Below are 56,216 nucleotides of genomic sequence, written 5' to 3'. Positions count from 1 at the left end.
CTTCTCTTCGAAGGCCACGCACTGCAGCTCGTGCACGGCGAGTAACGCCATCACATCGAGGATCTGATAGTCGGTCAGCGACACTGGACTCTGCAGTTTGCCCTTGGTGATGTGATGCAGCCGAAGATTCTCGGCGACCTCGGGATCGACCAGACGCGAGACCACCAGATAGTCACGCAACGCGATCGAATGCCGGTTGTCCTCGGCCGTCCACGACCCGATGACCTGCTGCCAGGCACCGAAGATCGACGCCTTCTGTGCCATCAACCGGTGGTAGGACGGCATGTTGTCCTTGGTCAGCAGCAGCGCGAGCACTGCGGCTGCGGCATCGGCAGGCAGCGGCGCCGGCTGATCGGGGTCGAAATCGACGCCGCCCAGGAAGGCGAAGTTGCGGCCGTCGTCCCACGGGACCCAGTCATGCGGGTTCCATGCCTCGGCAGCAGCGTGGTGCTCTTCCATGATCTCCGGAATCGCCTTTTCCAAGGCGTAGAGCAGCTCGTCCTGGGTCAAATCATTCACCCGGACAGACTAGAGGCCGACCCGGGATATGCGAAATGCCCGGCGGGTCCGCACCGCGGGCGCTCGGCCGTCGACGCTCAGCGTGTGGTGCTGAGCAGACCCCACTGCTCGAGGCCCTCGTACAACGGGAAGTCGAGAGCGAGCTGGGACACCCGCTGACGCAGGGCGGCGACGTCGGCCGACTGACCACCGACAAGCGCGGACGCGATGATGTCGGCGACCTCGCGGAACTGATCCTCACCGAAGCCGCGAGTCGCAAGTGCCGGGGTTCCGATGCGCAGACCGGAGGTGACCATCGGCGGTCGCGGGTCGAACGGCACGGCGTTGCGATTCACGGTGATCCCGACCTGGTGCAGCAAATCCTCGGCCTGCTGACCGTCGAGATTGCTGTTGCGCAGATCGACGAGCACCAGGTGCACGTCGGTACCACCGGTGAGGACCGATACGCCGACGTCGCTCACGTTCTTGGCGGTGAGCCGCTCGGCGAGCAGTTTCGCGCCCACCAGAGTGCGTTCCTGTCGCTCCCTGAAATCGTCGCTGGCGGCGATCTTCAAGGCCACGGCCTTCGCGGCGATCACGTGCATGAGCGGGCCGCCCTGCTGACCGGGGAACACGGCCGAGTTCAGCTTCTTCGCCCATTCCTGCTTCGCCAGGATGATGCCCGACCGGGGGCCACCGAGAGTTTTGTGGACCGTGGACGACACCACATCGGCGTACGGCACGGGTGACGGGTGCAGCCCCGAGGCGACCAACCCGGCGAAGTGCGCCATGTCGACCCAGAGGTGGGCACCGACCTCGTCGGCGATGGACCGGAAGGCCTCGAAATCGAGGATCCGGGGGTAGGCCGACCAGCCGGCGACGATCACCTTCGGCTTGGTGTCGAGGGCGATCTTGCGCACCTCGTCCATGTCCACCCGGAAGTCCTCTTTGCTCACGCCGTAGAAGGCGTTCTCGTAGAGCTTGCCGGAGAAGTTCAGCCGCATGCCGTGGGTGAGGTGACCACCATGGGCGAGGTCGAGCCCGAGCAGCGTCTCGCCGGGTTCCATCAGGGCAGCCAGCACCGCAGCGTTGGCCTGGGCACCCGAATGTGGCTGCACATTGGCGAACTCGGCACCGAACAGTTCTTTGGCCCGGTTGCGGGCGATGTCCTCGACGACGTCGACGTATTCGCATCCGCCGTAGTACCGGCGACCCGGGTAGCCCTCGGCGTACTTGTTGGTGAGCACACTGCCCTGCGCCTGCAGCACCGCGCGCGGTACGAAGTTCTCCGACGCGATCATCTCGAGGGTGTCCCGCTGACGGGTCAGCTCCCCGTTCATCGCGGCCGCCACATCCGGATCTAGCTCAGCCAGGGATGCGGTGTTGACGTCGGTCATTGTTCTCCTTGGGCGCGCGAAGCAGCGTAAGAGGTGGTGAGTACTCGTCCGCCAGTCTAGGAGACGGGTCCAACGTGGTGAAAACTGCGCCCGAGCCGATCAGCTCTGGAAAGCGAGTTCGGCGCGCAGCGCCGCCGGGGTGAGGGGTTCGTCGAGCAACCGGCCGAACCGGGCGAGGTGGTCACCGGCAGGTACCGAACTGCCGGCGCCCTGCGCGACACCGGCTTCGAGCCACGTCTGCAGCAGCCGATACCCCTCGACGTAGGTGCTGATGTACGCGCGCCACAGGGGCGACGACAGGAACCGCAGCATCTGCCTGGCTCGCTCGTCTGTCGCCAGCAACCATTGCCGCAGGTACGCCGCAACAGTGTCGTGGTCGGCACCTCGGTCGTGCAGCAGGAGCGCCGCGTCCTGGCGAACACCGAGCAGTCCCCCGGTTGCCTTGCCGATCGCCTCGGCGCGCCTGCCGTCGAAACGCAGGCCGAGGTCGGCGTAGATCTCCTGCGCCCACGTACCCCAGTCGGGGCCGACCGCGGCGACCAGGGCATGGTCGGCGAGGCCCTCGGCCATGAGGCACTGGGGCGTGTTCACGAGGAAGATCGTCTGCTCGATCTGTCCCCCACCCACCAGGATCTGCTCTTTGCGGCAATGTTCGGTGTGGTGTCCCGGATAGGCCTCGTGCGCGATCAGATGTGGCAGCGACGACATGTACTGCGTGAGGTCGCCGTTGATGGCGACGCGGGAGCGGTAGTCGCCGAGGTAGTAGTTGAAACCCGACCACGGTTTGTCCGTGACGACCTCGAAGTCGACGACCTCGGTGTCCGGCAATGTGTAGGTGCCGCGCACCTTGTCGCGCAGGGCGCTGCTGAAGGCCGACACCGCATCGGCGATCTTGTCGGCTGGGATCTCCTCGGAGCGGCGATGCGCGGCGTAACGATCCGCGAGGTCACCACCACCGGGCAGGAGCGCGTCGAGATCGACGTGCGCCTGCCGATAGAGCTCGGGGTCGCCCATCTCGATGTCGACGTCGAAGTAGTTGCGCACCTCGTCGACGAAGGTGATCTCGTCGCCGGCGAACTTTCGGGCGGAGCATTCGAGCGCACGCAGAGCGGAGGTCAGGAACTGGGCACGCTGAGGAGTCAGGCCCGCCCCGCCCGCTTCGGCCCGAAGCGTCGCGGCTCGGCGCGCCAGTTCCCGGGGATCGGGCGCCGCCGCGTTCTCGACCTCTCGGCGCAAGGCCGGATCGCCGGTGAAGGCATCGACGAAGCCCGGTTCGAGGCGATCGAAAGCGAGCCCGAGCCGCAGATACTGCTCGACGACTGCATTGGTGTGCATGGGGTCAAACGGTACCGAAACCACCCCGAAGTCACCTGCCTGCCAGGCGTTCGCAAGACTGATGACATGCCATGGGTCCCACGGATCGATTGTTGACATGTCGCGAATGACCGAGCCGAGTCCGTACATCGAACTCGACCGCAGGCAATGGCGCGACCTTCGTCAGTCGATGCCCATGGTGTTGACCGAGGGTGAATTGCGCGACCTGCGAGGGCTCGGTGAGCAGATCGACCTCACCGAGGTCGCCGACGTCTACCTGCCGCTGTCCCGTTTGATCCATCTCCAGGTCGCCGCACGGCAACGGCTGTTCGCGGCCACCGCGACATTCCTCGGCGAGCGGCAGCCCGAACGCCAGGTGCCCTTCATCATCGGGGTCGCCGGCAGTGTGGCCGTCGGGAAGTCGACCACCGCGCGTGTGCTCCAGGCGTTGCTGGCGCGCTGGGAGAGTCATCCGAAGGTCGACCTGGTGACCACGGACGGATTCCTCTACCCCACCGCCGAACTCGAACGCCGCGGAATCATGCACCGCAAGGGTTTCCCGGAATCGTACGACCGCCGCGCTCTGCTCCGGTTCGTCACCGAGGTGAAATCAGGGGCCGCCGATGTCTCGGCGCCGGTGTACTCCCACCTCACCTACGACATCGTCCGCGACACGAAACACCATGTGCAACAACCCGACATCCTCATCGTCGAGGGGCTGAACGTACTGCAGACCGGGTCACGGCTGATGGTGTCGGACCTCTTCGACTTCTCCATCTACGTCGATGCCCGGATCGAGGACATCGAGGACTGGTACATCCATCGTTTCCTCGCGATGCGCACCACCGCATTCGCCGATCCACATTCGCATTTCCACCACTACTCGTCGCTGACCGACGAACAGGCCACCCTTGCCGCCCGGGACATCTGGAACGGGATCAACCGGCCGAACCTCGTGGAGAACATTCTCCCGACCCGGCCGCGCGCCACTCTGGTACTCCGCAAAGACGCCGATCACGCCATCAACCGCGTGCGCTTGCGCAAGATCTGACGCCAGAGGCCGACCTGGCTCAGATCACTTGCCGAAGCGCCGGCTGCGATCACTTGCCGAAGCGGCGACTACGGGCTGCGTAATCGCGCAGGGCGCGCAGGAAGTCCACGCGCCGGAACGCCGGCCAGTAGGCATCGGTGAACCAGATCTCCGAATACGCGCTCTGCCACAGGAGGAATCCCGAGAGCCGTTGCTCCCCTGATGTTCTGATCACCAGATCAGGGTCCGGCTGGCCGCGGGTGTAGAGATTCTGGTCGATGGCCTCCACCGTGACGGCGTCGATGAGCTGATCGGGTGAGTCGCCCGCCGCCAAGCGGTCGGCCAGCAGGGACCGGACGGAATCGACGATCTCCTGGCGGCCGCCGTAGCCCACGGCGACGTTCACGTTGGGTCCCGTACGCCCGGAGGACTGTTGTTGCGCCGCCTTGAGCCGCGCGGAAACCTCGTCGGGCAGCTGGTCGAGCGCGCCGACTATCTGCACCCGCCATGGCTGGCCCGGCGCCGAGATCTCCTCGACGATGTCGGGCACGATCTGCAGCAGCTCGCCGAGCTCGGCCGAATCACGATTCAGGTTCTCGGTGGAGAGCAGGTAGATGGTCACGGTCTCGATGCCGAGTTCACTGCACCACCGCAGAACCTCGGCGATCTTCTGCGCCCCGACCCGGTGCCCGTGGTTGACATTCTCGAATCCGGCTTCGCGAGCCCATCGCCGGTTGCCATCGCAGATGATCGCAATGTGCCTGGGGTTCTGTGACGGATCCAGATAGTGAGTCAGCCGACGCTCGTAGACCCGGTACATGGGTCCGCGCATGGCGTCGGGGATGAGCTTCACCCGCTACACCTTACGCGGCGACGATGGAGGTCAGCCCGAACCTTCGGTACCGTAAGTTGTGATCGATTCCGAACTGGCGCTGCTGGCCGAGCTCAAGCCCCGAATGCGCGGTTGGATCCACCTGTACGCAGGTTTCGTCGCCATCGTCACGGGCCTCGTCCTGGTTGCGGTGGCGTGGGCACTGATCGGCCCGATGGCAGCACTGGCCTGCGGTATCTACGCCCTGACCGTCTGTGGTCTGTTCGGCGTCAGCGCCACCTACCATCGCGTCGACTGGACCTCCGACACGGCCAAGCTCTGGATGAAGCGGGCCGATCATTCGATGATCTTCATCTTTATCGCGGGCAGTTACACCCCTTTCTGCGTCATGGGGCTCGAACCTCCCGAACAGGTCGCCGTCCTCGTCGTCGTGTGGACCGGCGCCCTGGCCGGCGTCACCCTCAAGGTCCTCTGGCCGGGATCACCCCGATGGCTGGGGGTCCCGCTTTACATCCTGCTGGGCTGGACCATCGTGGCCGTCATCCCCGAGCTGATCGACTCCGTCGGGGTGGCGGTGGTGGTGCTGCTGGCGGTCGGTGGCCTGTTCTACACGATCGGCGGCGTCCTCTACGCCACCCGCTGGCCCGACCCGTGGCCGACCACCTTCGGACATCACGAGTTCTTTCACGCATGCACGGTGATCGCGGCGATCGTGCACTACATCGCCGTGTGGCTGGTCTTGTTCGAATAGGTCACCGACCGGCCACCCGCTGGGGTCAGACCCGCGTCTTGGCCGCCGAAAGCGCCTGCATCACAGTTACCGTCGCATCCCAGTCCATGCACTTGTCGGTGACCGACTGTCCGTAGGTGAGGGGCTCGGCGTCCGGGGCCTGGGCACCGGCGACGAGGAAGCTCTCCAGCATGACCCCGCTGATCCCGCGCTGACCGCTTGCGATCATCGCGGCGACCTCGGTGGCAACCTCTGCCTGCCGGATGTGGTCCTTACCGGAATTGGCGTGGGAGCAGTCGATCATGACGAGTTCGGGAAGACCTGCCTTGGCGAGCGATGTAAGTGCCCCGTCCACCGAGCCGACATCGAAGTTGGGACCCGCTGTGCCGCCGCGCAAGATGATGTGGCAGTCCGTGTTTCCCTCGGTCTCCACGATCGCACCGCGACCGAAGTCGTCGACTCCGAAGAAGACGTGCTGCGCTGCAGCGGCTTTCACACCGTCTACGGCCACCTGGACGTTCCCGTCCGTACCGTTCTTGAAGCCGATCGGCATCGACAGGCCAGAGGCCAGCTGCCGGTGCACCTGCGACTCCGTTGTGCGGGCGCCGATCGCGCCCCACGCCACCGCATCTGCGATGTACTGCGGGCTGGTGGGTTCGAGGAACTCGCAACCGACGGGCAGGCCGAGATCGATGAGGTCGAGGAGCAGGCCGCGGGCGACGCGCAGTCCGCGTTCCACGTCGAAACTGCCATCCATGCCGGGGTCGTTGATGAGGCCCTTCCACCCGACCGTGGTCCGCGGCTTCTCGAAGTACACCCGCATCACGATCTTCAGCCGATCGGCGTGTTCGGCTGCGATGGGTGCCAGCCGGCGCGCGTAGTCGATCGCGGCAACCGGGTCATGCACCGAGCACGGCCCCACGATGACGAGCAGCCGATCGTCGCGACCCGCCAGGATGTCGGCGATCTCGTCGCGGTCGCGCTGCACCACTTCGGCCCGACGGCCGGTCAGCGGCAGTTCGGCGCGCACGGTGTCGGGTGAAGGGATCTCGCGCAGCGCGCGGATCCTGCGGTCCGAGGTGTTGGGACCGGACAACGTTCCGTGTCCGTGGAGTCCGCTGGTCATGTTGTGTGCCTTCCTGATTCGAAGGGCACCATCACCTGTTGACCGGTGCCCTGACAAAGAAAAAAGCAGCGACCAAAGGTGGTCACTGCTCGGGGCTCCGGGTGTGTGGACGCGTCAGCGTAGCGCTGTATCGGCGGCTCCACCCGGAGCCTCGATAAAGCGCCAATACACGCGCGCACTGATGTTCACGTCGGCCAAAGTAGCACGTGAATGGCGCGGTGCCCAATGTCGCATGTCAGGCGCGGTCTCCGGAGCGATCAGGGCCGGCCGCGGTCGATCACTCGTGACAGCACGATGATGCTCTCGGAGTGGTCCACCGTTTCCGCCGAGCGGATCCGTTCGAGCGCCTCCTCGAGATGCTGGACGTCGCGGGCCACCACGCGCAGGATCGCGTCGGCCTTTCCCGTCACCGTCGCGGCGCTGACCACCTCGGTGATGTGTTCCCACGACCGCGCCAAGATGTCTGGGGCGACGGTTCCGCGGCAGAAGACCTGCACGTACGCCTCGGTTGTCCACTGCAGTGCCGCCGGGTCGGTCACAACGGTGAAACCCCGGATGACACCGGACGACACCAACCGGTCGACCCGGCGTTTCACCGCCGGTGCCGACAACCGGACCTGCTCGCCGATCTGGGCGTAGGTCTGTCGTGCGTCCTTGGTGAGACATCCCAGGATCGCCTCGTCGAGGTTGTCCAACACAGCCAGTCGTCACTTCCGCTCGATGGTCCGCTGACCCGACGCAACGGATCGCCCCATTTTGCCAGATACGACAACAAATATGCTCTCTGTGCGCAATGCACGAGCATTGCTTGCGTCAGATGGTGTCCCTACCCTTGATGAATGAAGCCCTCCTGCTCACGTTTGCCGCCGCTCGATCCGGCCCTGAGCAGATGACCCTCGACACCGACATCCCCTCGCCGATCCCCCGTCCCGGTCTCGCCGCTGCCGAGCACATCGCGATGGCCGCCCGCCATGTCCCACACAACTATTCGCCCCTGCCGGTGGTCGCCGCCTCGGCACAAGGTGCCTGGATCACCGATGTCGCAGGTGGGCGATACCTCGACTGCCTCGCAGGCTATTCAGCGCTCAACTTCGGACATCGCAACCCCGAGATCCATGCCGCGCTGTCCGATCAGCTCACACGCGTGACGCTCACGAGTCGCGCGCTCCACTCGGACCGGCTCGGCCCCTTCTGCCGCGATCTTGCCGACCTGTGCGGCAAGGACATGGCCCTACCCATGAACACCGGTGCCGAAGCCGTCGAATCGGCCATCAAGGTCGCTCGCAAATGGGGCACCGACGTCAAGGGCGTACCCGCCGAGACAGCCTCGATCGTGGTGGCGAGTAGGAACTTCCACGGGCGGACCACCACGATCGTGAGCTTCTCCGACGACGAGACCGCGCGCCGCGGCTTCGGCCCATTCACTCCGGGTTTTCGTACCGTCCCCTTCGGCGACGCCGAGTCCTTGGCCGCAGCCATCGACGACACCACCGTCGCGGTCCTGCTCGAGCCGATCCAGGGCGAGGCGGGCATCATCGTTCCACCGCCCGACTACTTGCCGGCGGTTCGCCGGATCTGTTCGGAGACAGACGTTCTGCTCATCCTCGACGAGATCCAGTCCGGCCTGGGACGAACAGGGAAGACCTTCGCCTCCGACCACTGGCAGGTGGTCCCCGATCTCTACGTCCTGGGCAAAGCGCTCGGCGGGGGTGTCCTGCCCGTATCGGCAGTGGTGGCCGACAGCTCGGTGCTGGGAGTGTTGCACCCGGGAGAGCACGGCTCCACATTCGGCGGCAATCCGCTTGCCGCGGCGGTGGGTTCGACTGTGGTGGGCATGCTCGAGACCGGCTACTGGCAAGAGCGCGCCGCCCTACTCGGAGACCATCTTCATCGCCGCTTACACGAGCTGAGCACCAAGGGCCTCACCGGCATTCGCGGCCTCGGGCTGTGGGCCGGCATCGATGTCGACCCTGCTCTGGGAACGGGCAAGGAACTGAGCACCGCACTGGCCCAGCGGGGTGTGCTGGTGAAGGACACTCATGGATCAACCTTGCGCTTCGCCCCACCCATCGTCATCACGATCGACGAGATCGATTGGGCGATGGATCAATTCGCGGACGTACTGGCCAGCTGCTCGGCCAGCGCTTCCGCCGAGGTCACCGGTAGGCCACACACCGACCCACGACACACGTAGGCCGCGGCCGTGCCGTCCACGGGTGGGCGGCCCTCGAGCAGGGGCGCCGAGTCGAGCGTCCCTCCCACCACCACGGTGCCGCCTGGTGCAAGAACGCGAGCCCGGGTCAGCAGTTCGGTCGGCTCGGTGTCCGTCTGGGCCACCGCTATCTGCACCGGGCCTGCAACCGCTGCGGACGACACTGCCAGCCAGTGTCCGGCCGATCGCGGCAACTTGGCCAGCAGTACGCCTCCACGCGCCAACGTTGCATCGGCGAGCGCGGCGAACTCACCCGATCCACGCGGGCGGCGTTGCACCGGCGACAGCGGGGCCGCGGTCAGCAGCGCCTCGGCGATCAACGAGGTGCCCGAGGGGGTCGCGCCGTCGATCGGATCGCGCGGTCGGGTCAGCAAGCCCTCGGCGTCGACGCCTGCATCGAACCACGAACCGGTCGCTTCCGGATCCGAGAAAAGGTCGATGGTGGTGTCGAGCAAGTCGAGTCCGGCCTCGAGCCAACGCCTTTCGCCTGTGACCTGATGCAGTGCCAGCAGAGCGGTCACCAGCGCCGCATGATCGTCGAGGACGGCCTGCGGGGCACCCGCATGCCCATCGAGCGAGGAGCGTCTCAGCCGTCCGTCGACGATGTGGCGCTGCAACAGCTCTTCGGCACACCAAGACGCCAGATCCACCCAGTCCGGCCGGTTCAGTCCGGCGCCCGCTTCGACGAGCGCGGTGATGGCCATGGCGTTCCACGCGCTGACCACCTTGCCGTCACGCGCGGGTTGCGGGCGTTCGGCCCGTGCCGCCGAAAGCCGCGCCCGCACCGAACGGTATCGCTCGGCATCGTCGGGGTCGTGCCGCAGTTGCAGCGTGGACGCCCCCTCTTCGAAGGTTCCGGTGGGCGTCACGGTGAACAAGTCGGCGGCCCAGGCACCGTCGTCGGCCCCCAGAACCTCTGCAAGTTGCGCGGGCGTCCACACGTAGGTGAGTCCCTCGACGCCGTCGGTGTCGGCATCAAGGGCGGAAGCAAAACCACCGACCACTTTGAGGTCGGCTTCGAGGAAGGCAACCGTCTCCTCGGTAATCCTCTGCGCCAACGGATCCGAGGTGATGCGTGCCAGATGCGCGTACACCCGCAGCAATTGCGCGTTGTCGTAGAGCATCTTCTCGAAATGCGGTACCACCCAGTTCTGGTCCACCGCATACCGCGCGAAACCCCCGCCGAGTTGGTCATAGATACCGCCCCGGGCCATCACCGACGCGGTTCGCACAGCAGCGTCGAGCGCCCGGAGGTCACCGGACCTCTCGGACTCCCGGATCAGACCTTCGAGCAGAGCGGATGGCGGAAACTTGGGTGCGCCACCGAATCCACCATTGGTGCGGTCCTCGTCCTCGATGATCGTGCTCACCGCATGGTCGAGAAGCTCCGGGTCGATCGGCACCTGAGGTTCGGGCAGGCCGGAAGCATTGGCCTGCAACTGGCCTACGACGGCAGAACCGACACGGTCGATCTCGTCACGCTTGTGCTCCCACGTCTGGGTGATCGCCTCGAGCAGTTGAACAAACGACGGCATACCGCGACCGGGCCGTGGCGGGAAGTAGGTGCCGCAGTAGAAGGGACGGCCATCGGGAGTCAGGAAGCAGGTCATCGGCCACCCGCCCTGCCCTGTCATCGCGACGGTGGCGTTCATGTAGATCGCGTCGATGTCGGGGCGTTCTTCACGGTCGACCTTGATGCACACGAAGTTCGCGTTCATCACGGCCGCGGTGTTGTTGTCCTCGAACGACTCGTGCGCCATGACGTGGCACCAGTGACATGCCGCGTAACCGACCGAGAGGAGGATCGGCACGTCACGTTCGCGCGCCCAGTCGAGCGCGTCGGCGCTCCACTGTTGCCAGTGGACCGGGTTGTCGGCGTGCTGACGGAGGTAGGGACTGGTGGCCTCAGCGAGGCTGTTGGTGTCTCGGGTCAAGGTCGGTCCCGTCGTCGGCGGCCTGGTCGGCCTCAGGATGGTCCCGCTCGAACTTCTTGGGCAGGTTGCGGATGTGCCGGTTCATGGACCAGATCAGGAAGACGGTTCCCACCAGCAGCAACAAGATGACCAAGAGGCCGAGCGGCGACGCCTTGCCGAACTCCGGGCCCTCGGTCTTGGCCAACACGTCGGTGAGCTGCGCCGCAGCGTATGCAGTGGCACTCATGACGCCTCACCTTCATTTGCATCGGGTTCGATACCCGCGAACAGGTCGGTCTCGGGGATTGCGGTTTTGACCCTGGTCTTCGCCAACTCGAACTCCTCGGTCGGCCACAGTCGGAGCTGCCAGTCCATCGGGACCGCGAAGAACACGCCGTTGGGGTCGATCTGCGTGGCGTGGGCCCGGAGCGCCTCGTCGCGCTGCGGGAAGTACTCGCCACATGTCACCTGGGTGGTCACGCGGCCCATCAGGTTGCCGCGTTCGGGATCCCACTTCGAGAGCCACTCCTTGAAGGGGCTCTCCTTGCCGATCTTGGCGTACTCGTCGGAGAACAACACCATCCGGTCGCGGATGAAGCCGTGCGTGTAGTAGATCTTCGACACCGTCCACGGTTCGCCGGCGTCAGGGAACCGGTCCGGATCGCCCGCCGTCTCGTACGCCGCCATCGACACCTCGTGGCACCGGATGTGGTCGGGATGGGGATACCCGCCGAGTTCGTCATAGGTGATCATCACGTGCGGTTTGAAATCCCGGATCACCCGTACCAGCGCCTCGGTGGCCTCGTCGAGCGGGACCGTGGCAAACGAGCCCTCGGGTACCGGTGGCAGCGGGTCACCTTCGGGCAACCCCGAGTCGACGAATCCGAGCCAGGTCTGCTGTACACCGAGAGCTGCGGCCGCCTTGGCCATCTCCTCGCGACGGACCTCCGGCATCCGGTCCTTGATGCCCGGCAGATCCATCGCCGGATTCAGGATGTCCCCGCGCTCGCCACCGGTGAGGGTCACCACCAACACGTCGTGACCCTCGGCTGCGTACTTGGCCATGGTGGCCGCACCTTTGCTGGACTCGTCGTCAGGGTGCGCATGCACCGCCATGAGTCGTAGTCCACCCACGCGTAGTCCTCACCTTCACACCGTCGTCAATCGCCTGTCCATACTCCCACCGCACCCCGGGCTCGCGCCGCGCCGGTCTCGGTTCTGCCACTCCATGGTAGGTATGAACCCATGACCAGCGCCCGCAGCCTCCCGCAGGGCCGCTATCCGGCCGAACGCTCACCTCGATCACGCAGACGCTGGTTCCTCGCGCTCACCGGCCTGGTGATCATCATCGGTGTATTGATCGCCTGGGTCGCCTACCAGCGATTCGCCGATCCGGAGATCTCCGGCGAAGCGACCGGATACGACATCCTTGACGACACCTCAGTGGAGGTGAAGTTCACCGTCAACCGCAAGGACCCGACCATTCCCGCCACCTGTGTGGTGCGGGCCAGATCCAAGGACGGGTCCGAGACCGGGCGCCGCGAGGTGTACGTCCCGGCATCCCAGGACACCCGGCTCCCGATGTCGGCAGTGGTCCGCACTTCTGCCCCTCCCGCGGTCGGCGAGGTCTACGGATGCAGTGACACCGTGCCGCCGTACCTCGTGGCCCCCTGACTCATCCGTCGTGCGCACGGCCCTGAGCCTGGCGCACCGGTCCACACCGGCGCGTGACGCTCAACGCAGCGCGTGACCGACGCACCGGCCGGCCCGGACGTGCCCCATAATCGGCACCCATGACACCAACAACACAGTCTGGGCAGCCGGACCCGCTCACCGCCAAGGGAACGGGCCCGGCGTTCGCCACCATCACCAGTCACTACTTCCCCACGCTCGTCGGACTCTTCGTCGGCGTGATGATGATCAGCAACATCACCGGCACCAAAGGTGTGGTGTTGTTCCCCGACCTCCACTTCGACTTCGGGCCACTGTCCATGGACGGCCTGGTCACCGACGGAGCGTTCTACCTCTTCCCCCTCGCCTACGTGCTGGGCGACGTGATCAGCGAGGTGTACGGGTTCAAGGCGATGCGCCGCACGATCCTCACCGGTTTCGCCGTCCTCCTGATCGCTTCCATGTGCTTCTGGCTCACCATCCACCTGCCGGCCGCCGACTTCTACGACGGTCAAGAATCGTTCGAGACCGTTGCGGGAGTGGTTCCGCAATTCCTCGCCGCCGGACTCGCCGGATATGTCGTGGGTGAATTCCTAAATTCCTGGGTTCTCGTGAAGATGAAAGAGCGCTCGGGAGAAAAACGTTTGTGGGCCCGGCTTTTCAGTTCCACCGTGGTCGGCGAATTCTTCGACACCCTGGTTTTCTGTTCCATCGCAGCGTCGGCCCTGGGCATCTCGACCTGGTCCGACTTCATCAACTACACCCTCATCGGATTCGTGTGGAAAACGCTGGTCGAGCTGGCCATCATGCCGCTGACGTACCTGGTGGTCGGGTGGCTCAAGAGCCGTGAACCCACCTACCGCACAGCCCTCGCCCAGCAGGGCACAATTCGATAAGAATTCGAGCCGTGTCCATATGTCCTGCTACTCTTGGCTGATACACGGTCCCGAGAGGGGCCGTGTTGCTGTATTTAACGAGAGGGAGTGACGAGCATGACCGACACCGAGGTGACCTGGCTTACCCAGGAGTCCCATGATCGGCTCAAAGAGGAGCTCGACGCCCTCATCGCGAATCGTCCGGTGATTGCCGCCGAGATCAACGAGCGCCGCGAAGAGGGTGACCTCAAGGAGAACGGTGGCTACCACGCCGCCCGCGACGAGCAGGGTCAGCAAGAGGCCCGCATCCGTCAGCTCCAGGAGTTGCTCAACACCGCAAAGGTCGGCGAGACGCGACGCAGTCGGGGGTTGCACTGCCCGGTTCCGTGGTGAAGGTGTACTACGACGGCGACGAGAACGACACCGAGACCTTCTTGATCGCGACCCGCGAACAGGGTTCGTCCGACGAGAAACTCGAGGTCTATTCACCGAAGTCGCCATTGGGCGGCGCGTTGATCGACGCCAAGGTCGGCGAGACCCGTAAGTACACCGTGCCCAGCGGGGCCACCATCTCGGTGACCCTGGTGAGCGCGGAGCCGTACCACGCCTGAGCACGCACTCGAGTGCCCTATCGGGGCGTCCACGAAGGACGTCGCCGGTAGGGCATTTTTGTGTGCAGGCCACCGACACCGGCCGGGCCACACAATGTGTCGAACGGCTGCAGTCCGGGTACTCGGGCGCCATGTCTGAAGAAGTCAGCGCCACAGCCCGTCAGATCGCCCACTTCGCGGGAGAGCATCCCGACTACGACGCCATCGCGTTCGACAACGACGGCAAGATCATCGACTGGCAGCAGAACGACACGTGGGCCAACGGTTCCCACCAAGGAGAGCGCATCTACGTCATCAATGGCGGCACCACCACCCCGGAGGCTGTCCAAGACGTACTCGAGGCCCGTGGGGCGCAACGCGATTCGGCGCCTGACGCCACCACCTGACCCTGCTCGCGGCAGGCGATGATGAAGGTTGCTCAGTGGGCCGACAGGCGCTTGCGACGGCTCTTCTTCGCCGGTCCGATCAGTCGGCCGGCTTCGAGATCTTCCCGTAGACGGGCGACGGTCTCGGCCGAGTCCGATTTGTTCGTGCCGATGAAACCGGAGGGGCCTCGCTTGATCCATCCGGTCACGTACAGGCCGGGGATCGGGCCCGCCGACGCGACCACTCTGCCCTGCTCGTTCGGGATCACTCCGCGCACAGGGTCAAAGGGTAAGCCGGGGACTTCCACGCCTCGGTATCCGATGGACGTGAGAACCACTCCGGCGGCGACGGTTTCGACCTGACCGGTCGGCTCGATTCCACCCCTCTGCGAATCGAGCCGGTTGATCCCGAAAGTGACGCCGTCGAGCATCCCGGCCGCGTCACTCTCGAAGCGTTCGGGCGATCGGAGGAACGCAAGCCTGATGCTCGCGCCGGTGCGACGGGGACGACCTGCCAGCTCGGCCAGCAGTTGCAGCTTGGCCGCCGCAGTCGAATCGGTTGGCGCGGTTGCCTTCACAGCGTCCAGCGCACCGGGGTCGAGTGTGACGTCAACACCCCCGTCGGCCAGCCCGATCAGTTCGGGGAGGGTGAAGGCGGCGCCATCGGGACCACGGCGCGCGGCGACGACGATCTCTTCGACCTTTGACGAACGCAACGCCTCGAGCGCGGTCCGTGAGATGGATGTCGGAGCCAGCCGCTGCGGGTCGGTCGCGAGGATGCGTGCGACGTCGAGAGCGACGTTGCCGTTGCCGATGATCACCACCCGCCGCGATGAGAGGTCGAATCGACGGTCGGCGAAGTCGGGGTGGCCGTTGTACCAGCCGACGAACTCCGTCGCGCTGGCCACACCGGGCAGATCCGCGCCGGGAACCTGTAACCGGCGGTCGGTGCCGGCTCCGCCGGCATAGATCACGGCGTGATTGTCGCGCTGCAGTTCTTCCAACGTGATGTCGCGACCGAGTTCGCTTCCGAGAAGGATGTCGAGCCGATCGTCTCGTGCGATCTCGTCGAAGAGCGCCATCACCTTGCGTGTCGAGAAATGATCGGGCGCAACGCCGTAACGGGCGAGACCGAACGGTTTGTCCAGTCTCTCGTGGATGGTGACGCTCACGTTCGGGTACCGGAGCAGTTCGTCGGCGGCGTACATCGCAGACGGGCCTGAGCCGACGATTGCCACGCGCACCGGTTCCCCGCCGGGCGACGCCATCGGCTTCGGCTTCGAGATGGGCGCCAAGGGCAGGCGCAGTCCCGGATCCACCGGGAATCGGACCGCCGGCGTTGCTGCGTCGGAGTAGTGGTCGGCGTTGATGGCCGGATAGCGTTCGTGCTCGGGCTCGATCCGGTTGCCCGGAACAATCGCGCCCACCGGGCAGGCGCTCACGCATGCACCACAATCCACGCACGTGGCCGGGTCGATGTACAGCATCTCCGACGTGAGGAAATCGGGCTCGTCCGGAGTCGGATGAATGCAGTTGACCGGGCACGCGTAGACGCACGACGCATCGGCGCAACACGCCTGCGTCACCACATGGGGCACTCTCAGGCCGCCGTGTACGTCGGTTCGCTGCGATAGCGCGAAGGACGTCCGCCGATGCCGAGCAGTCGCCACAACACACGCGACACCGGGTTCATCAGGCCACATTGCTCTCCGAGCATCCGGACGTCACCGAAGACGTTCCGGAGGAACTGCTTGGAGCTCTCGGACTTCCAGAAGATGTCCTTCATGACCTCGCGCGGGATGTCGAAGTCGCGCTCGAAAGACTTGGGTGGCACGGTGATCGCCCCGCACAGCACCCGCATGACGATCGGCAGCATCAGCGACAGGAGGAAGCGCTGCACCCAGGACTTGCGGGGCACCGTCTCGCGCAGCAGGTGGTGGGCGAAGGAGATGTGCCGCGCTTCCTCGGCGACGTGCAGTTGCATCACGGCCATCATGGTCGGGTGCATCTCGTCGCGATTGCGCAGGAAGTCCTTCTGGATGTGGTCGATGGGCTCTTCCCCACCGAGCACACCGAAGTAGAAGATCGTGGGAAAGATGGTGGAGGCCAACGGGACCAGGGGCGAGATCAACCGGTAACCGAGCTTGGCGCCGGGAACGTCCACCCCGGTGCGGTTGATGAACTCCTGGAACATGAGGGTGTGGTTGCACTCCTCTTTGGCCTCGTGAGTCGTGTAGCGAAACTCTTTGGCTGCGTTGGGGAGTTTGAAGCTGTACTGCATCAGACCGCGGATCAGGACGGACTCGAACTGGAGGCCCACCTTGGCAACGTTGGCCTGACGCCACATACCGATCTTGATCTGCTTGTCGAGCGGCTGTTGCTGATACCAGGGATGCCTGCCGATCGGGTCGACAACCTTGGACAGCACCCACCGCGGGTCGTTCTCGGTGATCGCCATGTGCGGCGCGTCCCAGTCGATGTCCAGATATGGGTCGAAGTTCCTGTGCACCGAAGCGCTGGACAGGTCGTCGAGGACCTGGCCGTAGTCGTGCCCATCGGTGTCTCGGGTGTGTTCCGGGACGTACTTCAGCGCTTTCGTCAAAACGACTCTCCTGGCCTGTGCAACGTGTTCTAGACGAACGCTAGGGGGTACGCCCTAGCTTGTCAACGCCCGTTGTCATAAATCAACCACGATTGGCACACCCCACAATGTCATCTGGCTGATCGCCCCGCCCTGAACAGGAACTCCCGCTCATGACGCGAACCGGTCGCCGGCGACACGGACTTTTCAGCGCATGTACTCATGAGGCAGCTTCGCGCTGCCCGGAACGAGATATTCGTCGGCGGAGATCATGCGTAGCCACTCGGTGGTCAGCCCCCGATACACATCCTCCGCAACGTTCCAGCCCGCCACCTGCACGCCCGGAGTGACCAGCCCGAGGACCGCGCCCGCGATGGCCGATGGGGCACTGCCCTCGGCATCCCACACACCCGCGGCCAGTGGTCGAGGCTCGATGATCAGCTCCTCGTCGACGACGGCGGCCACACCTCCGAGCCTGCGTACGTTGTCGATGACGCCGGTGACGTCGTCTTCGGTGACGCCCCTCAGGCGGCTCACCCCCGTTGTTCGCGTGGCCAGCACGGCGATCAACGGGATGAGACCCGCGACGTCGCGCACCGCCACGTCGACAGGACCGAGTACCCCGCTGGTCGACCGCGAGGTGACCGTGAGACCGGCATCCGACGTCACCACGTAGCCGTCCATCTCGGCGAAGACGTCGCAGATGGCTTCACCGGGTCCGCGTTCCCGTGGCCAGTTGCGAATGAGGACAGTGCCCCCGGAGATCAGCCCGGCCGCTGCGAACCCGGCCGCGACCGTGGGGTCGACACCGCCCGAGGGCCCTTCCGGAGCGACGACACGTGCCCGCACCGGACCAGGGGTTGACGGCGTCGGCCACGCTGTCCTTCGCCTACTCACGGCTTCATCGCCTCCACCGGGTAGTGGTAGCTCTCCTTGACGGTGTCGAGGTGAACCCAGCTGTCGAGCCTGAGCACGGGTCGCAGCGCACGCAACCGGTCGAGAACGCTGACGATGTCGGCCAGCGAATCCGCGTGTACGGTGGCGAGCAGGTCGTAGCGCCCCAAAGTGGCTGCCAGGAAGCGGATCTCGGGCATCTCCGACAGCAGGTCGCCCCCGGTCGAGGCGGGGCCCCGCAACGAGATACCCACCCCGACATCGAATTCCGTATCGCGGCCCGACCTCGCGATTGCGCCGATCCGTACGACTCCTTCGTCGATCATGCGCAGCACCCGTGTCCTGGCGGTGCCGGTCGACACCCCGACCCGCTCGCCCAGGGTTGTGTACGACAGCCTGCCGTCCATCTGCAACTGCATCAGAAGCCGCGAATCGACCCGGTCGATCTCGACAGCGTCAGCTCGGGTCGGGCGCAGCACGTCGACCACCAACTCTGTGTAGAAGAGTGTCTCCGTGGAACGAACCCCGTCCACCGAGCGCACCCGATCGAGCACAGTCGCGAGATCACCATCGCTGTAGGCACGGGCTTCGGCGATGAGCGGGAAGGCACCCGAGGCCAGACTCACAAAAGGCACCTCCGGCATGGCGGCGATGGCCTCGGCCACTCGGCGCACGGGCCGGTCCACCGAGATCGAGATGTGGGCAAGCGATTTGATCCCGATGGTCAGCGGATGCACGAGACCGACCACGCTGACGAATCCACCATCGAGCAGATGGCTCAGGCGCCTGGCCGTGGTGGTTCTGGACAGGCCCAGCTGGTCGGCGAGCTCGTGGGTAGAGACCCTGCCATCGCGACGGAGAGCCTCCACGATGCGCATGTCGACCTCGGGCATCGGGCCCGATCGACTCTGCTCACGAGAACTTAACAATTGACCGGTCCGATCGTCGGCGGGACGTTTTTTTTTGCAGGTGGGTGCACAATCAGTAGATCTTTGTTTACAAAATGCACACATAATTGGGCTTTCCTTCAATCGATCCGGGTTTGATTGCAGATTTCGCCTTGCTGACCTATGCCGGCGATCCTACGGTGAGACCCGGCAGTTCCGCACCATCGCCGGTGCTCATGAATCAACACCCTGAGGATCCACACATGCGAAGAGTTCTAGCGACTACGGCCGCAGTACTGCTGGCCACCACCATCGCCGCCTGCGGTGGCGGTGCGGAAAGCACCGAGGCCTCCGGCAAAGCGCCTGCGGGACTTCTCAAGAGCGGCGAACTGACGGTGTGCACCGACCCCGAGTACCCGCCGATGGAGTACTTCAAGGACGGCGACACCTCCAGTCCCGTCGGCTTCGATCCCGACGCGGCGCGGGCACTCGCGGATCTCTGGGAACTCGACATCAAGTGGCAGAACACGGCTTTCGACGGACTGATGCCGGCCCTGCAGGCAAAACGGTGCGACATCCTCTGGGCCGCGCTCTACATGAGTCCCGAGCGACTCGAGGTCGCCGACGGCTCACCCTTCATGGAGACCGGCCCCGGGTTGATCGTGCGCATGGACACGAGCGACATCACCACGGCCGACGATCTCTCGGGCAAGACGGTCGCGGTGCAGGGCGGCGGGTCGAACGAACAGACCCTGCGTGATCTGTCGAGCCGATTCGAGTCCGAGGGCAAGCCGGGAATCACGGTGCAGCCCTACCCCAAGACATCAGAAACTGTTGCTGCTCTTTCCAATTCGAAGGCCGACGCTCTCATTGAGACCGATGTTGCCGTCGTCGACATGGTCGAGAAGTCCCAGGGCAAGCTGAAGTCCATCCCCGATGTGTTTCCCGCCGACACCCAGTTCGGCGTCTTCACGCTCAAGGGTTCGCCGCTGAGCCCGGCGGTCAGCACCAGCCTCAAAGAGCTCGACGCCAACGGCACACTCGGCAAGCTCGCCGAGCAGTACGGTCTTGATCCCAACCGAATCGTCACCTGACCGCGATGGTCTTCGAGTGGAGCGTCTTCACCGACGCCTTGACGTCCGGGACATTCTTCCGCGGCGCGCTGCTGTCGCTTGGCCTGGCCATCAGCGCGATGATCGCAGCCACCGTGATCGGGTTCCTGGTTGCCCTCCTGCGCATCGCCAAGAATCCCGCTCCCCGTGCTGCGGGCTGGGTCTACGTCTGGTTCTTTCGGGCCATACCCACCTTGCTTGTCCTGCTGCTCATCTGGAACGCCGGACCACAGCTGTTCCCCGGCCTCGTGAGAACTGGTTCACCCCCTTCCTTGCGGCCTTCATCGGCTTCGCGGTGGTGGAGGCCGCATACATGGCCGAGATCCTGCGGTCGGCGCTGCTCAGCGTCGACGACGGCCAGCACATCGCGGCGCGGGCACTGGGCCTTCCGCCGCACAAGGTTTTGTTCAAAGTGGTTCTCCCTCAAGCCATCAAGGTTGCGATTCCGCCCAGCGGCAACGAGTTCATCGCCATGCTGAAGTACACGTCACTCGCATCGGTCATCTCACTACGAGAATTGCTGACCACCGCGCAAGCCGAGGTGTCTGTGACCTTCCGCTACGCCGAGTACTACTCGGCCGCCCTGGTGTACTACCTCGTGATCGTCAGTGTGGCCATGGTCATCCAGTACTTCATCGAGGCTCGATACCGATGGATTTCCAAAGGTCACAACACATCCGGCATCACCCCGACCGTGCAGAAGGTCCCAGTATGAGCAGCCCAGTCCTGCAGGCGATCAACCTGCACCGTTCCTACGGCCAGACCGAAGTGCTCAAGGGAGTCGACCTGACGGTGAACAAGGGTGAGGTCAAAGCCCTGCTGGGCCCTTCGGGTTCGGGCAAGTCCACGATCCTGCGCTTGATGGCTCTGCTCGAGACACCGGACCAGGGTGAGATCTTGCTACACGGCAAACAACTGGGTGTGTCCGTCGGATCAACCGGGGCGACGCGGTCTCTGCGGGAGACCCAGCTGGCCCGTCAGCGCCGCGACATCGGCATGGTGTTCCAGCGGTTCAACCTGTTCGCACATCTCGATGTGCTCCACAACGTCACCCTGGCGCTCACCGAGGTCGGCGGGATACGACGGACCGAGGCCAGAGAGCAGGCCACCGCCATGCTCGAACGGGTCGGTATGGCACACCGGCTCAGGCACTTTCCGAGTGAACTGTCCGGTGGTCAGCAGCAGCGGGTGGCAATTGCCCGTGCACTGGTGATGAACCCGTCGGTGATGCTGTTCGACGAACCGACGTCGGCTCTCGACCCAGAACTGGTGGGAGAAGTGCTCGAGGTGATGGAACAGCTCGCCGAACAGGGAATGACCATGGTGGTGGTCACCCACGAGACGCGATTCGCGCGTCGCGTCGCCGACGAGGTCGCTCTCTTCGACGACGGGATGATCGTCGAAGCCGGACCGCCGGGGCCGTTCTTCGATGACCCGCAACACCGACGGACGCAACAATTCCTTTCGCACCTGCGCTGAACGTCTGCGCTGATCCTGGAGCATCGATGCCCGACAACGGACCGCTCGCGGTCTACACCGACACCGACGACCTTGACCCCGAAATCGGTTGTCAAATGCTGAGAGACAACGGCTTTCGGGTCGAAGTACTGCAGACACGGGACCCAGACGTCATCGCCCGCGACGCCGCCGGGGCCACCGCTCTACTCGTCGGCTACGCACCGATCGACCGAGATCTGTTGCTGCGGCTGCCGAACCTGAAGATCGTCGCGTTGCTCTCGCGTGGACACGACAACGTCGATGTGGATGCCGCAGCCGAGTTGGGCATCTGGGTGTGCACGGTGGGTGATGTCGCGGCCGAGGAGGTGGCCACTCATGCCTGGACCCTCACACTTGCACTGATTCGCCGGCTCCCCTTCTTCTCCGGGTTCCCCACCACACGCGGCTGGCTGGACCGTCCCACCCCTCTGCCGCGGCGATTGTCCGAGATGACGGTCGGCGTACTCGGTCTGGGCAGCACCGGTCGTAGATATGCTGCCCTGGCGGCACCGACGGTGCGCGAGGTGCTGGGCTTCGACATCCGCACCGACCGTCCGGAACCGGCCGCAGGCAACGGGCTGGTAGGCATCGACGGCGCGCGGGTGACAGACCTCGACACCGTTCTGAGCCGATCCGACGTCATCTCCTTGCATCTCCCGTTGACCGACGACACCCGGGAGTTCCTCGGGGAACACGCTTTTGCCCGGATGCGTCAGGGAGTCCATCTGATCAACGTCGCGCGCGGCACACTCATCGATTCGGCGGCGCTGCGTCACGCTCTCGACACCGGGCGTGTCACGGCAGCCGCACTCGACGTCTTCGACACCGAGCCCCCTGATCCCGCCGATCGCCTCATCGGGCACCCGAATGTGCTCTCCACCCCTCACGTCGCGTACCTGTCGGATGCCACGACGCGTGGGTACATCGTCGCTCAGGCGCAGAACGTGGTGCAGTGGATGCAGACCGGCACACCCGTGCTGACCGTCAACGACCCCGTGGTGCCGGTGCCATGAGCGCGGAACTCGCTGTCTTCCAATCACTGTGGGCCATGGAGGACCTACCCAGCACCGCAGATCAGTGGTCGCTTCCAGAGCAGATCCATCTCATCGCCGCCGCGGGTTTCAACGGCGTTGCGGTGGATCTCGGGGCACGGCGGGCGCCTGCTGCCGCTGAGCTCGCCCCACTCATCCAGGGGTCGGACCTGAACGCCGCCGTCTTCGCATTTGTTCACACCATCGACGATCTGCATGCGGCGATCGACTACGCCCACCAGGTCGGCGCCGGCCAGATGGTCGTGTGCGCGCAGATCTACGGGTTCGACCCCGAAGCCCTCGCCGGCACCGTGGCGAGGTGGTACGAGCTGTGCCGTGACGAGCAGATCGACATGCAGTTGGAGACACACCGCAACACCGTCACCAACGACATCCGATTCAGCGAGCTGCTCCTGCGTCACCTGGACCCACGCATCGAGCTTGCCGGGGATCTCTCCCATTATGTGTGCGCCAACGAGATGCCCGACGAACCCACGCGTGAATACGAAGACCTGGTGACCGCCATACTGGACCGTTGCGGATCACTTCAGGGCAGGATCGCCACCCGCGCGCAGGTCCAGATCCCCCTCGGCACCCCAGCGGGTGAGCGTTGGGAGCAACGGTTCCGTGGATGGTGGGAACAGGGCTTCCGATCCATTCGGGCCCGAAGTGCCCCAGGCCGGCAGATCATGTTCTGCACCGAGCTCGGCACGCGTCCCTACGCGATCACCGACGCCGCAGGAGCCGAACTGTCGGACCGGTGGACCGAGGCCCTGATCCTCAAGAGCTGGGCCCATGAGGCGTTCGCTGCCTCGGCGATCGAACCCTCCTCTCCCCCGGCCACGTCGCCGATCACCGTTCCATCACCTGACGGGAGTCATTGATGACCACGCACAGTCCGAACCCGGTCACCGCCACCGGCAACCAGGTTCTGCCGGGCCCACTGTCCTCGGACACCACCGGACACGCGCTCATCCCGGCGCGCGCCTACAGCGGTCCGGCGGAATACGCACTCGAGCAGGAGCGAATTTTCTCGTCCGGCTGGGTGTGGGCCGGTTATGCGCACTGGGTCGACGAACCAGGGATGGTGCATCCTGTGGACATCGGCGGCAAGCCCCTACTGATCATCCGCGGTGACGACGACCAGATCCGGGTGTTCCACAACTCCTGCAGACACCGTGGCATGGCCATGACCGACGAGCCGGTGAAGGTTCGCAAGCGGATTCAGTGCGCGTACCACTGCTGGTCCTACAACCTCGACGGAAGTCTGCACGCCACACCGTATTTCACCCGGGAGCGCACGCGCGCGGTACCCGACGGTGCTGAGCACCTGGGTCTGCTGCCTGTCGCCTGCCAGGTGTGGGCGGGCATGGTCTTCGTCAATCTGGCCCTCGAGAGCGCCGAGGCCGGCGGAACGGACCAGATCGATGCCGATTTCGCCGCCATGCTCGCACCGATCCTGGCGCGATGGGACCACGTCGACTTCAACCGCATCCACTTGGCCGAGGAGCGCCGGTTCGACATCGCCGTGAACTGGAAACTGGTGGTGGAGAACTTCCTCGACTTCTACCACCTGCCGTTCATCCACCCGCAGGTCGGGCCGGTCAGTGCGTCGCTGGACGTGGACGATGTCCGTTTGGCCGACCACATCCTCGGGGGCTGTTACCCGCATGGCGCAGCCGGTAAGGCCGCCAAGACCGACGAAGCGTTGCCATTCCTCGGCGACGTTCCCCCCGCTCGAACCGAGAGCCAGGACATCTTCTGTGTGTTCCCGAATGCCCTGCTGTTCTTGGAAGCGGATTGGTTCCAGGTGATCGGGTTCGACGCCGCCGGCCCGGAACGAACCGTCGAGCACATGGCCGTGTTCGTCGACGAGACGGCGACGGGCGAGCGGTTCAGCACCGAGCGAAAGCGATTGACGGACATATTGTTCGAGGTCAATGAGCAGGACATGCCAATCCTGCACAAGCTGCAGAGCGGTCGCAGATCTCCCGCGGCGGACCGCACCAATCTGGTCACACACTGGGATCAGATCACCGCGATGTTCCAGAAGCTGGTGTCCGCAAAGGTCGGCTACTGATGCCGGATCTCACGACCATTCCGGCCGAGGAACTCGAACTACGCAGACAACTGGCCGCTGTGTACCGGTTGATCGCACATTTCCGGATGACCGATCTGATCTTCACACACATCTCGGTTCGACTGCCCGGTCCGGACGAGCATTTCCTCATCAACCCCTATGGGCTGCTGTTCGAGGAGATCACCGCATCGAATCTGGTCCGCATCGATGTGGACGGTCAGTTGACCGAACCCGTTGGTCCGCCGGTCAATCCGGCCGGGTTTGTCATCCACAGTGCCATTCACCGGAGCCGGCCAGACGCGCACTGCGTACTTCACACCCACACGGTGGCGGGTTGCGCCGTGGCGGCCTCGGCAACCGGCCTCCTCGGCCTGAACCAGATCTCGATGGAGTTCCACAACCGCGTCGGCTACCACGACTACGAGGGCGTCGCTCTCAACCTCGACGAACAAGAGCGGCTGGTTCGAGACATCGGCAACCATCCGGCGCTGATCTTGCGAAACCACGGTTTGCTCACCGTGGGTTCCACACCCGCGCAGGCTTTTCTGAGGATGTACTACCTCAACAAGGCTTGCGAGATACAGGTCGCCGCCACCCGGGCGGGAGAGGTCATCGTCCCGGACGAGGCGATCCGTGAACACACCGCACGTCAACTGAACGCCGAAGACACCGGCGACGATCTCACCGACGACATCGGCATCGACCTCGCCTGGTCCGCCATGGTGCGGTTGGTCGAGCGCATTGCACCTGACTACAAGGACTGAGGAAAAGCATTGACGTTGAACTCGATTCAAGGCCCTATCGATGCAAGTCTGGTGCCCCGCTACACCGAACCCGGCACCTTCGCCCGCCTGCCGCGTCTCGATGATGTCCGGTCGGCCGCCGTCAAGATCGTGGGCGTCCCGTTCGACACCGGAGTCAGCTACCGTCCCGGTGCTCGTTTCGGCCCCGGTCACATCCGTGCGTCGTCAAAGCTGTTGCGGCCCTACAACCCCGCAATGGACATCTCACCGTTCGCCGTTCATCAGGTTGCCGATGCCGGCGACATCGCGGTCAACGCTTTCGACATCGTCGAAGCCCTCGACACGGTCGACCGTGCCGTGACGCACCTCGGATCGGACGGGGCGCGGCTGCTGACGTTGGGCGGTGACCACACCTTGGCACTTCCGCTGCTGCGGGCGCTGCATCGTGAGCGCGGAAAGCTTGCGGTGCTCCACTTCGACGCCCATCTGGACACCTGGGACACCTACTTCGGGGCGCCCTACACACACGGCACCCCGTTCCGGCGGGCCAGCGAAGAAGGTCTCATCGACATGGAGCGGTCGATGCACGTCGGTATCCGGGGACCTCTGTACAGCGCGCAGGATCTCGAAGCAGATGGCGTTCTCGGCTTTCAGCTGATCCGCTCCGACGACTATCAGTTCGACACGGTGCGCAGCATCATCGAGCGCATCCATCGCCGCGTCGCCGGAGGCCCGGTATACGTGTCCGTGGACATCGACGTGCTCGACCCCGCGCACGCACCGGGTACGGGTACTCCGGAAGCGGGCGGCATGACGTCGCGCGAATTGCTGAATACATTGCGCGGGCTGTCCGGGCTCGACATCGTCGGCGCCGACATCGTCGAGGTGGCGCCCGCGTATGACCACGCCGAGATCACGGGTATCGCCGCCGCACATGTGGCGTACGAACTGTTGTCGGTGATGGCCGCCGACGCGCGACCGTCGACGAGCTGAGAGGGACTGGGGTGCAGTCTATTTGCTGCCTCGGCCCCAGTTCAGGCCCCAGCGGAAATGTTTGTCCATCTTGTCTCCGCCGGAGAAGTACTCAACCGCTCGCGTGATGGTCACTCCTTGAGCGCCGACTTCGATGAGCGCGATGGATGCGGTACGGAGGTTGTTCTTGGCCGAGTCCATGCGGACCTCGATGGGGGGTCCGAACTGCGACTCCACGGTCACCACGCCATCAACTGCGGCCCAGTTCGGGCTTCCTGCGTAGATGTCGGCGAACACCAGGATGCGCCGGAACACAGCAGGATTGGCGAGGTTGACAAACATGTTCTCACCCCCCGCCGAATTACCGGATCGGTCGTCGGAGTCCAGTTGGATGAACGGCCTGCGGTCGAGGGAGCCGAAGACACGGTCGAGCGCACCGATCCCGCCGCGGGAGCCGTCGGCCAGTTCATAGAGACATCGCAGGTCGAGGTCGACGCCCTTCTTGCGCTTGCCGAACAGCCCTCCTGACGACTCTCCCTGCGCCCAGTTCAGGTTGATCCGAATCGTGCCGCCGGATGCTCCGGGCTTGGCGAGGTTCACCGACGGCGCCTGCTTGGTGAGCGCGATCTTGCTGAGGTTCACCGCCGACGCGACCGCTGGTGCCGGTGTCGCGGGAGGCACCGGCGCAGGGGTCGACGGTGCCTGCGAAGGCTTGGAACGCTTGGTGTAGTCGATGGCCATGGGTTGAGCCTAGGGAAATTCGGACACCCGCGCGTGCGGTCAGGTGAACGAGTACCCGGATTCGGTGAGTGCCGCGCGTACGCGGGCCTGGTGTTCGGGCCCCTTGGTCTCCAGACTCACGGTGACTTCCACCTCGCCGAGTCTCAGCTCGCCGCTGACGCGGGAGTGGATGACGTCGACCACGCTCACCCCGATGTCCCGCAGCAGCTCCAGCAGGGCGACCAGGCCGCCGGGACGATCCGGAACTGTTGCGGTGATCGTCAGGTATCGACCGGCCGCCCGCAAGCCGTGGGTGGTGACCTGGGTCAATAGGAGCGGGTCGATGTTGCCGCCCGAGAGGACCGCGCACACCTGCCCGTCGAGCCGCAGGTCGGGAATGCTGGTGATGGCAGCGACCGCTGTGGCGCCTGCCGGTTCGACGACCAGCTTGGCGCGTTCGAGTACCAGGACGAGCGCCTGGGAGATCGCCTCTTCGCTGACCGTGACCACCTCGTCGACGAGTTCGGACACGTGGGCGAACGGCACCACTCCGGGTTTGGCTACCGCGATGCCGTCGGCCATCGTGTTCATCGACGTCGCCTTGACGGGGCCGCCGCGGGCCAGCGAATCCGGCCATGCAGCAGCGGCCGCTGCCTGCACCCCGATGACCCGGATGGCGCGGTTGTGCAGCTTGATCGCGGCTGCGACGCCGGCGAGCAGACCCCCACCACCCAACGGCACCAGCACTGTTCCCACATCGGGCATCTGTTCGAGCACCTCGATGCCGACGGTGGCCTGCCCGGCCACGATGTCGGGATGATCGAACGGGTGGATCAGCACGGCCCCCGTCTCGTCGGCGAAAGCAATTGCGGCATCCAGACTTTCGTCGACCGTGGCACCGTGCATCATGACGTCTGCGCCGTACGCCCTGGTGGCTGCCACCTTCGGCAGCGAGGCACCGGTGGGCATGAAGACGGTCGACGAGATGCCCAGCGTGCCCGCCGACCATGCAACGCCTTGGGCATGATTGCCCGCACTGGCCGCGACCACACCTCGTGCCCGCTGCTGCTCGTCGAGTCCGGCAATCCGCAGATACGCACCCCGGGGCTTGAATGATCCGGTGCGCTGCAGGTTTTCGCATTTCAACCAGACATCATGACCACAACGTTCGGAAAGCGCCCGCGACGCGACCACCGGAGTCCGGCGCATCACCGGTGCCAGCAGTTGCACCGCCCGGTCGATGTGGGCCAGGTCCACCAGCGGCTGTGCACTCACCATCTGACAATAATGGTCTAGTTTTGGCGCGCCCGTGGCATTCGAGCGAGCAACGAAGTGTTGTTCAAACCCGTGAGTGGCCCCGCGTGCTCTGGACAGAGGAGCGAGGGAGCGCAGCGACTGAGTCGACGAAGGAAGAGCACGCGACCTGGGGGCCACTCACCCGCGAGCGAAGCGAGCCAAACCAGCACAATTCCCCGGAGGTGCGGCCGCGGATGTTCTGGACTGACGATGAACGAGCGCCAGCGATGTGAAGAGGAGGGAAGAACATCCGCCCGATGGCCGCACCGACAAAGCGAGCGGAGCGAGCAGACTAGCCGAGCGCGTTCTCGAGATCCCCGATCAAGTCACCGATGTCTTCGATCCCGACCGACAGGCGGACGAGGTCGGCGGGGACCTCGAGCAGTGAGCCGGCGGTGGAGGCGTGGGTCATCGCGGCGGGGTGTTCGATGAGGGATTCGATGCCGCCGAGTGACTCGGCGAGGGTGAACACCTCGGTGCGGTCGCAGAACTGTTGTGCTGCTTCCGATCCGCCGGAGACGCGCACCGAGATCATGCCGCCGAATCGGGTCATCTGCTTGGCGGCGGCCTTGTGTCCGGGGTGGTTGGGAAGGCCCGGGTACAGCACCGAGTCGATCTTGGGATGGGAGCTGAGGAACTCGACGATCTTTTCGGCGTTGTCGCTGTGCCTATCCATCCGGACGCCGAGTGTCTTGATGCCCCGCATGGTGAGGTAGGCGTCGAACGGTCCCGGAACTGCTCCGGCGCCGTTCTGCAGGAACGCGATGTCGACGTCGAGCTGTTCGTCGTCGGTGACCAGTGCGCCACCCACCACGTCGGAGTGCCCGCCCATGTACTTGGTGGTCGAGTGCAGCACCACATCGGCGCCGAGTGTCAAAGGCCGCTGGAGGTAGGGCGACGCGAAGGTGTTGTCCACCACCAGTTTTGTCTTCGCTTCGTGCGCCACTGCGGCGAGCGCCTCGATGTCACCGATGTTCAGCAACGGGTTGGTGGGTGTCTCGACCCAGACGAGTTTGGTGTTGGGTCGGATCGCGGCACGCACGGCATCGACGTCGGTGACCGGCGCGACCGAGTACTCGATGCCCCATTGGCTGAACACCTTGTCGATCAACCGGAACGTGCCGCCGTAGGCGTCGTTGGGGATAACCAGGTGGTCGCCGGGACGCAGCGTCGCACGCAGGAGGGCGTCGGTGGCCGCCATGCCCGAGGCGAAGGCCCGGCCGAAGCTGCCCTCTTCCAGGGCCGCGATGTTGGCCTCGAGTGCCTGACGGGTGGGGTTGCCCGTACGCGCGTATTCGAAGCCGCCGCGCATGCCTCCCACGCCGTCCTGGGCGAAGGTCGAACTGGCATAGATCGGTACGTTGACCGCACCGGTCGCGGGGTCGGGTTCGTAACCGGCGTGGATCGCCTTGGTGGAGAATCCTTGCCAGTTGTGCGAGTCGGTCTTGCTGCGCTGCTCACTCATGACATCCAGGGTAGAGCCCGGCCCGCCCGGCCTGCAGTTCGGCCGATGCGAACCGGTTCCCGCCCTGGGTGACCTGGTCTGGCTAACCGATCGAGCTGACGAAGGCCAGCAGGTCGTGCCGCGTGATGACGCCGATCGGTTTGCCGTCTTCGACGACCATCAGGGCATCGGTGTCGCTGAGTGCTTTTGTGGCCGCCGACACCGGTTCGCCCGAGCCGATCAGTGGGAACGGCTCGCCCATGTGAGCGCTGACCGGATCGGCGAGGTTTGCCCGGCCCTCGAACACGGCGCTGAGGAGCTCGCGTTCACTGACAGCGCCGGCGACCTCACCGGCCATGATGGGTGGCTCGGCCCCGACGACGGGCATCTGCGACACCTCGTACTCGCGCAGGATCTCGATGGCGTCACGCAGCGTCTCGGACGGGTGGGTGTGCACCAGATCGGGCAGTGCTCCCGACTTGCCGCGCAGCACGTCGCCGACCAGTGGTTCTTTCTTCGCGTTGCCGTCGAGCGGGGTACGCAGGAAGCCGTAGCTGCTCATCCACCTGTCGTTGAAGATCTTGCCCATGTAGCCACGTCCACCGTCGGGCAGCAGCACCACCACAAGCGCGTCCGGGCCCTCACGTTCGGCGACCTGGAGTGCGGCGACGACCGCCATGCCGCAGGATCCACCGACGAGCAGCCCCTCTTCGCGGGCGAGCCGCCGGGTCATCTCGAACGAGTCCGCATCGGAGACCGCGATGATCTCGTCGGGGATCGCCGGGTCGTAGGCGGTGGGCCAGAAGTCCTCACCGACACCTTCGACGAGGTACGGACGACCGGTGCCGCCCGAGTACACCGATCCTTCGGGGTCGGCGCCGATGATCTTGACCTTCCCGCCGGACACCTCTTTGAGGTAGCGGCCGGTGCCGGTGATGGTTCCGCCGGTACCCACGCCCGCGACGAAGTGGGTGATCTTGCCGTCGGTGTCGTTCCAGATCTCGGGGCCGGTGGTCTCGTAGTGGCTCTCGGGTCCTGCCGGATTGGCGTACTGGTTGGGCTTCCATGCGCCTTCGATCTCCCTGGTGAGGCGATCGGAGACGTTGTAGTAGCTGTCGGGGTGCTCGGGCGGAACCGCAGTCGGGCACACCACGACCTCGGCCCCGTAGGCACGCAACACGTTCCGCTTGTCCTCGCCGACCTTGTCGGGGCACACGAACACGCAGTGGTAGCCCCGCTGCTGGGCGACCAGGGCGAGCCCCACGCCGGTGTTGCCGGAGGTCGGCTCCACGATGGTGCCTCCGGGCTTCAACTCGCCCGACGCCTCGGCGGCGTCGATCATCTTGACGGCGATGCGGTCTTTGGAGCTACCGCCTGGGTTGAGGTACTCGATCTTGGCGGCGACCAGGCCAGATCCCGGTTGGACAACCGAGTTCAGCCGGACCAGAGGTGTGTTCCCGATCAGATCGACGACGTGACTTGCGATGCGCATGACTCCATGGTCCCAGACGCGTTCGATTATGTTGGAGCTGTGTCCGGATCAAGGCAGCGGATGATTCGCGACCTCGCAGCAACCGCGGCCGCCACGGCAGGTACGGCAGGTGCCGGGTGGGGTGCGTGGACCTTCCTCAACGGCCAGGCGCGAGCAGCGCGCACAGTCATCCCGCACCGCACCGACAACGCGCCCAACGGCGACGGGATCTATGGCCCCGACGGTGTCGGACCGATCCGTTTCCGGCGGAGCGAACCTTTTGATCTGCACCTGATGATCTTCGGCGACTCGACGGCGGCCGGTCTCGGCGCCGAGGTCGCCGATGAGACACCCGGCGTCCAGTTGACGCGAATGCTCGCCGACGAGACGGGCCGGCGTATCCGGTTGAGTACCAAGGCGATCGTGGGTGCGACGTCGCGTGGGCTGTCCGGTCAGGTGGACGCCATGCTCATCGCCGGCCCCCCGCCCGACGTCGCGGTGATCTTCATCGGGGCCAACGACGTCACCAGTACCAGCGGGATCCGCGCGTCGGCGAAACGGCTGGGTTCCGCGGTACGGCGGCTGCGCGATGCGGGCGCGCATGTGGTGGTCGGCACATGTCCCGACCTCGGAGTGGTCGCGATGATCCCGCAGCCGTTGCGCACGGTGATCCGCCAGTGGGGCCTGCGTCTGGCCGCGGCGCAGTCCGTCGAGACCACCGCCGCCGGCGGCAAGCCGGTGCCCCTCGCCGATCTCCTTGCCCGCGAGTTCTTGGCCGCGCCCGATCGGATGCTGTCGGCCGACAACTATCACCCGTCGGCAGCGGGATACGAGCTTGCCGCGCGCACTCTGCTGCCCGCCGTCCTCGCGGCCGTCGGCGAATGGGGCAGCGGGCCGTTACCGGACCCACCCGAGGTCTCCGCGATCGCGGAGGACAACCGGTGGAGCCGCCGAATGCGCGAGTACGTGGAACGCGCTGCCCGGCATCGTTGATCACAGCGAGCGGTCAGGTCCCGGCAAGCGTGTTCTCCAGCTGGCGTAACGTTCGATCAGAAACCCTTAAACACTTGCGTGTTCAACTTGATTCGACAGGGAGTCCATATGCCAGAAGCAGTCATCGTCGCCACCGCCCGTTCACCGATCGGGCGCGCGAACAAGGGGTCACTGAAAGATCTGCGGCCCGATGAGATGGCCCGCCAGATGATCGAAGCCGTGCTCAACAAGGTGCCATCGCTCGACCGCGCAGACATCGATGATCTGCACTTGGGCAGTGGCCAGCCCGCAGGGCAGGCCGGTTTCAACATCGCGCGTTCAGTTGCCGTGCAACTCGGCCTCGACCACGTTCCCGGTGTCACGGTGAACCGCTACTGCTCGTCGTCGCTGCAGACCACCCGCATGGCATTCCACGCCATCAAGGCGGGCGAGGGTGACGTGTTCATCTCCGGCGGTGTGGAGAGCGTGTCGAGCTTCGCCACCGGTAGCGCCGATGGCTGGCCCGACACCAAGAACCCGATGTTCGCCGAAGCGATGGAACGCACCGACAAGGCCACCGCCGGTGGCGCAGGCACATGGAGTGATCCGCGTGAGCAAGGCCTGATCCCCGACGTCTACATCCCGATGGGCCAGACAGCCGAGAACGTCGCCACCTTCACGGGAATCTCCCGCGAAGACCAGGATCACTGGGGCGTGCGCAGCCAGAACCGTGCCGAGGAAGCCATCAAATCGGGCTTCTTCGAACGCGAGATCGAGCCGCTCACCCTCGCCGACGGCACCAAGGTGACCACCGACGACGGTCCCCGCGCCGGAACCACGTACGAGAAGATCAGTCAGCTCAAGCCGGTTTTCCGTCCCGACGGCACCATCACGGCCGGTAACGCGTGCCCGCTCAACGACGGCGCCGCGGCGCTCGTGGTCATGAGCGACACCAAGGCCAAGGAACTCGGCCTCACCCCGCTGGCCCGCATCGTCTCCACCGCGGCCACGGGCCTCTCCCCCGAGATCATGGGCCTGGGACCGATCGAGGCCGTGCGCAAGGCGCTGAAGTACGCCGGACTGGGCATCGGCGACATCGACCTGTTCGAGATCAACGAAGCCTTCGCGGTCCAGGTGCTCGGCTCGGCCAACGAGCTCGGCATCGACCACGACAAGCTGAACGTCTCGGGCGGCGCGATCGCCCTCGGCCACCCGTTCGGCATGACCGGTGCCCGCATCACCGCGACGCTGCTCAACAACCTCAGCACACAGGACAAGAGCCTGGGTGTGGAGACCATGTGCGTCGGCGGCGGGCAGGGCATGGCGATGGTGCTCGAACGCCTCAGCTGATCGCTCTGCAGGACACGAAAGAGCCCCGCGACCGATGGTCGCGGGGCTCCTTTGTGGTTCTGATCGCCGAAGCGTTGTCGAACTAGTCCGAGTTGAAGTAGCTCAGCAGGCGCAGGATCTCGACGTACAGCCACACCAGGGTGACGGTGAGTCCGAGAGCAATGCCCCAGGCCGCCTTTTCCGGTGCGCCCGAACGGATCAGCTGATCCGCGGCGTCGAAGTCGATCAGGAAGCTGAATGCCGCAAGCGCGATGCAGACGAGCGAGAAGATGATCGCGATCGGTCCGCCGTCACGAAGGCCCAGTCCGTCGCCCCCGTTGAAGAACCCGATGACGAGGTTGCCGAGGATCAGCACGAGCACGCCGATCAGGCCCGCGAAGATCATCCGGGTGAACCGCGGGGTGACGCGGATGGCGCCGGTCTTGTAGACGATCAGCATGCCGCCGAAGACACCGAATGTCGCGAGTACCGCCTGGCCGATCAGGACACCGGCGCTGACGTCGCCGGCAACTACCCAGTTGGCGAAGACGAACGACACCGTACCGACGAACAGACCTTCGAGCAGCGCGTAACTGAGCACGATGGCCGGATTGTCTTGCTTACGACCGAATGTCGCGACGAGGACGAGGCCGAGCCCACCCAGCGCACCGATCAGCATCAGCGGCATCGCCAATGCTTCGTTCTGGCTGGCCAGGAAGTACGAGACGGCCGCCGAGAGGATGAGGACACCGAGGGTGGCGGCTGTCTTCATCACGACGTCGTCGATGGTCAGGGTTCGCGATCCGACCTGCTGCCCTGGACGGGCGAACGGATCGGCAGGCGGCTGCCCCGTCTGCTGATTCCACATCGCGCCCTGGCCGGCGCCGGCTGCACCAGCGCCAAAGCCGGCGTAGCCGCCGGGTCCCTGGTTGCTGCGCACTACTCCGCGCATCACCGGATTGCTGCTTTCACGCACCGTTTTGGTCCCTTCATCAAGTGATCCCACTTATGCACGCTCAACGAGCGGCGTGGCTATCGAGTTCCGACTTTACCTTCTCTTGAACTTCGGTGCAGTCGACTCCCCTGCGGGATCAGCTGTCGAGCCGAAAAGTCGGCTCCGAGCATCGATCTGGTCAGCCCCACCGGCTGTGACCGCCATCGGCGGGGATCGTCACACCGCTGAGATACGCCGCATCCGTACTGCACAGGAACACCGCGATTCGACCGATGTCCTGCTCGGCATCACCGATCCGGCCCAGCGGGATGCTCTTGACAAACGCTTCGGCCTCCTCCGGGTACGTATCGGTCCACCATTGCAACGACGGCGTCATGGCATGCGGCGCAATGGCGTTGACGCGGATGTTGTCCTTACCCCATTCGCATCCCGCCGCCCGGGTCAACGAGCGCGTCGCCTCCTTGACGGCGGCATAGGGCCCATATGTGGCCATGTCCCAGCGGACCGCCGACGACGTCACCAGGTTGATCACCGATCCCCCACCTCTGGCAACCATCAGCGGATGACAGGCCTTCATCAACCGCAACACGGCGAGCGGCCCGGTTCGGAAGAACCTGGTGAAGTCGTCGTCGGACACGTCGAGCAGCGGGATCGGCATCGCATCGTTGGCGTTGTTCACCAGGATGTCGACCCCGCCCAGCCGTTCTGCGCACGCCTCGACGATGGTGGAGCAATCGTCAGCCTCGCTGACGTTGCCCACCAGGTACTCTGCCCGTACACCGTTGGATTGCAGTTTCTCCGCGGCCGCGGCCAACGGCTTCTCGTGACGGCCGCAGATGAAGATGTCGGCACCTTCCTTGCTCAGTGCCGAGGCGATGCCGAAGCCCACCCCTTTGCCGCCGCCGGTGATCAATGCAACCTTGCCGTCCAAAACTCCCATGCAGCAGACACTAGCCAAACTAGAACACGTTCACCCCGCGAATGGGGTCACGAATCGGGACCTCGGCGGCTTCGCTGTTCGACGATGAAGTCGCGGATCTTCGTGGGCGCGACGTCTCCACCGATCAAGTCCTTGGTGGCCCGCCCGAGGCACACAGATGTCAGGACCCGTTCGGCGAGTTCGTAATCCTCGCCGATCGCAATGTAAGGCTTTGCGATCATCAACGCGGCGACTCCGTGTGCGGCGGTCCACAACTCGAGCACCACGGGGGTCGGATCGCCCTTGTCGACGAACCCCTCGTCCATCAAACGCTCGATCGTCTCGGCGAAATGAACAAAAGCCGACTGCCCGAGAACAGCATCGGCATCGGTGCCCTCGGCACAGACCTTCATGGTCGCCACCCGGTACAGTTCCGCGTTCTCGACCGCAAAACGCACATAGGCCATCCCCTGCGCATGTGCCGCTTCCCAGCTGTCCTCGTGCTCGGCCCCGGCAGCCCGCATCACTTCGTCCAGTCGGGTGAAGTACTGCGCCACCACTTCGTCGATCAGTGTGTCCTTGTCGGCGAAGTGGATGTAGATCGACGGCGGCGTGACCCCTACCCGATTGGCGACAGCTCGGATCGAGACCGCTGACTCGTCTCCACTCTCGAGAAGCAATTCGGTTGCAGCGGTGAGGATCTCCGCGCGCAGTTGCTCACCCGAGCCGCGAGGGGACCTGCGGCGCCTCAGTCGCTCGACTGTCATGGCCACCTTCCTCACTCAGACCGAACCTGTCATGGAACTTGCGTAGGGGCGCCGGTGCCCACCAGTTTGCCCGGCCGGCGATCTTCATGAATGCAGGAACGAGGAACATGCGGATCAACGTCGCGTCCATCAAGACCGCCAGCGCGAGACCGACACCGAACATCCGCATGAAAGACACCTGCGAGAAGGCGATTCCGGCAAAGACGATGGCCATCAGCAGCGCGGCGGCCGTCACAACCCGGCCGGTTCGGGCCAAGCCGTACGCGACCGCGTGATCGTTGTCCGCCCTGGTCCTGCCGGACTTGAGCCACTCTTCCCGTATCCGCGACAGCAAGAACACCTCGTAGTCCATCGACAACCCGAAAGCGATGCAGAACATGAGTACGGGCATGTTGGCGATGAGTGTGCCGGTGGTGGTGCTTCCGAGCCCTCCGAGATTGCCGTCCTGGAAGATCCAGACCATCGCGCCGAAGGTCGCCGTCAGCGAGAACACGTTGAGCACCAGCGCTTTCACCGGTAGCAGCACCGAACCGGTGAGCAGGAACAACAGGATGAACGTCGTCACGACGATGACAACAAACACCTCGGGTAGGTGGTCGATGATGCTGTTGACGTTGTCGATGTTCTGCTGTGCCAGACCGCTGAACAACGTCTCGGCGGGTGCCGGCACCTCACGAAGCGCGTCGAGCTGGTCCTGACCGCGTTCGGAGAACGGATCGACGGTCGAGGAGACGGTGATATAGGCGGCGTTGTCGGCGGTCATGTCGTTGCCACCGTTGCCCACCCGTTGTCCGTCGACGAACGTTCCGACCGGGGTGGTGACCGCGGTGACGTCGGCCACCTGGGAGAGGTCCTGGCCATACCGCGACATCGTGGGCTCGTCGAGGTCGCGGGCCTCCGGGATCACGATGTTGACGGACGCGGATGCGTTCTGCGAATAGTCTTCTCGCAGTTCGTCACCGAGTACGCGCGCGGACGCCGACTCCGGGAGCACACGGTCGTCCGGGTAGCCGAACTTGATACCGAGGAACGGGGCACCCAGGACGAGGAGCAACGCGACGACGGCCAACCCGACCGGGACGGCATGACGCAGGACAAACTGTGTGGAGCGGTACCACATCGACTCTTCGGGTTCGGGCACATGCGGTTCGTCTCGGCCGAGGAGCCTCCGGATGGGCCTGCGCACATCGAGTGAGTCGATGCGCGGGCCGAGCACAGCGATGATTGCCGGTGCCACCACGAGCGCGGCAGCGGCGGCCAGCGCCACCACGGCCAGTCCGGCATAGGCGAACGAGCGCAGGAAGTACATCGGGAAGATCGCCATCGCAGCGAGCGAAAAGGCCACTGTCACAGCGGAGAACAGAACTGTGCGGCCTGCCGTCGCGACGGTGACGACAAGAGCGTCATCCCGGTTCCGTCCGGCCTGCACTTCTTCTCGGTAGCGGTTGATGATCAAGAGTGTGTAGTCGATGGCCAGCGCGAGCCCCATGGCCGTCGTCAGATTGAGGGCGAAGACGGACACGTCGGCGAAGAGTGTGAAACCTCGCAGCACAGCCGTTGTTCCGATGATCGCGAAGATACCGATCGCCAGCGGCAGCACTGCCGCGGTGAGTCCTCCGAACACCCAGATGAGAAGCAGGAAACTGATCGGGATCGCTACTGCCTCAGCGACGAACAGGTCACGGCTGGTCTGTTCGTTGACCTGCGAGTAGACCATCGCCTGTCCCCCGACGAGAACGTCGATCCCGGGGAACTGGCCGGTGAAAGACGGGGCGCTGAAACGGTCTTCGATCTTCCTGCCGTTGCCTGCAGCGTCCTTGTCGCCCCCCGCGACCGTGAACGTGATCAGCCCGGATGTGCGGTCTTCGGAAATGAGCGCGGCTGCTGCTTCCGGATTGTTCCACGCCGAGATGATCGGCCTCTCGACAAAACTCAACGACTCGAGTTCGCCCACCACGGCGTCTGCCGCGGTCCGCGCAGTGTCGCTGTCGGAGATGTTGGGTGTTCCCGGCTCGTGCAGGCGGATGACCACCTGCAGGCCCCCGCGCTCGAAGGTGTCGCTCATCACCTCGATCGCCTTGGCCGATTCGGAATCCGGGTCCTGGAAACCGCCGGCCGCCAGGTGACCGGACACCGACGAGCCGAGGATCCCGCAGATGATGAGCACCAGCAGCGCTCCGGCCAGGACGCGCTTCGGGGCGGCGATGACGCCACGGGCCAACGAGGACAACACGGCAGATCCTTTCGAGTCATTCTCAAGTGATCGCCGTTAAGTTATCAGCACTATCTTAGCGGGGTCAATGCCATTTACCAGCGCTAACGATCGAGACCCACGTCTGCAACCCATGCCCGACAAAGCACGGGCACTACGCAACCGAATCAACGTGGGCGACCTGTTGAGCGTCCATGCCCAGGCCCCACATGACAACCCGCATCTCGCGCCGGACCACCCGATCCTCGTCGCCGAGCAATCCGATCACCCGTGCCACCTCGCGGGCGCGAACCGCCGGCCTGGCCACATCGACGAGGTGATGCAACGGCGTGCGGCGAAGGCCCATCTTTCCCGCGGAAGGTTTGTCCATCCAGCGCGTCGAGATCGATGAGAACGACACGGACAACATGGGTCGCAGCACCGAATTCATCATCGTGGCCAGCGGACCCGGCATCAGCGGGATGTCGATCCGGTAGCCCTCCCGCAGCAACGCCCGGGTCAAGGTCTTCGACGCCTCGTCTGGTTCGAGGTCGAATTGTGCTCCCACATCGAACAATTCGTTGGCGGCCCCGAAGTTGCTGGGCAACAACTGCTCGTCCACCCCGATGACCCAGCCGATCCAGCGCCACAGATGCGCGATCGCCTCGTGTTCGGCCGCCGAGTACTGGATACCGAGGTCGCGTGCCACCTTCATCGGCAACGCCAAGAATCCCCCACCGATGGTCAAGGCGCTGTACGTCTGGCTGATCGGGACACCCCACTCGGCCACTTCCCAACCACCTTCGGTGGTCAGGTGGTGTCGGACCATCGCGTGGACCAAGCGGATCCGGAGAGTCTGCGCCCAACCTGCATTGCCGGGCAGTATCTGACCCGGTGCCGTCGCCAGCGCGATCCAGCGACCGGTACCCAGCACGCGGTCGTAGGTGTGCTCCTCGAACCGGCCGGTGGCCGCGAGCGGCCGGACGAATCCGCGCGCCTGATAGCCGTAGATCAACGACTGATAAAGCGTGCTGGACTGGAGGGTTCCGAACTTCCACCAGGCTCGACCACCCGCTTGAGCGACGGCCGCATCGAACCACGGCGGCGGCGTCGACGCAGCATCGAGCAGAGCCCGCAAACAGTGCGGCGCGTCGTCGATCAGACCGAGCGGATCGTCCAGGATTCGCAGGATGTCTCGCCAACCGTAGTCATCAAGAGAAAGCATCTCGTCGATCACATCGTCTGCCAGAGGATCACCGACATGCAGCCCGGCTTCGAGTCGATCTACGAGGTCAGGGTGCCGTTCGCGGACGACGTCCCAATTCGCTGCGCCTGTGATCTCGGATGCACCCATAGGTCATGGTGTATTTAAAGGCGCCCGTGGTCAACCCTTGGCGACTTCTCCGGCTTCATCGGTCTCGATCGGCAGCTCGACCTCGGGCAGTCGCACCCGTTCGCCGCCCACACCGGCAAAGCCGGCCCAGATCAATTCGGTGATGTGATCGACGAGTTCGGCGCGATCCATCGTCGGCGTTTTGCTCCACCAATCCACGGCAGTCCAGATGGCTCCGACCAGCGCACGCGCCCACGGCCCGGACGCCCGGGTGTCGGCCCCGAGCTGCGCCAGGGCTATGTCCAGGACCTGCTCGATGAACCCGGTGACCTCGGCCGAACCGACGCCGACCTGCATGCGTGGAGCCAGAACAGCTGCGAGCTTGCTGTTGTCCTCCATCCACCGGGCGAGGATGTCGATCACCGACCGCGTCTGTTCCTTGGGGTCGTGCAGGGTGTTCACCATGGTCCCGACCTCTAAAACGAGGTTTTGGGTGTGTCTCTGCGCGAGCGCGGCCAGGAGGTCGCTGCGGTCGGCGAACGCCGCGTACACGGCCGAGCGGGTCAGGCCGGCTCGTTTCGCGACACCGGCGAGACCGAAATCGACCCCGTTTTCGATGATTTCCGCCTCAGCGGCATCAAGCAATTCCTCGCGCCGCGCCCCAGGATCGACACCGGGGCCAGGCGGTCGGCCGCGACTGCGTCGAGTGGATCCGTCAGACATGTCGTTCAGTTTGCCACTTTCCTTGCCTCACATAGTTGCCCGAGGTCAATTACGGCGATTCGTCACATGCCTGCGGCGAGTGAGCCGGGCGTCACCGTCCGCTTGGGCGCGTCGAAACAGTCTGTCTCGCAGGTCAGCTGATAAAGCGTCGATCGGGCGGCACCGCTCAGACCGCATTCCGACCCGACTCGGCCGGGGGCCCCGCGGCGGCCCTGAGCTCCCGTGAGATTCTGGTCTTGCCCGGGATCCTGTGTCCGGGAATGCCCCCATAGCCCAATCGGCAGAGGCACCGGACTTAAAATCCGTCAAGTGTCGGTTCGAATCCGACTGGGGGCACCCTATTCCTTGGTGATGAACCCCTTGGACACCATCCAGTCGCGCGCGACGATGCTCGGATCCCGGCCGTCGACGTCGACCTGCTTGTTCAGATCGGTGATCACCTCGTTGGTGAGTGCCGCGGTGACCGGAGCAGTGACCGGCGCGATCTCGGGATGCTTCTCGAAGAAGCTCTCCTTCATCGTCACAGATGGGTTGTAGTGCGGGAAGAACTGCTTGTCGTCGGTGAGAACAACCAGGCCCAGACCGGCGATACGACCGTCCGTGGTGAACACCTCGCCGAACTTGCACTGGCTGCCCGTCGATGTCGCCTGGTAGATGATGCCCACCTGCAGAATCGGCGTCTGAGCCTGAGCCGGGTCGAAACCGTAAGCGGCGGCCATGCCCGGGAAGCCGTCCTGACGGGCACGGAACTCGGTGTCGACACACGTCGCCGCGGCGGCCGGATCGCGTTTGACGAGCTCGGCGTAGTCGGACAGCGTTGTCACACCGGTCTCGTCGATGACCTGCTTGCTGGCGGCCAGCGCATAGGTGTCGTCCATCGGCCCGGGTTCGAGCCAGATCATGTCGTTGGCTTCGAGGTCCTCGTCCCGAACGGCCTCGAACTGCTCACGCGTATCGGCGATGGGCTTTTCGTGCCCGAGGTAATTGATCCACGCGTTACCGGTGAACTCGTATGCCACGTCCACCTGACCCGCCAACTGCGCGTCGCGCGTGCTGCGTGACCCCACGATGCCGGTCATGTCCCGCACGTCGGCGCCCGCTGCCACGAGCGTGAACTCGAGGATGTATCCCAGGATGACCTGCTCGGTGTACTCCTTCGATCCCACGGTGATCTTGACGCCCTTGAGCCCCTCGTTCTCCGTGATCGAACCCGGGCCCACCTTCAGCGGGACCGCGCCGCCCGACGACAGGCCACAGGCCCCCAGGACCACCGCGCACACGAGCGCAAAGCTGATCGACGAAACGAGACGGCGAAACCCACGCGCCGAACGAGGCGTTGTGGTCATCCGCGCACCCCTTTCGGTCCGAGGTAGTGCTCGGCCAAGGCGCCGAGCCAGTCGACGAGGAGTGCCAGACAGACCGCGAGGACACTGCCGAGGATCAGGGTGACGTTGTCGCGGAGTTTGTATCCGGTGTCGATCAGCACTCCGAGCCCCCCGGCATTGACGAGGAAACAGAGTGTCGCGGTTCCGACGGCCAGCACCAGTGACGTCCGAAGGCCGGCGAGGATATACGGCACCGCCAGCGGCAGTTCCACCCGGAAGAGGATCGACGACGGGGACATGCCCTGCCCCTGACCCGCGTCGATGAGCGACTTGTTCACCTGGTCGATGCCGAGGATCGTGCTGCTGAACACCGGGAGCAACGAGTACACCGCGATCGGCAGTACCCCGATCCAGAAGCCGGTCTCCCCTGTCCACAGGAAGAGCAGCACGAGCAGACCGACTGCCGGAGCCGCCTGTCCGATGTTCGCCACGCCGATGAACGGCGGACGAAGCAGTCGCGCGCGCCCGCGGGTGACCACGATCCCCAGCGGAACCCCCACCAGGACCACGATGAGTGTGACGGTGATGGTGATCAGCAGGTGCTGCCACACCAGTGTCGCCACGTTGCCGGCGCTGATATTCACCTTCTGCGTGGCCGTCAGGTCACGGCTGAACGCCCAGACGATGACGGCGGCTGCGACGATGACCACAAGGATGGGTTGGATGATCAGGCGGAGCTTGTCCGCCACGCTGATGGAGGGCGCCGGCGCCTCGACGGCAGTGGTCATCGCGCGGCGTCCGACGAGCCCGCGGCGCCTGGGGCTTCCGAGTCGGTGTGCGCGCCATCGGCCGGCGCCTTACGGAGGTTGGTGATGGTCGTGATGAGCGTTTCGAGGGTCACCACCCCCTGGTATCGATTGCCTGCTCCGGTGACCACGGCCGAGGCGTGATCCTCGGCGAGCATCGCCTCGAGTGCGTCCTGCAAGGTGGCCTGGATGCTGATCCACTCGTTGAGCGGTTCGGCGAACTCTTCGACGGTGCGGGCCTGCTGGAGACGGTTCTGCCGCACCCAGCTCACCGGCCGCTCGCGGTTGTCGAGGATGACAGCCCAATCATGTTCACTCGCTGCGAGTTCGGATCGCAGCGTGTCGACGGCCTCCCCGACGTGCGCGGTGGGCCGGGCTTCGAGGTCGATGTCCTTGACCCGGACAAGACCCAGCTGCCGCAGCGAAGCCCCGGTTCCCACAAAGCCGGCGACCGTGTCGTCGGCGGGATTGGCCAAGATCGCCTGTGGGGTGTCGTACTGCAAGATCTTGGACTGCTGACCGAGCACCGCGATGCGGTCGCCCAGTTTGACCGCCTCGCTGAAGTCGTGGGTCACGAAGACGATCGTCTTACCCAATTCGCTTTGCAGACGCAGCAGTTCGTCCTGCAGCGAACTTCGGGTGATCGGGTCGACGGCACCGAAGGGCTCGTCCATGAGGAGGACGGGTGGGTCTGCCGCGAGCGCGCGGGCGACGCCGACCCGCTGCTGCTGGCCGCCGGACAACTGCCGCGGGTACCGGCTCGCGTACTGGGCCGGATCGAGTCCGACCAGGTCGAGCAACTCGTCGACGCGGTTGGCGATGCGCTTCTTGTCCCACTTGAGCAGTCCTGGAACGAGGCCGATGTTCTGCCGGATCGTCATGTGCGGGAAGAGGCCGGCCTGCTGGATCGAGTAGCCGATCGAACGTCGCAGCTCCGTGGGTTTGATCGACAACGCATCCTGGTCGCCGATCGTGATCTTCCCCGACGTGGGCTCACTGAGCCGGTTGATCATCCGCATCGTGGTGGTCTTGCCGCACCCCGACGGGCCCACGAACACCACGACGTCACCGGCCGGGATATGCAGCGACACATCGTCCACCGCAGGTGTTTTGGATCCCGGGTAGGTCTTGGAGACATGGTCGAGCGTGATCTGCACGCCGGTCGGGTTCTCGGTACGCAGGGCCTTGGAAGCCGTGGCGGACTGTGGTGCGGCCGCTGGATGTTCTGTCACCGGATGCCTTTCGACGTTGTGAGTCGTCCGAGAAGTACGTAGAGAGCGTCGAGAACGAGGGCGAGTATGACGATCAGCAAGGTGCCGCTCAGTGCCATCGGAACCGCGGTCGGGCTACCCACGCGGGCAAGGCCCGCGAATATCAGGTTCCCCAGCCCCGGTCCCTTCACATACGCCGCGATCGCCAGGACACCCATCGCCATCTGCGTGCTCAGCCGCATGCCTGCGAGAATCGCCGGCCAGACCAACGGGAGTTCAACCCGTACGAGGGTGATCAGCCGGCCCATACCGATGCCCCGTGCCGCATCGATGAGCGCAGGCTCGATGTTGTTCATGCCGACGATGGTGTTGCGGATGATGGGCAGCAGCGAATACAGCACCAGCGCGGTGATACTCGGGATGACGCCCAGCCCGACCAGAGGGATGAGCAGGCCCAACAGCGCGAACGAGGGCACGGTCAACACGGCGCTGGAGATGGATGTGGCGAGGTTGGATGCGATGTCGTTGCGGTAGGTGAGCAGTCCGATCACCACTCCGATGACCGTCGCGATGACAACGCTCTGCATGACCGCACTGACGTGTTGATACGAGTCGAAGACCAATTGCGATTGGTGCGACGTGATGTAGTCCCACAACGCGTCCAAGCGATGCCCCGCTTCCCTCGGTCGTTCGGCCAACAGGCGACATCGCCGCCGTCTCGGCGTGGAGCCGCCGCGACGTGTTCGGTCATTATGTTGTCCGACCACGACCGCGCCAAACATCGCTTCTCGGAAAAAGGGCCCACAGCTTCCACTGCAGCTGCGGCAAACCTGCACGTGGTGGCCACCCGGCGCGGCTGAGCAAGCCTTCAAATCACGATGAGTGAAACACCTCCAGCACGCCAGCTACGTCGATCGGGCCGAAAACTGAAACGTGTTCCTTACTCTGGACTGCGGACGACGCGGTAGATGCCGTGGTCGACACGAACGCAAGGATGGCGCCGTCATGATCATCGACGTTCCCCCGGACAAAGACCCCATCGCCTATGTGTGGGGTGAGATGGTGCCCGGCATCGGAGTCGCAGCGTCCACCTTTGCGATGAAGGTGTACTCCGACAGCACCCTGGGACTCCGCGAGTTCGAAGCCGCCCGACTACGGATTGCGCAGATCAACGGATGTGTGTTCTGCCAGGACTGGCGCACCGAACGGGACGGGACGACGGTCGAGGACTCATTCGACCAGGCAGTTACCGAATGGCGCACCACCGACGCGTTCGACACCCGTACGCGGCTGGCCGCCGAGTATGCCGAGCGATACGCCCTCGACCACCACGGACTCGACGACGACTTCTGGAAGAGGATGACCGCCGCCTACAGCCAGGCCGAGATAGTCGAGCTGAGCATGTGTCTCGGCTCATGGCTCGCCTTCGGTCGCCTCAACCGCGTGCTGGGCATCGACACGGTGTGCGTGTTGCCGAACCACTGACCGACCAACTGCGATTCACCGCGCCCGATCTCGAATCTTCGGTGGCCCGATCCGCAGTCGACAGGTACCGTCGAACACATGAGCGAATCAAACATCCAGCAGAATCCCGAAAAGGACCCCTCCGACTGGGTCACCGGCGATGAGCCGGCCACCGGACCGCAACAGAGCTACCTCGAAACCCTTGCCCAGGAAGCCGGCGAAGAGGTCCCGGACGACCTCAACAAGGCCCAGGCCTCGGAGATGATCGACAAGCTGCAGGGCGAGACCGGCCGCGGCCAGTAGCCACGAACACCGCGTTCATCGGCCCCGCGCAGTGCCCGAGCGACGACGCGCAAACATTTTTCGCCCCTGCGCTATCGCTTTCGCCCAATCCGTGCAACACTATGTGCAGGGGCGTGTTCATGCGTTCTGCAGGAAAAAAGAGAGAAGTACTTTAATATGGCACAGGGAACTGTGAAATGGTTCAACGGCGAAAAAGGCTTCGGCTTCATCGCCCCCGACGGCGGTTCGGATGACGTCTTCGTTCATTACTCTGAGATCCAGGGCGGCGGCTTCCGCACCCTCGAAGAGAATCAGCGAGTCGAGTTCGAGATCGGCCAGGGCGCTAAAGGCCCGCAGGCCACCGGAGTAACCGCGATCTGAGATCGCCAGACTTCCAAAGAGTGGGTGACCAGCGAGAAATCGCCGGTCACCCACTTTTTTGTCTCCACTGCCGCTGAGTTCAGCCGAGCAGACCTCTCCGGCAAGGCGTTTCGCCGTCGGCACTCTCTCATGGATGTTTGACTGCGAGCGAATACGGGTATGTCATTTCTTCTTCAATGACGATTCTTTGTGGGCGGCCTTCGAACCGCTCTTTGCGGACTCCACAATCCAATAGGGTTCGCCATCACTTGCATTGAATTTCTGACCTGAAAAAGTAAAAGGTTTTGTTCTCTTCTCGACGGCTTTCCCTTCTGTCTCGCCTTGCGGGGTATTCCATGCCACTGAGTCGTTCTTACTGATGCTCATGTATCCGAGGGTAGCGATGCGCAGCCGGACGACAACTCCGTCCGGCCGAGCGATCAGGTCGTGAGCTGCATCTGGTGGGTTTGCACCAGCTTCTGCGACCCTCCCGGGCCGGTCTGCGCGTGGTCGACCCGCACAGATGCGGTGTCACCCTCGAGCCGCAGCGACATCACGCCGTTGTCGAACCAGGGACCCGCCTCGGCCTGCCAGGTGATCGGATGGTCCTCCAGCCCGGCCCGGTGGGCGAGGAATCGCAGGAACCGGACCATCGGCTTCCGGATCGCGAGACGGTTCACCACGCGAATGGGCAGGTCAAGGGGATTCCGGAACGGCGACATGGTCAGTTGGTAGAGCACCGTCGAGTCGGTCGAGGTGCGTGTCAGCTCGGCCTCGGCGACATAGGAACAGTGCACATCGCCGGACAACCACAACGCACTCGCGGGCGGATTGGGACGATCGACGATCTCTTCGACCAAGCCGACCATGTCTTCGAACGACTTGCCAAAGGCGGCCCAGTGCTCGAGGTCCAGAGCGAGCCGCAGCTTCTCCCCCACCTTGCCCCAGCGTTTACCCCACGCGCCCTGCGCGACGGCTTCATTCCACTGCTCGAGGTGATGGAGCGCAGGCAACATCAGGTAGGGCAGAGACGTCCCGAAGACGATGTGGCGTGCATCGGTCCCAAGTGCCTGCTCGCGCAACCACTTCCACTCGGCTTCGTCGAGCATCGCACGCCGTTCGGGGGTCAGTTCACGTGAGCAGCGCGAATCGATCATGATGATCCGGGTGTTCCCGAGATCGCGAACATAACTCCACCGCGCCGATGTCGGCTCGCTGTCGGCGCGGAGCGAGAAGTCGGACAGCAGCTTTTCACGGTCTTCGGCCGTGGCCGCCCCGCGCACGGCCAGGTAGAGCTCGTCGTTCTGCAGCTCGTCCGGGGAGAGATTGCCGAGGTGCTGGTAGATCCAGTAGGACGAGAATGCCCCGACCACTCTCCGGTGCCACCACGGCTTCTGCTCGATGTCTTTTCGCCAGTCGAGCGACGAGTTCCAGTCGTCGCGCAGATCGTGGTCGTCGAGGATCATGCAGCTCGGGATGGTCGCCATCAACCCGGTGACCTGCTCGGCACCCCACGACTCCCGATACAGCCAAGTGTATTCCTCGAAACCGCAGATCTCCTCGAGCACTTCCTCTCCCAGTTCCGGGTCCTTCTGGGTCTCGCGACGAGTCCGTAGTCGCTCTTTGATCTCAGGGGACGGGTCGTCGGCATACACCTGATCCCCGAGAAGGAGAAGCAACTGCGGCCACTGATCGGCGTCTTGATCCTTCACCCGTGCGGCCAGACCGGCGAGCCCGTCGGCCCCAATCGCCTTGAGCCGGTCCTCGTCGTAGGTATCGCCGCGCCGGCACGAGCCGAACGCAACCGTCAGGGCGTCGTCCTCGGCCGCGGTCCGCAAGGTACCGCCTGCGGCCACCGTGGGAGAGGCTTCCACCACCGGATCAGCAGACGATCGCAACGTCACCGAATAGTCGACCACTGACCCGGAGGGCAGATCGACCAACTGCACGATGGCGAAGTGGTGCTCGTGTACGGACCACGTGTTCTCGGCACCGCTCTGGCCGGTCGAGGTCCGCACCTCCACAGTGCACTCACGATCGGTCTCCACCCAGATGGTGGCCCGCGTGTTGTCCACGTAGCGAAGGATGGGTCCGAGAACGAGGGTCGGCATTTCATTGCTCACACCCACACGGTTCCACCGATTGGTCCGATGTGCACCATTTCTGAGGTCACACGCTCCCGCCAACGCCCATGAAGACGGTTTCGCGGAGTAGATGTGGAGTGCGCAACCAGAACTTGACGGAAGGAACACCGTGAACGAATCTGCACTCCTGACCGACGCGTTCGACCGGATCAAGGAAATCGTCCACGAGACACTCCAGGATCTGCCGGAGTCAGCCCTCACCTATCGGCCCGATCCGGAGGCGAACTCGATCGCCTGGCTGATCTGGCACCTCACCCGGGTTCAGGACGACCACGTCGCCGAAGTTGCCGGGACCGAACAGGTGTGGACCGGCGACGGGTGGGAGGCGCGGTTCGCGCTGCCCTTCGACACCGGCGCCATCGGATACGGGCAGACGTCAGACGAGGTCGGGCGGGTCGTCGCGAGCGCACAAGACCTTCTGGGATACCACGATGCAGTGCATGCGAGCACGCTGTCGTATCTGCAGACCATCGGCTCCGACGATCTCGACCGGATCGTGGACGATCACTGGGATCCGCCGGTCACGCTCGCGGTGCGTCTCATCAGCGTCATCTCAGATGACCTGCAGCACGCCGGGCAGGCCGCGTACATCGCCGGATTGTTCGACCGGGCTTCGACCACTTCCTGACATGGCTTGGTTGTGCACAACTGAATTGTGGTCTACCATTTCGGCATGTCCGCACTTCGGCTTGATCAGCAACTCTGCTTCGCGCTGTATTCGGCGTCGCGGGCAACAACGGCCGCCTACCGGCCGATTCTCGATGAGCTCGGTCTGACCTATCCCCAGTACCTGGTCCTCCTGGTCCTGTGGGAGGACGAACCCATCACGGTCCGACGGCTCGGTGAACGGCTCCAACTGGATTCAGGAACCCTGTCCCCATTGCTCAAACGCCTCGAGTCCGCCGGCCTCCTGGTGCGTCAACGGACACCCGCCGATGAGCGATCGGTCGAGATCACGTTGACCGACAAGGGCCGCGACCTCGAACGCCGCGCGGAGTGCATACCTGAAAATCTCTTCGCGGCAACCGATCTGACCGAGCTCGAACTGACGAACTTGCGTGACGCGGCTCAGATGCTGACCGCCGCGTTACGACAGGCCGGCGCCGCTCAAGCCGGCAATCAGAACAACCGACATCGAAAGGCATTGAGATGAAAGCTCTTTACACCGCGGAGGCACTCGCCACCGGAGAAGGTCGCGACGGCCGCGCCCGCACCTCGGACGGCAAAGTTGACCTCGAACTCTCGATCCCCAAGGAAATGGGCGGGAACGGCGTCGGCACCAACCCCGAGCAGCTCTTCGCAGCCGGATACGCGGCATGCTTCCACTCCGCCCTGCGGTTGGTGGCCGGAAAGGAGAAGGCGGATGTGTCTGACTCGGCCGTGGGCGCACGGGTCTCCATCGGCAGCCTCGACAACGGCGGCTTCGGGCTCGCCGTCGAATTAGAGGTGACATTGCCGAACGTCGACCACGACACCGCGCAGAAACTGACCGAGAAGGCTCACGAAGTGTGCCCCTACTCGAACGCCACCCGTGGGAACATCGACGTGAACCTGGTTGTCACCGACGACTGAACTGTGCCCGATGCATGATCGATAGCCCCCGAACGGCCGTGTCCGCGTATTACAATTCACGCGGCGCGGCCGTCGTGGTGTTCGCTCATCGGTTCTGCGCCCATCGACCGGGCTGCAGGAAGGCGACCGATGATCGAGGTTCGTGGCTTGTCCAACGAGACCGTGGTACTCGACGGTGAATGGTTCGAGAAGCTTCGGGGAGGCACGTCCAAGACGCGACTCCCGGCGGGGTCTTTCGTGTCTGCCGATGTGAAAGAGATCGATCGCCGCAAGAAGCTGTTCGGCGGGGATCGGGAACAGCTCATCCAGATCACGTTGACCTTCGACCGCCCTCCCTTTGTCGGCTTGATGACACCGGCGGCGAATCGCGACAAGGTCGACGCACTACTCGCCGGCCTCGCAGCTGCCCGTGATCGCAGCCAGCCGCCGACGCAATGACCTCGCCCCACGTCCCCCGGCCCGCGGTGGTCGACATGGCGAACCACCCGTACCTGTCGGGAGTGTTTGCCCCGCAGCGCCGAGAAGTCGACGTCACCGGTCTCCCCATCACCGGTGAGCTTCCCCCGGACCTGGTGGGGAGCTATCTCCGCAACGGGCCCAACCCTCGCTTCGATCCGATCGGGAGTTACAACTACCCGCTCGACGGCGACGCGATGGTCCATCAGGTCGACTTCGACGGCACGACAGCGGGATACCGGAACCGTTTCGTCCGAACCCCGGCGGTGATCGCCGAGGAGAAGGCCGGCCGCGCCCTCTGGTCCGGGATCTTCGACCCCTATTCCCCCACCGCCGACGACCTCGGCCCGGGCGTTGCGAACACCGGGCGCGATCTCCCCGACATCAACGTCGTCAAACACGGGGGTCGGTTGCTGGCCATGGCCGAGACCGCTCCGCCGTATGCGCTCGACCCTGCCGACCTCAGCACGATCGGCCGCGAGACATGCGATGGCGCAATGCTTGTCGGCAGCACAGCTCATCCGAAGATCGATCCGTCCAACGGCGAGATGGTCCTCTTCAACTACGCGTTCGAGGCCCCCTACCTCACCTGGTCGGTGGTGTCCGCAGACGGCACATGCACCCGCCCGCCCACAGCCATCGACGGCGTGAACGCACCGATGATGATTCACGACATGGCATTGACCGAGAAGTACGCGGTCATCTTCGTCTGCCCGCTGAAGTTCGACATCTTCGGGGCATTCGCAACCGGAGGGTCGCCACTGGAATGGCAGCCCGAACACGGCACCCGGATAGCGCTTGTTCCCCGGGACGGTTCAGCGGTGAAATGGATCGAAACAGAGGCATTCTGGGTGTGGCACTTCGCGAACGCCTACGACACCCCCACCGGAGAGGTGGTCATCGACTACGTCTGGTGGAATCAGCCGGAAGCCCTTGGCATCACGAACGATCCAACCGTCGGTAACATCACGCGCACAGTGCTCGATCCGGCGAAGGGGCGGTGCACACACACCATCTTGAGCGACTCCGATGTCGAGTTCCCCAGGGTCGACGACCGTTTGTTGACCCGGCCACACGGCGCCATCGCCACCGCCGGTCAGCTGCCGGGTGCGGCCGACGGCATCAACACCGTGTTCTTCGACAACCTGACGTCGGGTGGCCAGACGTTCTGGGACTCCGGATCGGTCAGCGTCGGCGAACCGATCTTCATGTCCGGCGACAGCAACAACTACTGGGGGACCATCGGTACCGACGTCGAAACGATGACGTCTGCCTTCTACATTTTCCCTGAAGACACTCCGGAGACCGGCCCGCTCTGCACCATCGACCTTCCCATCCGCGTGCCCGCAGGCCTGCACGGATGCTGGGTTCCAGGCTCGCCCAGATAGCGCATCGCAGGGTACCGACTATTTCAGTTGCCACTTCACCGTGACGGTGAAGCTGACTGTCTGCTGTCCGGGTTCCAGCGGCACTGCAGCGTCGACCATCGCCGACCGCATCTGATCGGACGCCGAAACCTCTTGGCCACTTGTGGTTTCGTCGATGGTCAACACCTTGCCCAGCTCGTCACCGGACAGCCCGGCGTACTGTTGAGCGCGTTCTCGCGCGTCGTTGAACGCCTGCTCTCTCGCGTTGGTCACGAGCTCTGAGTCGTCGTCGATCACAAACGACACGTTGCTGATTCTGGTCGCCTCGCCCCCGGCATTGACCGCTGCCGTCAGCACATCGGAAGCTTTTGCCAGATCATGGATCTCGACGCGAAGTGAGTTCGTGGCCCGGTAGCCCGTGATCGCACTGGAGCCGCCTGGAGAGGGGGTCGAGTAGTCCGGGGTGAGGGTGACCTGCTGGGTCTGCACGTCCTCCCGCGGTACACCGGCGTTGACCACCGCGTCGGTGAGTGCCTGAATGCTGGCGTTCGCCGAATTGATGGCACCGGACACGTCGTCGCCCGTTGCCTCCACCCCGAGATCGGCACGCAGGGTATCCGGAGCGCCCTTCACCTCCCCGTTGCCGACAACCGTCACCGACCTCTGGTTCCCGGGATCAGACGGTTCGTCGCTGCCGCACCCCACAGCGACCGCGAGCACCAGCGCGGAGCTGGTCAGGGCACAGGTAACTCGCGCTATTGGACGGCCTGATCGCATACGCCGGCGGGAAGTTGGTCGAGACGAGTGGACAGCCATGCGCTGACAGTATCGAGGATCGGCGTGGATGAAGCGGAACGAACAAACAGTGAGCCGATCGACCTACCCGCTCCGCTCCGTCTCCGCCAACGGTCGAGCTCCGCTCCGCTCCGTCTCCGCGGGCCGCCAACTCCCCATCCCCAAGAAGATCATCACGATCTGCTTCTCGGTCCGCTCGATGAGGTCTGCCTCTTCTTGGGTGTTGCGGCGATCGAGTTCGACCAATTCGGCAACCGCGTGCAGCATCACCGTCACGATCAGGTCGCCGGCGAGCTCGAGATCGTCGGCGGGCCACTCGGACAGCTCCGGGATGCGCGAGAGATCGATGGCGAGCTCGCGCGAGAACAACTTGAGTTCGGTGTCGATGGCGCGGCGGACCTCACTGATACCGCCGTATTGTTCGCGGACCAGAAACCGGAACTGTGCTTCGTTGGCGTGCGCCTGCCGGACCAGCACCGCCAGCGACTCTTTCGCCGTCGGCACCGCTGCTCGCGCTGCGAGGTCACGACGTCCTTCTCGCAACATCCTGCGCAAGGTCCGCATCGCGTCTTCGACGAGCGTGACACCGACCTCTTCCATCGACGCGAAGTGGCGATAGAACGCAGTCGGAACGATGCCCGCACGTTTGGTGACCTCACGCAGGCTGATCGAGGAGAAGCTGCGTTCTCCCACCAACTCCAGGGTCTGATCGAGCAATGCCTGTCGAGTGCGGCTCTTTTGTTCGGCTCGCGTCCGCGTCGCGTCGGCAATTCGTTCGGTGGAGGCCGAGTCACGACGTGCAGCACTTCGGCTACTCGAACTGTGGTGTTTCGAACTCCGCGACACGCAGGTCAGTGTACGTCCGTGCACCGGCCGATCCGGGTACCGCGTCCGGCCCGCGCTGCGAAAGACCTGCAGAAGGTGATGGCGGTTACACCGCGAACCCTTGACTTCGCCGACCCCTGGGATGCGACACTGTTTGTGTACAGTTGTTCACTGAACGGAAGGAAGTGCGGATGCCGAAGTCACTCTCCGGAATTCTCGGCTCGGTGCTCGAAGTAGCCCTGACGCCCCACCCTGTGGACCGCTATCTCGAACTGTTCGACCCTCGCATCACCTGGAGTGATCTTCGGGCCGAAGTACTACGGGTCGATCGCCGCTCGCCGCGATCGGTAACCCTCATCCTCAGGCCGACCCGTCAGTGGACGGGCTTTGAACCGGGGCAATTCGTGCAGCTCAGCACCGTGATCAACGGTGTTCGGCACAGCCGTTGCTACTCACCCGCCAGTAGCGCGAAACGCCAGGATGTCATCGAGCTGACCCTGACCGCGCACGACGACGGATTCGTCTCCAAGCACCTGCGCGACAACGCGCAGGCGGGCCAGGTCCTCGGCCTCCAGCCGGCCACCGGGACGTTCACGATGCCGTCGGATCGTCCCGATTCGATGCTGTTCATCAGCGGCGGAAGCGGCATTACACCCGTGCTCTCAATGTTGAGAACACTTGTTGACGAAAAGCACCAGGGCAACGTCACGTTCGTCCACTATGCGCGCGGTCCGCAGGACCACCCCTACGCCGAAGCGCTGGCTTCGATCGCCGCTGCCCGCCCCGACTGGACGATCACCACCCACTTCACCCGACCCGGCGACGAGCAGTCGGCCGGCGGTTCGGCGCGCACGTACTTCTGCGCCGAACACCTCTCCGCTGTGGATCTCGCCACCACCGAGGTGTTCCTCTGCGGGCCTCCGGCACTGCACGAGTCCGTCACCGATCACCTCGGTGCCAACGGCGCCGAGGAACGGCTGCACACCGAGCAGTTCGTACTGGTGACCCCGGCAGCCGACGACGGCGCTCCGGCGCACGGTCGGCTGCAATTCGCCGGGAGCGGCAAAGAGACCGACAACGACGGCTCGTCGATTCTCGAGCAGGCAGAGAACACCGGCCTGTCACCCGAGTTCGGCTGCCGGATGGGGATCTGCTTCTCCTGCAGTGCGGTCAAGAAGTCCGGGCTGACGAAGAACATCCTCACCGGTGAGACCGACAGCGAAACCGACAAGCACATCCAGCTCTGCATCAGCGCGCCCGTCGGCGACTGCGTCATCGACATCTGACGCCCGCCCGCCAACGTCCACCCACCACATTCAGGAGTCCTCATGACAAGCACTCAACTGGTTCTCACGGACGATCAGGTCGACGAACTCGGTCGCGAGCTCGACGCCCTCAAAGCACGGGTCGTCGCCGACCTCGGCGAAGCCGACCGCGAATACATCTACTCGATCATCAAGGCTCAGCGCACCCTCGAGGTCGCGGGCCGCGCACTCATGTACTTCCCGTTCATCCCGCCGGCCTGGCTCGCCGGAGTCGGGGCACTGAGCGTGTCGAAGATCCTCGACAACATGGAGATCGGCCACAACGTGATGCACGGCCAGTACGACTGGATGCGTGAGCAGAGCCTGAACTCGCGCGAGTTCGAGTGGGACACAGTCTGTCCCGCCGACCAGTGGCGCCACAGCCACAACTACATGCACCACACCTTCACCAACATCGTCGGCCAGGACCGCGACATCGGCTACGGCATCCTGCGCATGGACCGCGACCAGAACTGGAACCCCTACTACCTGGGCAACCTGATCTGGGCCAGCGCCCTGATGGTCCTGTTCGAGTGGGGTGTGATGCTGCACGACCTCGAGGTGGAGAACATCGTCCAGGGCAAGCGCAAGTGGACCGACATCAAGGGTCTCGCCAAGGGGATGTGGCGCAAAGCCCGCCGCCAGGTCCTCAAGGACTACGTGGTCTACCCGGCGCTCACCGGACCGTTCTTCGTCACGACGCTGATCGGCAACGCCAGCGCCAACCTCATCCGTAACCTGTGGACCTTCTCGATCATCTTCTGCGGCCACTTCCCCTCGGGCGTACAGACTTTCACCCAGGAAGAGACCGAGAACGAGACCCGCGGCCAGTGGTACCTGCGGCAGATGCTTGGGTCGGCCAATATCACCGGCACACCCCTGTTCCACATCATGAGCGGCAACCTGTCGCACCAGATCGAGCACCACCTGTTCCCGGACATCCCGGCCAACCGGTACCCGCAGATCGCAGGCGAGGTCAAGGAACTGTGCGAACGATACGGATTGCCTTACAACACCGGCAGTTTCAGCCACCAGATCGGCTCGACCTGGCGCAAGATCGCGCGTCTGTCACTTCCGAATTTCCTGGTGGCAGATGACGCCCAGTTCAGTGTTAAGGTCGAGTCCAAAGTCGCCGCTTAGCATCCGTCACCAGGGGCTGGGCCGCTGTCAGCGCAGACACGGAAGGGTCCCATGGTCTCGCGATTCGAGCGAAACAAAGACACAGCCCAGGAGATGATCGAGTCGACCGCCCACCGGGTGGGACGGATCGCCTCGATCATCACCGGAGCGGTCATCGATGTCACACGAGAGATCGGCGACCTGATCTCCGACGGTATCGAGATGCGGGAAGCGGCGAAGAAAGCTCGGGATGACAAACCCGACGTATAAACGCCGCAATCTCGCGATGGCGATATTGACCTTCGCGATGTTCATGGATCTGATGGACGTCACGATCGTCAATGTCGCCATTCCGTCCATCCGGGACGATCTCGGCGCCAGCCCGGCACAGATCGAGTGGCTTGTCGGCGGGTACGTCCTGGCGTTCGCGGGCGTTCTGATCACCGCCGGCCGGCTCGGCGACCGCTACGGCCGCCAACGGATCTTCCTCATCGGAATCATCGGATTCACCCTCGCGTCTGTGCTGGCCTCCACCGCCCAGACCGGCAGCATCCTGGTCGCCTCGCGTGTACTGCAGGGATTCTTCGCCGGATTGATGGTTCCGCAGGTGCTCGCCAGTGTGCAGGCGCTGTACCGCCCCAAAGAGCGCGCACCGATCTTCGCCATCCTGGGAACCATCACGGCCATGGCGGCGG

The 56,216-nt window shown here is 64.4% G+C and carries 59 protein-coding genes, 1 tRNA gene and 2 pseudogenes (2 of these 62 running past the window's edge); 31 read left to right on the top strand and 31 right to left on the bottom strand.

What is annotated here, in order from left to right; translation table 11 throughout:
• The 3 genes from W823_RS54895 to W823_RS54885 all read right to left on the bottom strand — a co-directional run.
• Positions 1-519 carry the 5' portion of an acyl-ACP desaturase gene (locus tag W823_RS54895; protein ID WP_023963063.1) on the bottom strand. Its footprint begins 345 nt before the window's first position, so 519 of the gene's 864 nt are visible here — the first part of the coding sequence; the start codon lies at positions 517-519; its stop codon lies off the left edge, out of view.
• A 77-nt stretch (positions 520-596) separates the two neighbouring features.
• Positions 597-1,895 carry a serine hydroxymethyltransferase gene (glyA, locus tag W823_RS54890; protein ID WP_023963061.1) on the bottom strand — a complete coding sequence of 433 codons (1,299 nt, stop codon included), beginning with the start codon at positions 1,893-1,895 and terminating at the stop codon, positions 597-599.
• 99 nt (positions 1,896-1,994) lie between these two features.
• The gene (locus W823_RS54885; protein ID WP_031333590.1) at positions 1,995-3,230 is read right to left on the bottom strand and encodes a hypothetical protein; all 1,236 of its coding nucleotides are present in this window, start codon (positions 3,228-3,230) and stop codon (positions 1,995-1,997) included.
• Positions 3,231-3,327: 97 nt separating this feature from the next.
• Here W823_RS54885 and coaA point away from each other — a divergent pair, with 97 nt between their 5' ends.
• The gene (gene coaA / locus W823_RS54880; protein WP_023963057.1) at positions 3,328-4,260 is read left to right on the top strand and encodes a type I pantothenate kinase; all 933 of its coding nucleotides are present in this window, start codon (positions 3,328-3,330) and stop codon (positions 4,258-4,260) included.
• A gap of 49 nt (positions 4,261-4,309) precedes the next feature.
• Here the strand turns inward: coaA and W823_RS54875 are convergent, their stop codons facing one another.
• Positions 4,310-5,092, bottom strand: a complete 783-nt coding sequence (locus tag W823_RS54875) for an isoprenyl transferase (RefSeq protein WP_023963055.1) — start codon at positions 5,090-5,092, stop codon at positions 4,310-4,312.
• Between the two features lie 103 nt (positions 5,093-5,195).
• Here W823_RS54875 and W823_RS54870 point away from each other — a divergent pair, with 103 nt between their 5' ends.
• On the top strand, positions 5,196-5,822 hold the full coding sequence (locus W823_RS54870) for a hemolysin III family protein (protein WP_051406714.1): 627 nt from the start codon (positions 5,196-5,198) through the stop codon (positions 5,820-5,822).
• Positions 5,823-5,847: 25 nt separating this feature from the next.
• On the opposite strand, the gene W823_RS54865 is transcribed toward W823_RS54870, so the two are convergent.
• Both W823_RS54865 and W823_RS54860 read right to left on the bottom strand, forming a co-directional pair.
• On the bottom strand, positions 5,848-6,927 hold the full coding sequence (locus tag W823_RS54865; protein ID WP_023963051.1) for a 3-deoxy-7-phosphoheptulonate synthase: 1,080 nt from the start codon (positions 6,925-6,927) through the stop codon (positions 5,848-5,850).
• Positions 6,928-7,184: 257 nt separating this feature from the next.
• The gene (locus W823_RS54860) at positions 7,185-7,631 is read right to left on the bottom strand and encodes an Lrp/AsnC family transcriptional regulator (RefSeq protein WP_031333588.1); all 447 of its coding nucleotides are present in this window, start codon (positions 7,629-7,631) and stop codon (positions 7,185-7,187) included.
• A 254-nt stretch (positions 7,632-7,885) separates the two neighbouring features.
• Between W823_RS54860 and rocD the strand changes: the two genes are divergently transcribed.
• The gene (gene rocD, locus W823_RS54855) at positions 7,886-9,121 is read left to right on the top strand and encodes an ornithine--oxo-acid transaminase (RefSeq protein WP_051406713.1); all 1,236 of its coding nucleotides are present in this window, start codon (positions 7,886-7,888) and stop codon (positions 9,119-9,121) included.
• Here the strand turns inward: rocD and W823_RS54850 are convergent.
• From W823_RS54850 to mca, 3 genes are read right to left on the bottom strand one after another with little or no spacing between them, the layout of a single operon-like run.
• A complete protein-coding gene (locus tag W823_RS54850) occupies positions 9,034-11,073 on the bottom strand; it encodes a thioredoxin domain-containing protein (protein ID WP_023963048.1) in 2,040 nt (679 codons plus the stop codon). The two genes, rocD and W823_RS54850, sit on opposite strands and share 88 nt — an antisense overlap.
• Positions 11,045-11,299, bottom strand: a complete 255-nt coding sequence (locus W823_RS54845; RefSeq protein WP_023963047.1) for a hypothetical protein — start codon at positions 11,297-11,299, stop codon at positions 11,045-11,047. The genes W823_RS54850 and W823_RS54845 overlap by 29 nt, the downstream gene beginning before the upstream one ends.
• Positions 11,296-12,168, bottom strand: a complete 873-nt coding sequence (mca, locus tag W823_RS54840; protein WP_023963046.1) for a mycothiol conjugate amidase Mca — start codon at positions 12,166-12,168, stop codon at positions 11,296-11,298. Before mca ends, W823_RS54845 begins: the two co-directional genes overlap by 4 nt.
• A 129-nt stretch (positions 12,169-12,297) precedes the next feature.
• Here mca and W823_RS54835 point away from each other — a divergent pair, with 129 nt between their 5' ends.
• The 4 genes and pseudogenes from W823_RS54835 to W823_RS54820 all read left to right on the top strand — a co-directional run bounded on the left by W823_RS54835 (position 12,298) and on the right by W823_RS54820 (position 14,595).
• A complete protein-coding gene (locus W823_RS54835) occupies positions 12,298-12,726 on the top strand; it encodes a DUF4307 domain-containing protein (protein WP_023963045.1) in 429 nt (142 codons plus the stop codon).
• 119 nt (positions 12,727-12,845) lie between these two features.
• A complete protein-coding gene (locus tag W823_RS54830) occupies positions 12,846-13,619 on the top strand; it encodes a queuosine precursor transporter (protein WP_023963044.1) in 774 nt (257 codons plus the stop codon).
• A 96-nt stretch (positions 13,620-13,715) separates the two neighbouring features.
• Positions 13,716-14,209: pseudogene (gene greA, locus W823_RS54825) on the top strand (transcription elongation factor GreA).
• Positions 14,210-14,340: 131 nt separating this feature from the next.
• Entirely contained in the window at positions 14,341-14,595 is a 255-nt protein-coding gene (locus tag W823_RS54820; protein ID WP_081729958.1) for a hypothetical protein, read from the top strand.
• Between the two features lie 32 nt (positions 14,596-14,627).
• On the opposite strand, the gene W823_RS54815 is transcribed toward W823_RS54820, so the two are convergent.
• From W823_RS54815 to W823_RS54805, 4 genes are all read right to left on the bottom strand, one after another.
• Positions 14,628-16,172, bottom strand: a complete 1,545-nt coding sequence (locus W823_RS54815) for a 4Fe-4S binding protein (RefSeq protein WP_031333586.1) — start codon at positions 16,170-16,172, stop codon at positions 14,628-14,630.
• A gap of 2 nt (positions 16,173-16,174) precedes the next feature.
• Positions 16,175-17,176, bottom strand: a complete 1,002-nt coding sequence (locus W823_RS54810; RefSeq protein WP_023963041.1) for a diiron oxygenase — start codon at positions 17,174-17,176, stop codon at positions 16,175-16,177.
• 186 nt (positions 17,177-17,362) lie between these two features.
• Positions 17,363-18,004, bottom strand: coding sequence for a hypothetical protein (locus W823_RS0130995; protein ID WP_023963040.1), 642 nt, complete (start codon positions 18,002-18,004; stop codon positions 17,363-17,365).
• A 44-nt stretch (positions 18,005-18,048) separates the two neighbouring features.
• Positions 18,049-18,942, bottom strand: a complete 894-nt coding sequence (locus tag W823_RS54805) for an Lrp/AsnC family transcriptional regulator (RefSeq protein WP_023963039.1) — start codon at positions 18,940-18,942, stop codon at positions 18,049-18,051.
• Positions 18,943-19,199: 257 nt separating this feature from the next.
• Between W823_RS54805 and W823_RS54800 the strand changes: the two genes are divergently transcribed.
• The 9 genes and pseudogenes from W823_RS54800 (at position 19,200) to speB (ending at position 26,392) form a co-directional block, all read left to right on the top strand.
• Positions 19,200-20,030: an ABC transporter substrate-binding protein gene (locus W823_RS54800; RefSeq protein WP_023963038.1), complete on the top strand. Its 831-nt coding sequence runs from the start codon at positions 19,200-19,202 to the stop codon at positions 20,028-20,030.
• A gap of 98 nt (positions 20,031-20,128) precedes the next feature.
• A pseudogene (locus W823_RS59795) lies at positions 20,129-20,224 on the top strand (amino acid ABC transporter permease); the annotation flags it as partial.
• A 137-nt stretch (positions 20,225-20,361) separates the two neighbouring features.
• Positions 20,362-20,763 carry an ABC transporter permease subunit gene (locus W823_RS58285; RefSeq protein WP_235189680.1) on the top strand — a complete coding sequence of 134 codons (402 nt, stop codon included), beginning with the start codon at positions 20,362-20,364 and terminating at the stop codon, positions 20,761-20,763.
• Positions 20,760-21,527, top strand: coding sequence for an amino acid ABC transporter ATP-binding protein (locus tag W823_RS54790; protein ID WP_023963035.1), 768 nt, complete (start codon positions 20,760-20,762; stop codon positions 21,525-21,527). The genes W823_RS58285 and W823_RS54790 overlap by 4 nt, the downstream gene beginning before the upstream one ends.
• Positions 21,528-21,553: 26 nt before the next feature.
• The gene (locus W823_RS54785) at positions 21,554-22,558 is read left to right on the top strand and encodes a C-terminal binding protein (RefSeq protein WP_023963033.1); all 1,005 of its coding nucleotides are present in this window, start codon (positions 21,554-21,556) and stop codon (positions 22,556-22,558) included.
• Entirely contained in the window at positions 22,555-23,460 is a 906-nt protein-coding gene (locus tag W823_RS54780; RefSeq protein ID WP_023963032.1) for a sugar phosphate isomerase/epimerase, read from the top strand. The genes W823_RS54785 and W823_RS54780 overlap by 4 nt, the downstream gene beginning before the upstream one ends.
• Entirely contained in the window at positions 23,460-24,656 is a 1,197-nt protein-coding gene (locus tag W823_RS54775; RefSeq protein WP_023963030.1) for an SRPBCC family protein, read from the top strand. The genes W823_RS54780 and W823_RS54775 overlap by 1 nt, the downstream gene beginning before the upstream one ends.
• On the top strand, positions 24,656-25,420 hold the full coding sequence (locus tag W823_RS54770; RefSeq protein WP_023963028.1) for a class II aldolase/adducin family protein: 765 nt from the start codon (positions 24,656-24,658) through the stop codon (positions 25,418-25,420). Before W823_RS54775 ends, W823_RS54770 begins: the two co-directional genes overlap by 1 nt.
• Positions 25,421-25,429: 9 nt before the next feature.
• On the top strand, positions 25,430-26,392 hold the full coding sequence (gene speB, locus W823_RS54765; RefSeq protein ID WP_023963026.1) for an agmatinase: 963 nt from the start codon (positions 25,430-25,432) through the stop codon (positions 26,390-26,392).
• 18 nt (positions 26,393-26,410) lie between these two features.
• On the opposite strand, the gene W823_RS54760 is transcribed toward speB, so the two are convergent.
• The 4 genes from W823_RS54760 to W823_RS54745 form a co-directional block, all read right to left on the bottom strand.
• The gene (locus tag W823_RS54760) at positions 26,411-27,112 is read right to left on the bottom strand and encodes a tellurium resistance protein (RefSeq protein WP_023963024.1); all 702 of its coding nucleotides are present in this window, start codon (positions 27,110-27,112) and stop codon (positions 26,411-26,413) included.
• Positions 27,113-27,151: 39 nt separating this feature from the next.
• Complete coding sequence (gene ilvA / locus W823_RS54755) at positions 27,152-28,369, bottom strand: threonine ammonia-lyase (protein WP_023963022.1); 1,218 nt, start codon at positions 28,367-28,369, stop codon at positions 27,152-27,154.
• 310 nt (positions 28,370-28,679) lie between these two features.
• Entirely contained in the window at positions 28,680-29,852 is a 1,173-nt protein-coding gene (locus W823_RS54750; RefSeq protein WP_023963020.1) for a cystathionine gamma-synthase, read from the bottom strand.
• 82 nt (positions 29,853-29,934) lie between these two features.
• Complete coding sequence (locus W823_RS54745; RefSeq protein ID WP_023963018.1) at positions 29,935-31,323, bottom strand: cystathionine beta-synthase; 1,389 nt, start codon at positions 31,321-31,323, stop codon at positions 29,935-29,937.
• A gap of 60 nt (positions 31,324-31,383) precedes the next feature.
• Here W823_RS54745 and W823_RS54740 point away from each other — a divergent pair, with 60 nt between their 5' ends.
• Together W823_RS54740 and W823_RS54735 are read left to right on the top strand one after the other, a co-directional pair.
• Entirely contained in the window at positions 31,384-32,295 is a 912-nt protein-coding gene (locus W823_RS54740; protein ID WP_031333579.1) for an SGNH/GDSL hydrolase family protein, read from the top strand.
• A gap of 108 nt (positions 32,296-32,403) precedes the next feature.
• Positions 32,404-33,624 (top strand): acetyl-CoA C-acetyltransferase, encoded by a 1,221-nt coding sequence (locus W823_RS54735; RefSeq protein WP_023963014.1) that lies wholly within the window; start codon positions 32,404-32,406, stop codon positions 33,622-33,624.
• Positions 33,625-33,706: 82 nt separating this feature from the next.
• Here W823_RS54735 and W823_RS54730 read toward each other — a convergent pair whose 3' ends face one another.
• From W823_RS54730 to W823_RS54705, 6 genes are all read right to left on the bottom strand, one after another.
• On the bottom strand, positions 33,707-34,579 hold the full coding sequence (locus W823_RS54730; RefSeq protein WP_023963012.1) for a Bax inhibitor-1/YccA family protein: 873 nt from the start codon (positions 34,577-34,579) through the stop codon (positions 33,707-33,709).
• Between the two features lie 157 nt (positions 34,580-34,736).
• Entirely contained in the window at positions 34,737-35,498 is a 762-nt protein-coding gene (locus W823_RS54725) for an SDR family NAD(P)-dependent oxidoreductase (protein WP_023963009.1), read from the bottom strand.
• Positions 35,499-35,545: 47 nt separating this feature from the next.
• On the bottom strand, positions 35,546-36,244 hold the full coding sequence (locus tag W823_RS54720; protein ID WP_023963007.1) for a TetR/AcrR family transcriptional regulator: 699 nt from the start codon (positions 36,242-36,244) through the stop codon (positions 35,546-35,548).
• Positions 36,195-38,477: an MMPL family transporter gene (locus W823_RS54715; RefSeq protein ID WP_023963005.1), complete on the bottom strand. Its 2,283-nt coding sequence runs from the start codon at positions 38,475-38,477 to the stop codon at positions 36,195-36,197. Before W823_RS54715 ends, W823_RS54720 begins: the two co-directional genes overlap by 50 nt.
• Before the next feature lie 133 nt (positions 38,478-38,610).
• Positions 38,611-39,789, bottom strand: a complete 1,179-nt coding sequence (locus tag W823_RS54710) for an oxygenase MpaB family protein (protein ID WP_023963003.1) — start codon at positions 39,787-39,789, stop codon at positions 38,611-38,613.
• 30 nt (positions 39,790-39,819) lie between these two features.
• Positions 39,820-40,491, bottom strand: coding sequence for a TetR/AcrR family transcriptional regulator (locus W823_RS54705; RefSeq protein ID WP_023963001.1), 672 nt, complete (start codon positions 40,489-40,491; stop codon positions 39,820-39,822).
• A 262-nt stretch (positions 40,492-40,753) separates the two neighbouring features.
• Here W823_RS54705 and W823_RS54700 point away from each other — a divergent pair.
• Positions 40,754-40,827, top strand: a tRNA-Leu gene (locus W823_RS54700).
• Positions 40,828-40,829: 2 nt separating this feature from the next.
• Here the strand turns inward: W823_RS54700 and W823_RS54695 are convergent.
• From W823_RS54695 to W823_RS54680, 4 genes are read right to left on the bottom strand one after another with little or no spacing between them, the layout of a single operon-like run.
• The gene (locus tag W823_RS54695; protein ID WP_038254583.1) at positions 40,830-41,837 is read right to left on the bottom strand and encodes a glycine betaine ABC transporter substrate-binding protein; all 1,008 of its coding nucleotides are present in this window, start codon (positions 41,835-41,837) and stop codon (positions 40,830-40,832) included.
• Entirely contained in the window at positions 41,834-42,604 is a 771-nt protein-coding gene (locus W823_RS54690; protein WP_023962997.1) for an ABC transporter permease, read from the bottom strand. Before W823_RS54690 ends, W823_RS54695 begins: the two co-directional genes overlap by 4 nt.
• On the bottom strand, positions 42,601-43,803 hold the full coding sequence (locus W823_RS54685; RefSeq protein ID WP_031333572.1) for an ABC transporter ATP-binding protein: 1,203 nt from the start codon (positions 43,801-43,803) through the stop codon (positions 42,601-42,603). Before W823_RS54685 ends, W823_RS54690 begins: the two co-directional genes overlap by 4 nt.
• A gap of 47 nt (positions 43,804-43,850) precedes the next feature.
• The gene (locus W823_RS54680; RefSeq protein ID WP_023962993.1) at positions 43,851-44,498 is read right to left on the bottom strand and encodes an ABC transporter permease; all 648 of its coding nucleotides are present in this window, start codon (positions 44,496-44,498) and stop codon (positions 43,851-43,853) included.
• Between the two features lie 340 nt (positions 44,499-44,838).
• Between W823_RS54680 and W823_RS54675 the strand changes: the two genes are divergently transcribed.
• From W823_RS54675 to W823_RS54665, 3 genes are all read left to right on the top strand, one after another.
• Complete coding sequence (locus tag W823_RS54675; RefSeq protein WP_023962991.1) at positions 44,839-45,318, top strand: carboxymuconolactone decarboxylase family protein; 480 nt, start codon at positions 44,839-44,841, stop codon at positions 45,316-45,318.
• 78 nt (positions 45,319-45,396) lie between these two features.
• Positions 45,397-45,600, top strand: coding sequence for a DUF3072 domain-containing protein (locus W823_RS54670; RefSeq protein ID WP_023962988.1), 204 nt, complete (start codon positions 45,397-45,399; stop codon positions 45,598-45,600).
• Positions 45,601-45,756: 156 nt separating this feature from the next.
• Entirely contained in the window at positions 45,757-45,960 is a 204-nt protein-coding gene (locus W823_RS54665; protein WP_020108824.1) for a cold-shock protein, read from the top strand.
• 162 nt (positions 45,961-46,122) lie between these two features.
• Here the strand turns inward: W823_RS54665 and W823_RS57570 are convergent, their stop codons facing one another.
• Together W823_RS57570 and W823_RS54660 are read right to left on the bottom strand one after the other, a co-directional pair.
• A complete protein-coding gene (locus W823_RS57570) occupies positions 46,123-46,326 on the bottom strand; it encodes a DUF2945 domain-containing protein (protein ID WP_081729942.1) in 204 nt (67 codons plus the stop codon).
• A 53-nt stretch (positions 46,327-46,379) separates the two neighbouring features.
• Positions 46,380-48,062, bottom strand: coding sequence for an alkaline phosphatase D family protein (locus tag W823_RS54660; RefSeq protein ID WP_235189679.1), 1,683 nt, complete (start codon positions 48,060-48,062; stop codon positions 46,380-46,382).
• 130 nt (positions 48,063-48,192) lie between these two features.
• On the opposite strand from W823_RS54660, the gene W823_RS54655 reads away from it, so the two are divergent.
• From W823_RS54655 to W823_RS54635, 5 genes are all read left to right on the top strand, one after another.
• Positions 48,193-48,711, top strand: a complete 519-nt coding sequence (locus W823_RS54655; RefSeq protein WP_031333571.1) for a DUF664 domain-containing protein — start codon at positions 48,193-48,195, stop codon at positions 48,709-48,711.
• Positions 48,712-48,756: 45 nt separating this feature from the next.
• Positions 48,757-49,236 carry a MarR family winged helix-turn-helix transcriptional regulator gene (locus tag W823_RS54650; protein WP_051406712.1) on the top strand — a complete coding sequence of 160 codons (480 nt, stop codon included), beginning with the start codon at positions 48,757-48,759 and terminating at the stop codon, positions 49,234-49,236.
• Positions 49,233-49,655 carry an organic hydroperoxide resistance protein gene (locus W823_RS54645; protein ID WP_023962981.1) on the top strand — a complete coding sequence of 141 codons (423 nt, stop codon included), beginning with the start codon at positions 49,233-49,235 and terminating at the stop codon, positions 49,653-49,655. The genes W823_RS54650 and W823_RS54645 overlap by 4 nt, the downstream gene beginning before the upstream one ends.
• 129 nt (positions 49,656-49,784) lie before the next feature.
• Positions 49,785-50,093 (top strand): hypothetical protein, encoded by a 309-nt coding sequence (locus tag W823_RS54640; protein WP_023962979.1) that lies wholly within the window; start codon positions 49,785-49,787, stop codon positions 50,091-50,093.
• Positions 50,090-51,499: a carotenoid oxygenase family protein gene (locus W823_RS54635; protein WP_023962977.1), complete on the top strand. Its 1,410-nt coding sequence runs from the start codon at positions 50,090-50,092 to the stop codon at positions 51,497-51,499. The genes W823_RS54640 and W823_RS54635 overlap by 4 nt, the downstream gene beginning before the upstream one ends.
• 18 nt (positions 51,500-51,517) lie before the next feature.
• On the opposite strand, the gene W823_RS54630 is transcribed toward W823_RS54635, so the two are convergent.
• Entirely contained in the window at positions 51,518-52,255 is a 738-nt protein-coding gene (locus W823_RS54630; protein ID WP_031333568.1) for an SIMPL domain-containing protein, read from the bottom strand.
• Positions 52,256-52,357: 102 nt separating this feature from the next.
• Positions 52,358-53,143, bottom strand: coding sequence for a TetR family transcriptional regulator (locus tag W823_RS54625; protein ID WP_023962973.1), 786 nt, complete (start codon positions 53,141-53,143; stop codon positions 52,358-52,360).
• A gap of 146 nt (positions 53,144-53,289) precedes the next feature.
• Here W823_RS54625 and W823_RS54620 point away from each other — a divergent pair, with 146 nt between their 5' ends.
• The 4 genes in view from W823_RS54620 to W823_RS54605 are tightly spaced (at most 51 nt apart) and all read left to right on the top strand, a layout consistent with a single transcriptional unit that may run on beyond the window.
• Positions 53,290-54,384 (top strand): ferredoxin reductase, encoded by a 1,095-nt coding sequence (locus W823_RS54620; protein WP_023962971.1) that lies wholly within the window; start codon positions 53,290-53,292, stop codon positions 54,382-54,384.
• A 42-nt stretch (positions 54,385-54,426) separates the two neighbouring features.
• The gene (locus tag W823_RS54615; protein ID WP_023962969.1) at positions 54,427-55,542 is read left to right on the top strand and encodes an acyl-CoA desaturase; all 1,116 of its coding nucleotides are present in this window, start codon (positions 54,427-54,429) and stop codon (positions 55,540-55,542) included.
• A gap of 51 nt (positions 55,543-55,593) precedes the next feature.
• Positions 55,594-55,791 carry a hypothetical protein gene (locus W823_RS54610; RefSeq protein ID WP_023962967.1) on the top strand — a complete coding sequence of 66 codons (198 nt, stop codon included), beginning with the start codon at positions 55,594-55,596 and terminating at the stop codon, positions 55,789-55,791.
• On the top strand, positions 55,772-56,216 hold the start of the coding sequence (locus tag W823_RS54605; protein WP_023962965.1) for an MFS transporter. The gene runs 1,025 nt beyond the window's last position; 445 of the gene's 1,470 nt are visible here — the first part of the coding sequence; the start codon lies at positions 55,772-55,774; its stop codon lies off the right edge, out of view. The genes W823_RS54610 and W823_RS54605 overlap by 20 nt, the downstream gene beginning before the upstream one ends.

The sequence above is a fragment of the Williamsia sp. D3 genome (assembly GCF_000506245.1).
Taxonomy (GTDB): Bacteria; Actinomycetota; Actinomycetes; order Mycobacteriales; family Mycobacteriaceae; genus Williamsia; species Williamsia muralis.
This window is presented reverse-complemented; position numbering and strand designations above follow the sequence as displayed.

What these genes read in the sequence shown, in the direction of transcription:
- W823_RS54785 (WP_023963033.1), top strand. Translation starts at nt 21,554, where the DNA reads ATGCCCGACAACGGACCGCTCGCGGTCTACACCGACACCGACGACCTT.
- W823_RS54670 (WP_023962988.1), top strand. Translation starts at nt 45,397, where the DNA reads ATGAGCGAATCAAACATCCAGCAGAATCCCGAAAAGGACCCCTCCGAC.
- W823_RS54610 (WP_023962967.1), top strand. Translation starts at nt 55,594, where the DNA reads ATGGTCTCGCGATTCGAGCGAAACAAAGACACAGCCCAGGAGATGATC.
- W823_RS54620 (WP_023962971.1), top strand. Translation starts at nt 53,290, where the DNA reads ATGCCGAAGTCACTCTCCGGAATTCTCGGCTCGGTGCTCGAAGTAGCC.
- coaA (WP_023963057.1), top strand. Translation starts at nt 3,328, where the DNA reads ATGTCGCGAATGACCGAGCCGAGTCCGTACATCGAACTCGACCGCAGG.
- W823_RS54665 (WP_020108824.1), top strand. Translation starts at nt 45,757, where the DNA reads ATGGCACAGGGAACTGTGAAATGGTTCAACGGCGAAAAAGGCTTCGGC.
- W823_RS54835 (WP_023963045.1), top strand. Translation starts at nt 12,298, where the DNA reads ATGACCAGCGCCCGCAGCCTCCCGCAGGGCCGCTATCCGGCCGAACGC.
- W823_RS54775 (WP_023963030.1), top strand. Translation starts at nt 23,460, where the DNA reads ATGACCACGCACAGTCCGAACCCGGTCACCGCCACCGGCAACCAGGTT.
- mca (WP_023963046.1), bottom strand. Translation starts at nt 12,168, where the DNA reads ATGGCGGTGCATGCGCACCCTGACGACGAGTCCAGCAAAGGTGCGGCC.
- W823_RS54725 (WP_023963009.1), bottom strand. Translation starts at nt 35,498, where the DNA reads ATGGGAGTTTTGGACGGCAAGGTTGCATTGATCACCGGCGGCGGCAAA.
- W823_RS54830 (WP_023963044.1), top strand. Translation starts at nt 12,846, where the DNA reads ATGACACCAACAACACAGTCTGGGCAGCCGGACCCGCTCACCGCCAAG.
- W823_RS54820 (WP_081729958.1), top strand. Translation starts at nt 14,341, where the DNA reads ATGTCTGAAGAAGTCAGCGCCACAGCCCGTCAGATCGCCCACTTCGCG.
- W823_RS54740 (WP_031333579.1), top strand. Translation starts at nt 31,384, where the DNA reads ATGATTCGCGACCTCGCAGCAACCGCGGCCGCCACGGCAGGTACGGCA.
- ilvA (WP_023963022.1), bottom strand. Translation starts at nt 28,369, where the DNA reads ATGGTGAGTGCACAGCCGCTGGTGGACCTGGCCCACATCGACCGGGCG.
- W823_RS54690 (WP_023962997.1), bottom strand. Translation starts at nt 42,604, where the DNA reads ATGACCACTGCCGTCGAGGCGCCGGCGCCCTCCATCAGCGTGGCGGAC.
- W823_RS54695 (WP_038254583.1), bottom strand. Translation starts at nt 41,837, where the DNA reads ATGACCACAACGCCTCGTTCGGCGCGTGGGTTTCGCCGTCTCGTTTCG.
- W823_RS54640 (WP_023962979.1), top strand. Translation starts at nt 49,785, where the DNA reads ATGATCGAGGTTCGTGGCTTGTCCAACGAGACCGTGGTACTCGACGGT.
- W823_RS54760 (WP_023963024.1), bottom strand. Translation starts at nt 27,112, where the DNA reads ATGGCCATCGACTACACCAAGCGTTCCAAGCCTTCGCAGGCACCGTCG.
- W823_RS54870 (WP_051406714.1), top strand. Translation starts at nt 5,196, where the DNA reads ATGCGCGGTTGGATCCACCTGTACGCAGGTTTCGTCGCCATCGTCACG.
- W823_RS54885 (WP_031333590.1), bottom strand. Translation starts at nt 3,230, where the DNA reads ATGCACACCAATGCAGTCGTCGAGCAGTATCTGCGGCTCGGGCTCGCT.
- W823_RS58285 (WP_235189680.1), top strand. Translation starts at nt 20,362, where the DNA reads ATGGCCGAGATCCTGCGGTCGGCGCTGCTCAGCGTCGACGACGGCCAG.
- rocD (WP_051406713.1), top strand. Translation starts at nt 7,886, where the DNA reads ATGGCCGCCCGCCATGTCCCACACAACTATTCGCCCCTGCCGGTGGTC.
- W823_RS54650 (WP_051406712.1), top strand. Translation starts at nt 48,757, where the DNA reads ATGTCCGCACTTCGGCTTGATCAGCAACTCTGCTTCGCGCTGTATTCG.
- W823_RS54645 (WP_023962981.1), top strand. Translation starts at nt 49,233, where the DNA reads ATGAAAGCTCTTTACACCGCGGAGGCACTCGCCACCGGAGAAGGTCGC.
- W823_RS57570 (WP_081729942.1), bottom strand. Translation starts at nt 46,326, where the DNA reads ATGAGCATCAGTAAGAACGACTCAGTGGCATGGAATACCCCGCAAGGC.
- W823_RS54710 (WP_023963003.1), bottom strand. Translation starts at nt 39,789, where the DNA reads ATGGGTGCATCCGAGATCACAGGCGCAGCGAATTGGGACGTCGTCCGC.
- W823_RS54805 (WP_023963039.1), bottom strand. Translation starts at nt 18,942, where the DNA reads ATGCCCGAGGTCGACATGCGCATCGTGGAGGCTCTCCGTCGCGATGGC.
- W823_RS54800 (WP_023963038.1), top strand. Translation starts at nt 19,200, where the DNA reads ATGCGAAGAGTTCTAGCGACTACGGCCGCAGTACTGCTGGCCACCACC.
- W823_RS54720 (WP_023963007.1), bottom strand. Translation starts at nt 36,244, where the DNA reads ATGACAGTCGAGCGACTGAGGCGCCGCAGGTCCCCTCGCGGCTCGGGT.
- W823_RS54770 (WP_023963028.1), top strand. Translation starts at nt 24,656, where the DNA reads ATGCCGGATCTCACGACCATTCCGGCCGAGGAACTCGAACTACGCAGA.
- W823_RS54630 (WP_031333568.1), bottom strand. Translation starts at nt 52,255, where the DNA reads ATGCGATCAGGCCGTCCAATAGCGCGAGTTACCTGTGCCCTGACCAGC.
- W823_RS54735 (WP_023963014.1), top strand. Translation starts at nt 32,404, where the DNA reads ATGCCAGAAGCAGTCATCGTCGCCACCGCCCGTTCACCGATCGGGCGC.
- W823_RS54845 (WP_023963047.1), bottom strand. Translation starts at nt 11,299, where the DNA reads ATGAGTGCCACTGCATACGCTGCGGCGCAGCTCACCGACGTGTTGGCC.
- W823_RS54865 (WP_023963051.1), bottom strand. Translation starts at nt 6,927, where the DNA reads ATGACCAGCGGACTCCACGGACACGGAACGTTGTCCGGTCCCAACACC.
- W823_RS54675 (WP_023962991.1), top strand. Translation starts at nt 44,839, where the DNA reads ATGATCATCGACGTTCCCCCGGACAAAGACCCCATCGCCTATGTGTGG.
- W823_RS54615 (WP_023962969.1), top strand. Translation starts at nt 54,427, where the DNA reads ATGACAAGCACTCAACTGGTTCTCACGGACGATCAGGTCGACGAACTC.
- W823_RS54780 (WP_023963032.1), top strand. Translation starts at nt 22,555, where the DNA reads ATGAGCGCGGAACTCGCTGTCTTCCAATCACTGTGGGCCATGGAGGAC.
- W823_RS54745 (WP_023963018.1), bottom strand. Translation starts at nt 31,323, where the DNA reads ATGCGCATCGCAAGTCACGTCGTCGATCTGATCGGGAACACACCTCTG.
- glyA (WP_023963061.1), bottom strand. Translation starts at nt 1,895, where the DNA reads ATGACCGACGTCAACACCGCATCCCTGGCTGAGCTAGATCCGGATGTG.
- W823_RS54635 (WP_023962977.1), top strand. Translation starts at nt 50,090, where the DNA reads ATGACCTCGCCCCACGTCCCCCGGCCCGCGGTGGTCGACATGGCGAAC.
- W823_RS54790 (WP_023963035.1), top strand. Translation starts at nt 20,760, where the DNA reads ATGAGCAGCCCAGTCCTGCAGGCGATCAACCTGCACCGTTCCTACGGC.
- W823_RS54750 (WP_023963020.1), bottom strand. Translation starts at nt 29,852, where the DNA reads ATGAGTGAGCAGCGCAGCAAGACCGACTCGCACAACTGGCAAGGATTC.
- W823_RS54705 (WP_023963001.1), bottom strand. Translation starts at nt 40,491, where the DNA reads ATGTCTGACGGATCCACTCGACGCAGTCGCGGCCGACCGCCTGGCCCC.